Below are 56,165 nucleotides of genomic sequence, written 5' to 3' on the forward strand. Positions count from 1 at the left end.
CTCCCCTACAACCTACCCCCCTCCACTTCCGTATCTTCCCCATGAACCTGATCTACGCCGCCCTTGCCTTCCTGATGGCGCTTGTCTTCGGCTTTGTCGGCATCACCCGCGTCGGCTCATGGTTGATCGAGCACCGCGATCCGCCGTTCGGCGAGTTCGCCGACATCGACGGCGCCCGCATCCACTATGTCCATGTTCCGGCACCCGCCAACGCCGAGCTGCCGCCGATCGTCTTCATCCACGGCGCCAGCGCCAATCTCAGGGACCAGATGCTGCCGCTGCGTCCCTTGCTCGAAGGCCGCGCCGAAATGCTGTTCTTCGACCGGCCAGGCCACGGCTGGTCGGGTCGCGGCACCAACAACGAGAACCCGTCGGCGCAGGCCAACACCATTGCCGCACTGATGGACCATCTCGGCATCAGGAAGGCTGTCATCGTCGGCCATTCCTTCGGCGGCGTGGTGACATCGGCCTTTGGCCGCGAGCATCCAGACAAGACACTTGGACTGGTCTTCCTCGCACCGGCGACCCATCCATGGCCGGGCGGCGCAACCGCCTGGTACTACGATCTGACCACCATTCCCGTGCTCGGCTGGCTGTTTTCCGAAACGCTGACCTATCCGGCCGGTACACTGCAGATGGCCGACGCCACCACCTGCGTTTTCTCGCCCAACAAGGTGCCGGACAATTATCTCGGAATGGCCTCTATCCCGCTGGTGCTGCGACCAAAAGCCTTTCGCGCCAACGCCACCGATGTCGCCGGGCTCTATCGCTATGCCCTCGACGCCGCACCGCGCTACAACGAGATCAAGGCGCCAACCGTGGTCATTTCAGGCGATCGCGACAAGGTGGTCTATGCACATATCCATTCGGTCGGTCTGGCGCGCGACATTGCCGGTGCCGAACTCGTCTGGGTGCACAATCTCGGTCACAAGCCAGACTGGATCGCGCCCGACCTGACCGTCGGCGCCATCGAGAAGGTCGCCGGCAAGAGTATCGACCTGCAGGCGATGGCCAGGACCGTGGAGGCGCGCATCGCCGGCGACGCCTACGGCGCCGGCAGATGCGCCGATATCAAGGTACCGCAGGCCGAACTCGCGCCGACCTGAAGCCGGTCGCCCGAACCGTTCAGAGCCGACACGCTTTAGGAATCTAGCGGCTGACTTGTGTGTCCGACCCGATATAGGCGATGCGCAGCATGTTGGTCGAACCCGGTGTCCGCAGCGGTACGCCCGCGGTGATGATGACGCGGTCGCCTGGCTTGCCGAAGCCTTCGTCGAAGGCGATGCGGCAGGCGCGGTTGACCATGTCGTCGAGGTCGACGGCGTCGGGCGAGACAACGCAATGCGTGCCCCACAAAAGCGACAGCCGCCGCGCCGTGTTGAGGATCGGCGACAGCGCGATAACAGGCACTTGCGGCCGCTCGCGGGCGGCGCGCAGGCCTGTGGTGCCGGATGCAGTGTAGGTGATGATCGCCGACAGCTTCAGCGTTTCGGCGATCTCGCGCGCGGCCAGCGAAATGGCGTCGGCGCCGGTCGCTTCCGGCTCGGAGCGCTGGGCGTTGATGATGCCGGCATAGGTCGGATCGGTCTCGACCTTGGTGGCGATACGGTTCATCATTGCCACGGCCTCGACGGGATAGGCACCCGCCGCCGATTCCGCCGACAGCATGATGGCATCGGCGCCTTCGAAGACGGCGATCGAAACATCGGACACCTCGGCGCGGGTCGGCACCGGTGCCGTGATCATCGATTCCAGCATCTGCGTTGCAACCACCACCGGCTTGCCGGCGCGGCGTGCGGCGCGCGTGATCTGCTTCTGGATACCGGGCACCGCCTCGAGCGGCATCTCGACGCCGAGATCGCCGCGGGCGACCATCAGCGCGTCGGACAATTCGATGATCTCGGCCAGCCGGGCGACAGCCTGCGGCTTCTCGATCTTGGCCATGATCAGCGCCCGGCCGCGTGCGATCTTGCGCGCTTCGGCCAGATCCTCCGGCCGCTGCACGAAGGAAAGCGCCACCCAGTCTACGCCTGTGGCCAGCACGGCATCGAGGTCCTTGCGGTCCTTCTCGGTCAACGCGCCGACCGGCAGGTCGGTGTCAGGCAGGCTGACGCCTTTCTTGTCGGAAATCGTGGTGCCGGCGACGACGGTGCAGACGATCGATTTGCCGTCGCTCTTCACCGCCTTCAGCTCGAGCTTGCCATCGTCGATCAGCAGGCGATGGCCGGCTTCGACCGAGCTCAGGATTTCCGGATGCGGCAGATAGACCCTGGTCGAAGTGCCGGGCTCGGGATTGTCGTCGAGCGTGAAGGTCTGGCCTTGCGTCAGCACTTCCTTGCCGTTGGCGAACTTGCCGACGCGCAGCTTTGGCCCTTGCAGATCGGCGAGGATGCCGATCGGCCTGCCAACGGCTTCCTCGACAGCGCGGATGCGTCCGACCAGCGTGCGCATCAGTTCATGGTCGGTATGGCTCATATTGATGCGGAACACATCGGCGCCCGCTTCGAATAGTTTCTTCAGCATCTCCTCCGAGGAGGAGGCAGGACCGATGGTGGCTAGGATCTTGACCTTGCGGCTACGTCTCATTGACTGTTTGTTCCCGGGGTGGCTGGAGCGCCTCCCGTTGTGGACTCATCGGTCAGCTGGACCATCCAGCTTGCCTGTTCGCCCGTGTCATATTCCTGGAATCCGGCGCGCTGAAAGCCCCGGGCGACGCAGTCGGTTACGCCTGCGATCTTGAACTCTTTTTCAGCCACGCACATGTTGATCGGGCCGTCCCAGCGTCCACCGCGTTCGGCGTCTTCTGCATAAAGATAGTAAAACCTTGATGACAGCGGCCCTTCGATCAGCGTCTTGCAGCTCGATCCCTCGATGTGCCACCAGCCTTCGGTGATCCAGCCGGCCTTGGCGCGATAGCCGATGCCGACACCGACCAGGTTCTGCGTGGCGTTGCAGACGCGGAAATCGGCACGCGCCGGCGAAGCCACGACCATGGCCGACAGGCCGATGGCAAGAGTGAGGAGCGGCATGGCAAAGGCAGAGCGCATGCGCTGCCCGCCGGCGGAACTCATCCGAAAACCCCTCAAAAACCACATCAGCATCTCTCTGCGCCCCTTTTCGGAAAAGTCCGGGCGCATGTCAACGCACCGTTTTGTCCAATTCCAATCGATTTAGAAAGGCTCCGGCGCACAATTCGCCGACTTGTGCCAGATTTCCCGGGAAACCTTGGCCAAACAACGGCATTGCGCAAGCGTCGTCTTCGTGGAATGACGATAGCATCCTCCCCGGAAGCCAGCGAACAGACCATTTCCCGCCAATGACCCGATCCACAGTTTTCGCGCCTTTCGAGATCATCGAGGGCGACCGCAAGCGAGGCATCGTGCTGTTGGGCGATCATGCCCGTCGCGACCTGCCCGACGACTATGGCAGCCTCGGCCTGCCCTCAGCGGAGTTCGACCGCCACATCGCCTATGACATCGGCGTCGAGGGCGTGACGCGCGAACTGGCTGCCCTGCTCGGCGTGCCAGCGGTGCTCGCCAATTTTTCGCGGCTGCTGATCGATCCCAATCGCGGCGAAGACGACCCGACGCTCATTCGCCAGCTTTATGACGGCACTGTCGTACCTGGGAATTACCCCATCGCTGCCGAGGAGCGCGAGAGGCGGCTCGACGGGTTCTACCGGCCCTATCACGACGCCGTCAGCGCCATGATCGCCTCGGTCGCACAGGCTTCCGCCCAGGCGCCCTTCATCTTCTCGGTGCATTCCTTCACCCCGGCCATGCAAGGAATCCAGCGTCCTTGGCACGTCGGCATCCTGTGGGACCTCGACGACCGCGTGGCGCGGCCGTTGATAGACATGCTGGCGCAGGACAGGAACCTCGTCGTCGGCGACAACGAACCCTATGACGGCGCGCTGCGCGGCGACACCATGTACAAGCACGCCATCGTCAACGGCTTCGCCCATGCGCTGATCGAGATCCGACAGGATTTGATATCGGACCAGAAGGGCGCGCTCGCCTGGGCCGAACGGCTGGCGCCGATCGTTGACGCCATCGACCGCCGTCCCGATATACATGTGGTGAAGATGTTCGGCTCGCGTACCGGGCCGCTATGACGGAGGTTTCGATGACCGAACTCAGCGACGAGCAGCAACGCGATTTCGAGGCGGCCGCCTTCCGCCGGCTGGTCGAGCATCTGCGCGAACGCAACGACGTGCAGAACATCGACCTGATGAACCTCGCCGGCTTCTGCCGCAACTGCCTGTCGAACTGGTATCGCGAGGCGGCCAATGCCGAGGGCGTCGATCTCACCAAGGATCAGTCGCGCGAGATCGTCTACGGCATGCCCTATGCGCAATGGCAGGCGCTCAACCAGACCGAGGCCTCCGACGCCAAGAAGGCCGAATTCGAGGCAAGGCGCCCCAAGGACCATTAAGGCCAGCGATCACTCAAGGCTGTGTTTGGCTCAAAAAATGCTTCCCGAAAGAGCCTTGACTGAAAATTGAATCGATCTAATTTGCCGCGCGAAGCCATTTCTTGCGGGATTCGCCTCATGAACGCGTCAACTGCCAAGCTGACTGCCATTCGCGGACGATGGGCGCTCGCGGCCATTTTCCTCGCCAACGGCTTCCTGACGGGCAGCTGGGCGCCGCAGATTCCGGTGTTCCTGACCCGGCTGGAGATTTCGAAGTTCACGCTCGGTCTGCTGATTCTCTTGTTTGGGGTCGGCGCCGTCGTCGCGATGACCTGGTGTGGCCATTTGATCTCCAGACATGGTTCGCGCACCGTACTGCGTTGGTTCGCGCTGTGCGGCAGCCTCGGTCTCATGGTCGTGGCGCTGGCGCCCGACGTACCCTTGGCGGCCGTTGCCATGATCATCTTCGGCGGCTCGATCGGTGGCATGGACGTTGCCATGAATGCCAACGCCGTGGTGGTCGAACGGCGGCTCTCCCGCGCCGTCATGTCGTCTTCGCACGGCTTCTGGAGTCTCGGTGGTTTTGCCGGTGGCGGCCTCGGCGGCTTTGCCATCCAGCATTACGGCCACCTCGTCCACGCGGCGGCGGTAACGGCGTTTGCCTTCGCGGTGATCGCGGTGGCCGTTCGCCATCTCCTCGCCGAAGACAGACCGCAGGCGGCCGAGCACCACAAATTCGCACTGCCGGCAAACCCGCTGGTTTATCTGATCGGGCTGATGGCGTTGCTGGCGATGATCTCGGAAGGCGCCGTGCTCGACTGGGCAGCCCTGTATCTGCGCCAGGAGCTCGGCGCCGATCTCGCCGTCGCCGGCCTCGCCTACGCCGGATTTTCAGGCGTCATGGCGGTTACGCGGTTCTTCGGCGACGGCATACGCAATCGCTTCGGCGCGGTGACGACGCTACGCGCGTCGGCCCTCGTAGCCGCGGTCGGCATGCTGGTGGCTGGCCTGGCGCCCTCGCCCTGGCTCGCCATTGCAGCCTTTGCCTTTTGCGGCTTCGGCATCGCCAATATGGTGCCGATCATCTTTTCGGCCGGCGGCAACCAGGAAGGCATGTCTTCCGGCACCGGCATGAGCGTGGTCACGACGATCGGATACTGCGGCATACTGGTGGCGCCGTCGGCGATCGGCTTCGTTGCCGAGCATTCCAGCTTCGGCCCGATCTTCATCACCATGTCGGGACTGCTGATCATCGTGTTGCTGATGGCCGGGCTCGCTCACCGCGCCGAATTCGCGCCAGCACCCGCCGAATAGCGTTTCAGCTCCTCGTGAAGGAAATCCACCACACGGCGGATGCGCACGCTGGTACGCACGTCGCGATGCATCGCCAGCCACACCGGCAGAACTGGCAGCGGCAGGTCAGGCAGCACCTTCTCAATCAAAGGATCCCTGTCGGCCAGCGGCTCCTGGCCAAGACCAATGCCGTTTCCCGCCCGCACCGCTTCCCACAAAACCATCTGGTTGTCGGCCCTGAAGCGGAAGCTGCTCCGGGTGACGGGGATGCCGTGCCGGGTAAAACCCCTGATGATCTCGTCGCCGCGGTCGAAGCCGACCAGATCGTGGTCGACAAGATCGGCAGGCTTCAGCGGACGGCCGCGCCTGTCGAGATAGGATTTAGCCGCGCAGGCGCAGAGCTCGATGTCGCAGACCTTGCGTGCCATCAGCTCGTTCTGCGCCGGCTTGACCATGCGGATGGCGATGTCGGCATCTCGACGCAGCAGGTTCTCGACCTGATTGGAGGCGACGATCTCGACCTCGATGCCGGGCTCCTCGATCCCCAGCCGCATCGTCATCTCAGGCAGGACATAGGCCGCCACGACCTCGCTGGCGGCGATACGCACCGTGCCTTCGATAGCCTCAACCGAACCCAGTGCCAGGAGTGAGAAGGCGCTTGCCTGCTCGCTGACCGCCTTGCCGCGTTCCAACAGCGTGCTGCCGGCCTCCGTCAGTTCGTAGCCGTGCCGTCCTCGACGGAACAGCGTGACGCCCAGCGCCTGTTCCAACTCGCCGATGTGACGGCCAAGCGTCGGCTGGCTGGCCGAAAGCTTCCGCGCGGCAGCCGACAGGCTGCCGGATTCCGCCACGGTGACAAAGCTCTTGATCAGGTTCCAGTCGATTTCTGTCATTCATTTATGAATATCAGAACGCCATCTGTAGTCAATTTCCATTCGCATTCGGAGCGACCATATTCCAGTTGCAGACACCAACACGGACTGCAAACACCAACCAGGAGAACTCAGATGACCAAGATCGCTCTCACCACCGCCGCTATCCTCACTTCCATCAGCGCCGCTTTTGCCGGCAGCGACAAGTTTGGTTCGAACGACGCCAGCCAGCCGGCTGTCACCAGCACCGACGACACGACCACCGCTTCGATTCACAACCCCGATGCGGCCATCCGGAAGCCGGTCACACAGGGCAGCAACCGCGATCTCTTCGGCAGCCGCTGATCCCGATCGCGCTTGCCGCTGATCTCGATCGCCCGACCGACCACCTAAATCCCAACCAGGAGTGCTTCCAATGACCAAGATCGCAATTCTCGGTGCCGGTGGCCGGCTCGGCCGCGTGGTCGCCAAGGCCTTCATCGACGCGGGCTACGAGGTCCGCGCCGTCACCCGCAACGGCAAGGTGCCGGCCGAACTCAAAGGCGCCACGGCCGTTGCCGGTGACGCTCTCGACCGCGAGGCCCTCATCCGCGCCACGCAAGGTGTCGATATCGTCTTCAACGGCCTCAACCCGATCTACACCGACTGGGGCAAATGCCTGCCGATGGCGCAGAATGTCATGGCCGCCTGCCATGCGAACGGCGCACTGCATCTCTTCCCCGGCACCGTTTACAATTACGGCTCGCCGATGCCGGCGGTGATATCGGAAGACACACCCTTCCACCCGACCACGCAAAAGGGCCGCATCCGCTGCGCCATGGAGGAGTTGTTTCGTCGCGAGGCCGACGCGGGCCGCGTCCGCACCATTCTTCTACGGGCCGGCGATTTCTTCGGCGGCACCGGCAGCGGATTATGGTTCGACCTGATCGTTGCCGCCAAGATCAACAAAGGTATCTACACCGCGCCTGGCCCGGTCGACCTCGTGCATGAATGGGCCTATCTGCCTGACTTCGCTGTGGGCTTCGTCGCGCTGGCGCGCAATCTGGACAAGCTCGGCTTCTATGAAGCGCTGAACTTTCCGGGCCACGCGGTCACCGATCTGCAGATCAAGGCCGCTGCCGAGAAGGCTATTGGTCGTCCGCTCAAGATGACTTCGATGCCCTGGTGGGTGCTGCGCGCTGGCAGCCCGTTCGTGGCGATGTGGCGCGAGATCGTCTCCATGTCCTACCTGCGCTTCGAGCCGCATCAGCTGGCTTCGATACGGCTGGAAGGCATCGTCGGCGAGATCCCGCACACGCCGTTGGATCAGGCGGTTGCTGAGGCTCTTGGCGATATCGGCATTGCCACCGTGAATGGCGTTGCGAAAGCTGCCTGACTTCCGCGATCACGGGCGCCGCCCCTCCGCACACTGAACAATCTCCCACGAGAGGGCGCCTCAGAGCCGTCCCATCAACAGCAACACCATGAGCACCACCAGCACGACGCCGACGATACCCGACGGCCCATAACCCCAGGAGCGCGAATGCGGCCAGGCCGGCACCGCGCCGATGAGGACAAGGATCAGGACGATGATGACGATGGTGGTGATCGGCATGAGAAGCCCTCGCTTCGACGTTTCGCTCAGAGACAATGCAGAGGCCGCCCGGTTGTTCCGGGCGGCCTCTGCGGTCAAATCGGCGATGGGGTCTATTCGGCGGCTTTCGGAAAGGCGATTTCCGGTTCGTCGCCTGCTTCCTGGCCAGGCCTGTCGGTCGGCGAAACCGTTCCCTTGCCGCGCCGGAACAGCCGGCGGAAAAACGCATAGAAGCGGCTGTTCTTGCTGCGCGTGAAAATCATCAGCATCGACGGCGTCACCACCAGCGTCAGCAAGGTGGCGAAGGACAGGCCGAAGACGATCGCCGAGGACAGCGAAATCCACCATTGCGTCGACGGCGCGTTGATCGTCGTCTCGTGATGGAAGATTTCCAGCCCAAGGCCGAAGGCGATCGGCAACACGCCGAGGATCGCCGACACCGCCGTCAGCACCACCGGCCGGGCGCGCTCGCGGCAGGTCTGCAGCACCGCGTCCATCTTGTCCCAGCCTTCTTCACGCAGCCGGTCATAGGTGTCGATCAGCACGATGTTGTTGTTCACCACCACGCCGGCCAGAGCGATGACGCCAATGCCCGACATGACGATGCCGAAGGTCTCGCCTGTGATCAGCAGCCCCAGGAACACGCCAACCGTCGCCATGACCACGCAGGACAGCACCATCAGCACGCTGGTGAATTTGTTGAACTGCATCAGCAGCACCAGGAAGATCAGGAAGATCGCCGCCCCGAAGGCCTTGCCAAGGAAGGCGCTGGCCTCGGCGCTGTCTTCGTTCGAGCCGGCCAGCTTCCAACGTATGCCGCTGCCGAGATCCATCCCGGAGACGGCCTTGTTGACCTCCGCCTGCACGGCCGCGACCTGGGCGCCTGCGGCAACGTTTGCCTGGACGACCACCGTGCGCGCGCCGTCGATACGGTTGAGGATACCAACCGTCGGCTCCGGCTTGCGCACGACGAAATTCGAGATCGGCACCGAGCCTTGCGAGGTCTGCACCCTGAGCTCGTCGAGCGTCGACAGCGTGCGCCGGTCTTCCGGCAGACGCAGCCTGATGTCGACGGCGTCGTCGGCGCCGGCAGGCCGGTATTCCGAAAGCTTCAGCCCGTTGGTCACCAGTTGCACCACTGTGCCGACAGCGGTTGGGCTGATGCCATATTGCGCTGCCTTGGCACGGTCGACCTCGAGCGCCCAGTCGACGCCGGGCGGCGGGAGGCCGTCGGAAATGTCGATGACGCCAGGCACCTTGCCGATGCGTGCCGCAACCGCGCGCGCTTTGTCGTCGAGCCCCTTGGGGTCGACGGCCGAAAGCCTGATCTGGATCGGCTTGCCGGTCGGCGGACCGGCCTCCGGCACGCGCACCTCGACATCGACGCCGGGAATGCCGGCCATGACGCCGCGCAAATCGTTCAGGATCTGGTTCGCCGACTTGCGCTCGCGCCAATCTATGAATTCGTACTGGATGACGCCGACGACGTCTTCAGGGACATCCTGGCCGCCGCCTTGTGTCTTGCCGACGCGGGTGTAGACCGACTTGATGCCGGGCCAGCCGAGCATCCTGTTTTCGGCAATCTTGGTCGCCGTATCCATTTCGGCCAGCGAAAGGTTGCCGCGCGCGTGCACGTAGAGCAGGCCGTAGTCGGGCTCGACACTGGGGAAGAATTCGACACCGGCGCCATATTTCGAATAGGCAAAGCCGACGCCGAACAGCAGAGCGACCGTCAGCAAAACCACCGTAATCGGAAACCGCACCGCCTGCTTGACGATCGCCATGTACCAGCCGTCGCGATTATCATCCTCATGATGCTCCGGCGCCTTGGCGAAGATCGCCCCCAGCGTCGGCGCGAACACCAGCGCATAGAGCATCGAGGCCGATAGCGTGACGATCAGGGTGATCGGCATGTACTTCATGAAGTCGCCGATGATGCCCGGCCAGAACAGCAGTGGCGAGAAGGCGGCTATGCGCGTCATCGTCGCGGCAATGACCGGACCGGCCATGCGCTTGGCGGCCAATGCGAAGGCTTCCGCCTTCGGCATGCCTTCGCTCATCCGCCGTTCGGCGAACTCGGTGACGATGATGGCATCGTCGACCAGCATGCCGACAGCCAGGATCAGGCTGAACAGCACGATCATGTTGATCGTGTAGCCCATCATGGCCAGCAGCAGGATGCCGATCAGGAATGACGACGGAATGGCCAGGCCGATCAGCAGCGAGGCACGACCCGACAGCGCGTAGAGGATGACGATGAACACCAGGATGACGGCGATCATGACGTGGTTCTGCAGATCGCCGAGCAACTGGTTGACGAAGACCGACTTGTCCTGCGTGTAGGTGACGTTCATGCCTTGCGGCATCGTCTTGACGTAGGCGTCGGACACCTCCCTCACCTTGGCGAGCGTGTCGATCAGATTGGCGCCGATGCGCTTCTTGACTTCGATGGCGATGGCCGGCTTGCCATTGAGGCGCGTGATCGTCGTGGCATCGGCGAAGGTCGAGCGGATCGTCGCGATGTCCTTGGCCTGCACCACGGCATTGGGGCCGGCGACCACGGGCAAGGCCGCCACGTCCTCGGGCGTCTCGATCAGTGACGGCACCTTGACGGCGTATTTGCCTTCCGAGCCTTCGATATTGCCGGCGGCGACCAGGCTGTTGGAGGCACCGACAGCGCCGATCAGCTGATCGAGTTGCAACCCGTAGGACGACAGTTTCATCGGATCGATGACGACTTCGACAAGATCGTCGCGCGAACCCTGCAACGAGCCCTCCAGGACGCCTGGCACTTCCTCGATACGGTCGCGCAGTTCGCGCGCGGCGGCGGTCAGCACGCGTTCGGGCAATTCGCCCGACAGGGTGACGACGAGGACGGGGAATTCGGAGATGTTGACTTCGGTAACGACCGGCTCTTCGGCCGCCTGCGGCAGGTCGGCCTTGCCGTCCTGCACCTTGGAGCGCGTGTCCTGCAAGGCCGTCGCCAGATTTGTCTGCGGCTGGAACTCGACCAGCACATAGCCGCCGCCCTGGAAGGCGGCCGAGCGCATTTCCTTGAGGCCTTTCAGGCTCTTCAGCTTGCTTTCCATCGGCCGCAGCAGAAGGCGCTCCGAATCCTCAGGCGAAATGCCCTGATAGATCAGGCTGATATACATCATCGGAATCGGAACGTCGGGCTCGGCTTCCTTCGGCGTCGACTGATAGGCGACCCAGCCGGCGAGCAGAAGGAAGACGAGGACCGAAATGGTCAGGCGGGCATTGTTGATTGCGAGTCTGACGATATCCATGGCTAACGCCTGTTCTTGAATTTCACGGGCTGCGTCGCAGCCAAGTGTCCCCGCCCGGGGTCTGTCCGCCGTACCCCATGCTACTGCGTGCCGGCGGTCGCTTCGCCCAGCAGTTTCTGGATGGTTGCCTGGTCGGCTTCGACCGGCTTGACCTCATCGCCTTCCTTCACCAGTTCCTGGCCGGCAACGATGATGCGCGCATCGGCAGGGATGCCGCCAAGCACCAGGCCGGTCGGCGTGTCGTCGACGAGGTCGATGGGGAAGAACGCAACCTTGTTGTCCTTGCCGACCGCACGGATGCCGAGGTCGCCCTTGTCGCCGAGCGTCACCACCGAGCGCGGCAGCAGCACCGCATCGGTCGGCAGCGCGCTAAGTGCGATTTCCGCCGTCATGCCGGCCGGCACGGAGCCGTCGGCATTGGGGACGGCAACCTCGACGCGGAAGGTGCGGGTCGCCGAAGAGGCGTCGCGGCTGATGTAGCGCACGGTGCCTTCGACGGTCTGGCCGCTGACCAGCCGTATGGTGGCCTTGTCCCCGAGTTTCAGGTAGCCGAGATCGCGCTCGCTGACTTCGCCGCGGGCAATCACCGGATCGAGCTTGAGGATGGTTGCCACCTCGCCGCCTTGCATGATGGAACTGCCAAGTTCCACCGGCACCCGGTCGATGACGCCGTCGAAAGGCGCCTTCACCTCGTTGCGGTCGAGTTCGGCCTGTGCCGTTTCCAGTTGCGACTGCGCCGAGGTCAGGTTCGAGCGCGCGGTATCGAGCTGCAGCTTGGGCAGATTGCCGGTCTTCATCAGCCGCAAGGCTGCGTCCAACTCGGCCTGGCGCTGCACCACCAACTGCTTTGCATTGTCGACCATCGAGATCTTTTCTTCCGCCGCAAGCATCAGTACCAGATCCCCCGTCTTGACGTGATCGCCTTGCTTGACAGGCAGCTTGTCGATGACACCGGCGACGCGCGTCGCCAGCACCGCCCGCTTGTCGGCTTCGGTCAGCCCGGAAATGCGGATGGCGCGTGCATAGGTCTTGCGTGGCGGCGTCACCACCGCAACGGTGCGCAGCGGTGCCTTCGGCTCGGCTTCAGCCGTCTTCGGCTTGGCCGCGTCCGGCGCCTTGGCCTGTTCGGCTTCGGCTGCCTTGGCTTTGTTGGCGGCTACGCTGCCGACCGACGAAAACTCGCCTGTCGCCATCCACGCCGCGAAACCGATGAGCACAACAATGGCTGCAAGCTTGTGAAACCTGATTCTCGGCATCGTCGTTGTTTTCCACTGCGGGTTCGGCCAGCGTCCTCATAACGCGGGCGCGTCGCCGATATGGGTGCGCGCCAAGCCGTGTTCAATTTGCCGTGATCGGCGAAGCGCGCTTCTACATCAAAGTTGCACCGCAATATAGTCTGAAAGTTGCAAGATCATTGCCCCGGCGGACAAGATGCGCCCGCCGCGGCCCAGTCTTCGATCGCTTGATAGGTCGCTTCGGCAGAGCCCGGAGCCGGTTCACGATCCGGCCCCGGCGCCCAGCCCCAGGCGACCAATCTGTCGTCGCGAACATGCAGCGCGATGTCCTTCAAGCTGCGGTTGCCATTGCGCAGGGGATCCTTGATCTGGGCGCAGATTTCGGCCGAGGATTTGCCGAACCAGGCCATCTCGGCCGGCGCCAGATGCCAGTTCTCGGCCCCGGGTGGCCCGTGCAATGCCTTGGAATTGCTGGAGAAATGGCAAGTCGTGCAGCGCAGGCCCGGATTGCCGAAGCCCGACCCGTTAGCACCGCGCTGGACATTGAAGGCGTGAACGCGCGTACCGCGATAGTGCGCACCCGACCATCGCGGCCGGTCGTCCGCGACATGACAGTCGGCGCAGCGCGGATGCGAGAACACCGCATAGACCTTGTCCCATTCGGACAGGCCTTTCGCCGCGTCGACGGTCGCCGGCGCCGGCGTCTGGCTCTCTTGCGCAATCGCAAACGGCGCTGCGAGCACGAGCATGGCAGCAGGCGTCAGCATGATGAGGAGCTTCTTCATGCGAAGGCCACCGTTTTCGACAGCGGCAGCGTGCGGATGCGCTTTCCGGTGAGCGCGAAGATGGCGTTGGCGAGTGCTGGAGCCGCCGGCGGTGTGCCGATCTCGCCGACGCCGCCCATCTTGTGGAAATTTTCCAGGATGGCGACTTCGAAGACCGGGCACTGGAAGATCCGCATGGCATCGAAATCGTGGAAGTTCGACTGTTCGACCATGCCGTCGGCGAAGGTGATTTCCTGACCCATCGCTGCCGAAAGGCCGTAGATGGCGGCGGAAATCAACTGCGCCTCGATGATGCCGGGATCGAGCGCGGTGCCGACATCGGCGGCGATCCACACCTTCTCGATGCGGATGCCGGCCGGCGTGTCCGCCACCTGAACGATCTCGCCGACCCAACTGCCGAAGGACAGCGTGAAGGCCATGCCCTTGGCCTTGCCGGCGGGCAGCGCCTCGCCCCATTTCGCCATCGCGGCGACTTTCTCGACCACCTTCACCGCCGAGGGATAGGCGGCCATCAGTCTCTTGCGCATCTCGACCGGATCGATTTTTCCGGCGACCGCGATCTCGTCCATGAAGCCCTCATGGAAGAAGCCGTTGACCGAACTGCCGACCGAACGCCAGGAGCCGACAGGGATGGAGACCGGCGCCGCGATACCCCTGACCCGGTAATTCGGGATGGTGTAGGGCTGGTCATAGGCGCCGTCGACAATGGTCTTGTCGGGACCGAGCGGCGATACCGAGGGGAACAGCCGGCGCAGCGTACCGGCAATCACCGATGGCGAGGCCATCTTCATGTCGACCGCGATCGGCATGCCATCGTCACCGAGCCGCGCCTGGAACTTGCCTATTGCGGCCGGTCGATAGGCGTCGTGGCGCATGTCTTCTTCACGCGTCCAGGTCACCTTGATCGGGCGTCCGCCCGTCTCCTTCGCCATCAGCGCGGCACACAGCGCGTAGTCCATCTCGACGCGCCGGCCGAAACCGCCGCCCATGAAGGTGGTGTGCACATTGATCTTGTCCTGCTCGATGCCGACCGCGTTGGCGCAAAGCTGCCGCACCAGGGTCGGCGCCTGGTTGCCGCACCAGATGTCGAGCGCACCGTCCCTGAACTGTGCCGTGGCGTTCATCGGCTCCATCGTCGCATGCGCCAGATAGGGCACGGCATAGTCTGCCTCGATGATGCTTTCGCGCGGCGCGTCGGCAAAGGCGGTTTCGACATCGCCATTGTCGCGCATCACCGACCCCTTGGTGGCAAGCGCCTGCTTCAGCACATCTGAAATGGCGGCGCTGCTGAGCGGATATTCAGGATCGGACCACTGGGCGTCGATCGCCTCGGCCGCCTTGAATGCTGCCCATGTATTATTCGCGATGATACCGAAGCCATGGCCGTAATTCGTCTCGAGCGGCACGATCTTGATCACCCCAGGCATTTTCTCGGCTTTGGAGAGGTCCGCCTTGACCGGCTTCGACCAGAAGCGCGGGCTCATCTTGACCGTGCCGTAGACCATCTCCGGCAGCCGGACATCGATGCCGAAGATCGGCGCCCCGGTGAGCTTTGCCAGCATGTCGATGCGCTTCTGCGGCTTTCCCAGCAGCTTCCAGTCGGCCCGGTCCTTGAGCCTGACTTCGGCCGGCCGCGCCATCGCGGCGGCAGCCGCGGCGACCGCGCCGTAGGTCAGCGATTTGCCCGACGCCTTGTGCAGGATCGAACCGTCGGCCGTTTCCAGATCGGCCGCCGCGACACCCAGTTTTTGCGCTGCCGCTGCGACCAGCATCTGCCGGGCAGCGGCACCCGCTTGCCGCATCTTGTCAAAACCGTCGCGTGTCGAAGCCGAACCGCCGGTGCCCTGCAGGGCAAGGAATTTGCCGACCACACCGAGACCGGAACGCACCGCCTGCGCGGTCAGGCTTTCATCGAAGAAGGCGAACGGACCGCCCTCCTCGAGGATCGCGGCGTTGTAATAGGCATGGGATGCCGGTCCATGCTCGACCATGACCCGGTCGAGCCCGACGTCGAGTTCCTCTGCGACCATGGCCGCAAGCGTCGTCGAGATGCCTTGCCCCATCTCGGCGCGCGGCGCGACGATGGTGATGGTGTTGTCGGCGCCGATTTTCACATAAGGGTTGAACGTCGCCTCGCCCTTGCCAAGCTCGGCCTCGAGCGGGTTCGGGAACGGCTTGCGATAGTAGTAATAGCCGACGGCAACGCCGCCAGCGACAGCGGCAGCGCCAATCAGAAACGTGCGGCGGGCGATCTTTCCGACCCTGGCCATGGTCAGAGCCCCGCCGTCTTGAGCGCTGCGGCCTTTTTGATGGCCGAGCGGATTTTGGGATAGGTGCCGCAGCGGCAGAGATTGCCGCCCATGGCGTTGTCGATGTCGGCATCGCTTGGGTCGGCGACTTCATCGAGCAGCGCCACCGCGCTCATGATCTGGCCGGCCTGGCAGTAGCCGCATTGCGCGACCTGTTCCTCCAGCCATGCCTGCTGCACCGGATGCAGTCCGCCTGCCGTGCCGATGCCTTCAATAGTCGTGACAGCGCCGCTGACCTGCCCAACTGGGAGTGAGCAGGAACGCGCCGGCTGACCGTCGACATGCACGGTGCAGGCGCCGCACGCGGCGATGCCGCAGCCGAATTTTGGCCCTGTCTTGCCAATGAGATCGCGCAGTGCCCACAGCAGCGGCATGTCCGGATCGGCGTCGATATCGAATGACTGACCGTCGACGGTGAGGCGCATGGGGATACCCTTTGTTGTCGTCCACTGCCAAGGGCGAAGCGGCCTCCCGGCCGTTTCGCTCCGATACAGATTGACAAATTTCGTCATTTTGTCAATTAGGATTTTGCAGGATAGAATTGCTCGATGAACCAGATCGAAGACATCGCCACCGCCGATCCCAAACGCGCCCGTATTCTGGATGGCGCGATGAAGGTGTTTTTGGCCTATGGCTTCTCGCGCACCACCATGGACGACATCGCCCGTGCCGCCGACATGTCGCGCCCGGCGCTCTATCTCCTGTTCAAGAACAAGACCGACATTTTCCGCGCCATCGCCATGATGATCCTGTCGCGCTCGGTCGAGGCGGCAAGGTTTGCCCTATCCGGCGACGGCCCTTTCACCGAGCGCATGATGCGAGCCATCGATGAGGCCTTTATCTCGATGATGAGCGCGGTCGTTGCCTCGCCGCACGGCGCCGAATTGCTGGACATGAAATCGAGCCTTGGCGATCTGGTGGGCTGCTGGCGCGGCGGGCTTGGCCAACACATCGGCGCCGCGATAGAGGGCGAGGCAGCCAGGAACGGCGTCGATCTGGCGGCCAGGGGCCTGTCGGCGCAACTGCTTGCCGACATGCTGCTCGACGGGCTGGAAGGCATGAAGGCGCGGATCAGAGATCCGGAGGGGCAGCGGCTGCCTGCCGCTGCCCTGATCAGGGTGATCGACCTGACCTTGAAAGCATGATTGCGGACCAATCGATGCACATCGATTGGTCGCTCAGGCGCGCCGGCGCTCCGCCTCCGGGTTCTTGCGCGCCGCAAGAAATTCCTTGACCCGCCGGCCGGGTGCCGGACCGCGCACCGGCTTGTAGCCGTCATCCAGTTCGCCGGAGAGATCGAGCGTCGGTCGCTTGCCGACGGCGTCGTAATTCTCTTCCAGCCAGTCGCTGGCGGCGGTGCGGCCGAGATCTCTGAGGTAGGTCAGAAACGCCCATTCGGCGTTGACCTTCGAGGACGCCGACAGGTCCTTGAACGCCTCGTCGGCATCGATGCGGTGCATGCGGATGTCGCGGTACTCGCCATGTGGCAGACGGCCGGCGGCGATCAGCTCCTTGACGAAGGCAATCGAGCGGAATTCGCGCAGCAGCCCGGCGTTGAAGGTGATCTCGTCGATGCGGTTCTGGATCTCGTTGGCGCTTCTTGGTGTTCCCTCGCGCACCACCGGATTGATCTGCACCAGAAGCACGTCCTCGGTCGCAGCCGTCTTGAAGAACGGATAAAGCGCCGGATTGCCGCCATAGCCGCCATCCCAATAGGGCACGCCCTTGATCTCGACGGCGCGGAACAATTGCGGCAGGCAGGCCGAGGCCATCACCGTATCGAGGTCGATCTCCCCGTCGGAAAAGACGCGCAACTGTCCGGTCTCGACATTGGTCGCCGAGATGAACAGTTCCATCGACTTGCAGGCGCGGACGTTCTCGAAATCGATCTCCTGCTGCACCACGTCGCGCAGCGGATTGAGGCCGAGTGGGTTGGCGACATAGGGCGAGAACACCCGCGACATGGTATCGAAGAAGAGATAGCCGGGCGTGTTCTCGATCGACCAGTTGCCCCAGGCGACGTCCCACGGCATGCGCTGCACCGGGCTGAACCGCCCCTTGGCCGCCACCGCGCGCCAGAAATCGTCAAGTTTTTGCCGCGCGCCTTCGACTCCGCCGCGCACATATCCGTCGGCCAGCGCCACCGCGTTCATGGCTCCGGCGCTGGTGCCGGACACTGCTGATATCTCCAGCCGTCCGTCCTCCAGCAGCCGGTCGAGCACACCCCAGGAAAAGGCCCCGTGCGAGCCGCCGCCCTGAAGCGCTACGTTGATCTTCTTCGTCTCCTCCGCCTTGCCGTTCTTGGTCATGGCGTCGTCCTTGATCTGTCCCTTTGGGTGGATGAGAGAGTTTTGCGCCTCACGCGGCGGTCCAGCCGCCGTCGACCGAGAGATGCGTGCCGTTGACCTGCGCCGCCGCGTCCGAGCACAGGAACACCGCCGCTGCCGCGATCTGCTCCACCGTGACGAATTCCTTGGTCGGCTGCTTGTCCAGCATGACCTCACGGATGACGGTCTCGCGGTCCATCTGATGGGCTTTCATCTGGTCGGGGATCTGCGCCTCGACCAGCGGCGTCAGCACATAGCCGGGGCAGATGGCGTTGCAGGTGATTTTTTCGCGCGCCAGTTCGAGCGCAACGGTTTTGGTCAATCCCATGATGCCGTGCTTGGCCGAGACATAGGCCGATTTGAACGGCGACGCGACCAGGCCATGCGCCGAGGCGATGTTGACGATCCGGCCGCCGCCGGCCTTTTTCATCAGCGGGATGGCGGCCGCGATGGTGTGGAACGCCGACGACAGGTTGATGGCAATGATGGCGTCCCATTTCTCGATCGGGAACTCTTCCACCGGCGCGACATGCTGGATGCCTGCATTGTTGACGAGAATATCGACCGAACCGAATGTCTCGGCCGCCTTGGCGATCAGCGCCCGGCATTCGGCCGGCTTCGACATGTCGGCCTTGATATAGGCCGTCTTCACCTTGTGCTGTCTGGCGATCGCGTCAGCGATGGCGTGGTCGGCAGCCGTGTCGGAGAAGGAGTTGACGACGACATTATGGCCTTCGGCCGCCAGCGCCTGGGCGATGGCCAGGCCAATGCCCGATGTAGAGCCGGTGATGACTGCGGTTTTTCTGGCGGCCAAGGTCGAAATCCTCTGATTGCGGCAAGAGCGATCTTATGTTGCAGTGCAGCATATATGCTCAATGCGACGCAATAACAGCGGCCAGAATTTTTCGACGAGATGAAATTTTCGTCATGAGCGGCCACACGGCCGCTCACCAGGAGGATCCTGATCGGATCGGTGTCGCTCGCCAGGCGCCGAAAGAACCTCAGGCGACCAGGTCCGGCACCGGCCCGATATAGCGCGACTGCGGTCGGATCAGCCGTCCAGTCGTCTGCTGTTCACGCGCATGCGCGATCCAGCCGGCCACGCGCCCGGCGGCAAAGACATTGCTAAAAGCTTGCGGCGGAAAGCCCGCCGCTTGCAGCACCAGCGCGGTGTAGAACTCGACATTGGTCTGCAGCGAACGCTGCGGCTTTGCGATCCTAAGCACCTCGAGCGCCGTTTGCTCGACGGTCTCCGCAAAGGCCAGCCGGCGACCGGTTTCGCCCTCGCCGCCGAGTTGCCGCACCACGGCCTTCAGCACATCGGCGCGCGGATCGCGCACACGGTAGATGCGATGGCCGAACCCCATGATGCGCCTGCCCTGCGCGATCTCGTTGCGCAGCCAGCCGGCGGCATCGCCATGCGCCTGGATCGCATCCAGCATCTCGATGACGGGGCCAGGCGCGCCACCATGCAGCGGCCCTTTGAGCGCGCCAAGCCCGGCCAGCAGGGACGATGTCAGGCCGGCCTGCGTGGAGGCGACCACGCGCGTCGCAAAGGTCGATGCGTTGAGGCCATGGTCGCAGACGGTCACCAGATAGGTGTCGAGCGCTTTTGTGAGCGCCTGCGAGGCGACGCGGCCGCTCAGCATCCTCAGCATGTCGGCGGCATGATCGGCGCGGCTGTCCGGCGCGATCGGCTGCTCGCCGCGCCGCAGGCGCAGCAGCGCCGGCGTCAGCACGGCGGGCGCCGCGATCAGCAGCAAGGCGTCGGTCAAGGTCTCGCCATCCGGCAGCTGCGCCATGCCGGCGCGCATGGCGCTGTAGACATCGAGCGGCGCCAGCAAAGGCAGCGAGGGCAAGAGCCGTTCGAACACGTCCGCACTCGCCTGTCCCAGCGCCCGCGACAGTTGCGCATCATCGGGAAGGTCGTTGAAGAAGCCGTCGAGCAGCAGCCTAACCACCTGGGCATAGTTCCAACGGCCGGCCAGTTCCGGCAGCGAATGACCTCGGATCGTCAGACGGCCGCCAAGACCATCCACATCGGAAAGCACGGTTTCCGCCGCCACCACATCATCGAGCCCATTCGCCATAGCCTGTCTCCTTGAAGCATTTCCGGATCGGAGATAGAGATGGGCAACGTTTCCATCAATCTTGATCAATAGAATCAATATCAGGGCTCGATATGTCCGAGTGGTTGTCCCGGGAAGAGGCGCTGGAGAGACTCAAGGTGCGGGCGCAGACGCTGTACGCCTATGTCAGCCGTGGGCGCATCGGCATGCGGCCCGACCGCGCCGATCCGCGCCGCAGCCAGTACCGCGCCGACGATATCGCCGCACTGGCGACCCGCCGGGCGCGCGGCCGCAGCCCGTCAGTCATCGCCGAAAGCGCCATCGCCTGGGGCGAGCCCTCGATCGTAACGGCGATTTCGACCGTCTCGCACGGTCGGCTCATCTATCGCGGGCAGGACGCCGCAGTGCTCTCCGGGCACGCCACACTGGAAGAAGCCGCCGCCGTTCTCTGGGCTCTGCCGAAACCAGTGGCTTTCGAAGCAGCGTCGCCGGACGCACCCCATCAAGCTGGCCGAGCCTCGGCCTTTGCGCAACTTGCCGTGCTTGCCGGTCAGGGGCGCCCGTCGCTCGGGCGCAGCGCCGCCTCGCTGCATGCCGATGCCGCGCACGCGGTCGGCGTGCTGGCCGCCGCGCTGGGCGCACCGGCGGGGTCAAATCCCGTCCATCAGCGGCTTGCGCAGGACTGGTCGGTGGATGCCGGCCGCGCCGATGCGATCCGCCGTGCGCTTGTCCTGCTTGCCGATCATGAACTGAATGCGTCGACCTTCGCCGCGCGCGTCGCAGCCTCGACCGGCGCGCCGCTGGCCGCTTGCCTGCTGGCAGGGCTCGCGACGCTGTCAGGCCCGCGCCATGGCGGCGCCGGCGAGGCGGTGATGCAACTGGCCGAGGATGCGGCGCGGCATGGCGCCGATGCGACGATCCGGCGCTGGCTCAGCCATGACCGGCCGCTGCCGGGGTTCGGTCATCAACTCTATCCTGACGGCGATCCCCGCGGGGCGGCGCTGCTGTCGGTGATCGAGGTTGACGGCACACTATCGTCGCTGCGCGACGCTGCCTTTGCGGCGACCGGCGCGCTTCCCAACATCGACTTTGGGCTGGCCGCGCTGACGCGCAGCCTAGGCTTGCCGCGCGATGCACCGTTCCGCCTGTTCGCGCTCGCACGCAGCGTCGGCTGGGCCGCGCACACGGTCGAACAGATAACAAGCGGAAGTGTCATCCGGCCGCGCGGCCGCTATGAGGGCGTGCTGGTGTAAGGCCGCAAGAACGCCAGGCGCTCAGGACATCGTGTCGAGCTTGCGCTGCATGGCCGCGATCTGGTCCTTCAGTTCCTGAAGATCGTCGGGCTTGTCAGGCGTTTCCTTCCTGGCCGGCTCGGGCGACGTCGCAGCGGCTGGCGCGGAGCCAGCGGGCGGGAACGGCGTGAACAGCCGCATCGCATTCTGGAACATTTCCATGTTGCGGCGCGTCTGTTCCTCCAGCGCCTTGATCGGCGTGGTGATCTTCATCATGTCGAGCGGCGACTTGCCGAGCGCCCCCTTCATCTGCTCGCGAAAACGCTCCTGCTCCTTGGAAAAGGCAAGCATCGACTGTTCGAGGAAGCTCGGGACGATCATCTGCATCTGGTCACCGTAATAAGCGATGAGCTGGCGCAGGAACGGGATCGGCAGCATGTTCTGCCCGTCCTTGTTCTCCAGTTCGAAGATGATCTGGGTCAACACCGGATGCGTGATGTCGTCGCCGGTCTTGGCGTCCTGGACGGTGAACTCCTCGCCCTTCTTGACCATCTCGGCGAGGTCCTCGAGCGTCACATAGGTGCTGGTGCCGGTGTTGTAGAGGCGGCGATTGGCGTATTTCTTGATGATGATCGGATCGTCTTTAGCGGCCATCTACATCCTCCCGGGGACACCGGCGCGCCTCTGAGTAAGCCGCCGATAACGATTGTGCCTTTTTTGAGGATATGCGCAAAAGCCTCACAATTCCAAGCAGTTTGTGCAGTGCGGGATCACTAAATGCTGCATGGCAGGCAAAATATGCTGCGCAGCAATGGACGAATGGCCGCCATGGCAAGGCATGGCCTGCTTGCGGCGCATGGGCGCCATGCCCATTTCCGGTTTGACTTGGGGTTGGGAAAGGGCAAGAAAAGTCCCCAACGACAGAGCAACACCCTTGAAGTCTGGAGAAGAAAATGTCCGCTTCCATCGTCATTGCCAGTGCGGCGCGCACGCCGGTCGGCTCCTTCAACGGCGCTTTCGCCGCCACCCCGGCGCATGAGCTCGGCGCCGTCGTCATCACGGAATTGCTGTCGCGTGCCGGCGTCGAACCAGGCGAGGTCGACGAGGTCATCCTCGGCCAGGTGCTGACCGCCGCGCAAGGCCAGAACCCGGCCCGCCAGGCATCGATCAATGCCGGCCTGCCCAAGGAAACCACCGCCTGGGGCCTCAATCAGGTTTGCGGCTCGGGCCTGCGCGCCATCGCGCTCGGCATGCAGCAGATCGCCATCGGCGATGCCAAGGTGATCGTCGCCGGAGGCCAGGAATCGATGTCGCTTTCGACGCATGCCCAGCACCTGCGCGCCGGCGTCAAGATGGGCGACTTCAAGCTGATCGACACCATGATCAAGGACGGGCTGTGGGACGCCTTCAACGGTTACCACATGGGCAACACAGCCGAAAACGTCGCGCGTCAGTTCCAGATCACCCGCGAAGACCAGGACCAGTTCGCGCTCGCCTCGCAAAACAAGGCCGAGGCCGCGCAGAAGGCCGGCAAGTTCAAGGACGAGATCGTCGCCGTCACCATCAAGGGCAAGAAGGGCGACACCATCGTCGACCAGGACGAATACATCCGCCACGGCGCCACGATCGACGCCATGACCAAGCTGAAACCGGCTTTCGACAAGGACGGCACGGTAACCGCCGCCAACGCCTCCGGCATCAATGACGGCGCCGCCGGCGCGCTGCTGATGAGCGAAGCGGAAGCGGTGAGGCGCGGCATCACCCCGCTGGCGCGCATCGTGTCCTGGGCAACCGCCGGCGTCGATCCGCAGATCATGGGCACCGGACCCATTCCCGCCTCGCGCAAGGCCTTGGAGAAGGCCGGCTGGTCGGTCGGCGATCTCGACCTGGTCGAGGCCAACGAAGCCTTTGCGGCGCAGGCCTGCGCCGTCAACAAGGACATGGGCTGGGATCCCTCGATCGTCAACGTCAATGGCGGCGCCATCGCCATCGGCCATCCGATCGGTGCGTCCGGCGCTCGCGTCTTCAACACGCTGGTCTTCGAAATGCGCCGGCGCGGCGCCAAGAAGGGTCTCGCTACCCTGTGCATCGGCGGCGGCATGGGCGTCGCCATGTGTGTCGAAGCACTCTGAAGAAAGTCACTAAAAGGGCGGCGTGCATGCATGTCGCCCAAAAGCGCGCAGCGGTTTTGGGAACACCGACATGCATAAAACCAAACATCTGAAGCGCATCGCCTGAATCTACCTCAGCGCGACGCGCTTTAGCCGCCCGTTCTGTATCCAGTGCCTGCCAAGCCCGACAACAGGGCGATATCAAAAAAGGGGAAATGCATGACCAAGGTAGCAATCGTCACAGGCGGATCGCGCGGCATCGGCGCGGCGATCTCGATCGCATTGAAGACCGTCGGCTATTCGGTTGCGGCGAACTATGCCGGCAATGACGCCGCAGCGGCGAAATTCAAGGCTGAGACCGGCATTCCGGTCTACAAATGGTCGGTCGCCGACTATGATGCCTGCGCCGCCGGCATCAAGCAGGTCGAGGCCGATCTCGGCCCGGTCTCGGTGCTGGTCAACAATGCCGGCATCACCCGCGACGCCATGTTCCACAAGATCACGCGCGAGCAGTGGAAAGAGGTCATCGACACCAACCTGTCCGGCGTCTTCAACATGACGCATCCGCTGTGGAGCGGGATGCGCGACCGCAAGTTCGGCCGCATCATCACCATCTCCTCGATCAACGGCCAGAAGGGCCAGGCCGGCCAGGTCAACTATTCCGCCGCCAAGGCCGGCGATATCGGTTTCAGCAAGGCTCTCGCCCAAGAGGGGGCGCGCGCCGGCATCACGGTCAACGTCATCTGTCCCGGCTATATCGCCACCGAGATGGTCAAGGCGATCGACGAGAAGGTGCTCAACGAGCGCATCATTCCCCAGATTCCTGTCGGCCGCCTCGGTGAGCCCGAGGAAATCGCGCGCTGCGTCGTCTTCCTCGCATCCGAAGATGCCGGCTTCATCACCGGCTCGACCATCACGGCCAATGGCGGCCAGTATTTCGCCTGACGACGGCGATGTAGGCGCAGAGATCGGCGGGCCGGCGCGCCGGCCCGTTTTTCGTTGGCGCCATGGTCCTTCGAAGTGACAGCACGGCTGCTGACCCAATCCGGCACGCAGAGGTTAACAGCGGCCCGGCCGGCCTGTGCGAAACCTGCTTCCAAGCCTGTGGATTCTCGGTGGATAAGCTGTTCACAACACAAGATATTGGGGTGAACAAAACGGGAAAATTCCGCTATCGCTGATTCGTCGCCGATTCGTTCCGGCTTTGAGCTGAACGTTAACGACGACAGCCGGAATCGCCTGCCAATTGCTTAACGCGGATTAAGAAAGATCAACAATTTCATAACCTTGGTCGAGGCATGCCAAGCCACTGTGATCGTTTATCGACAAAGGTTAATGGCAATGCCCTCTTAGCACGAAACGGGCCAGTTCAGCGATTCAGCATGTGGTGCGTGTCGCGGCCGCGAAATCCACATATAGCCGTGAACAAAAGCTGAATCTGCAGGAGTCACTGATTCGTCGCCGATTCGTTCCAGACTCGTTCTATCCGTTAATCCGCATCTGATTGAGAGCTTGACAGAACCACCTTCTGGCTGCCGACGGAACATTCCGCTTTCGCTTCGCGCCCGAAATCCCTATGTGTCGCCTGTCATACGCGCCCATTTGAGGCACGCTCCCGACAACCAGAGGCCAGAAGCCTTATCTCCAGGTCCCGGAAGCCTTATTCTAGGTTGATGAACATCCAGCCCAAACACACTGAGCCGCTGATCCTGTCGGGCCGCGACGTGACCGCCGTGCTCGGGCCGACCAACACCGGCAAGACCCATCTCGCCATCGAGCGCATGGTGGCGCATGAGAGTGGAATCATCGGCCTGCCGCTCAGGCTTCTGGCGCGCGAGGTCTACGCCCGCGTCTGCGAAAAGGTCGGCGCCCACAAGGTTGCGCTGATTACCGGCGAGGAAAAGATCCAGCCACCGGGCGCCAAATATTCGGTCTGCACCGTCGAGGCCATGCCGCGCGAGACCGACGCCGCCTTCGTCGCCATCGACGAGGTGCAGCTCGCCGGCGACCTCGAGCGCGGCCACATCTTCACCGATCGCATCCTGCACCTGCGCGGCCGCCAGGAAACGCTGCTGCTGGGCGCCGCCACCATGCAAAGTATCCTGCAGCGCCTGCTGAGGGGTGTCTCGGTGGTGACGCGGCCGAGGCTGTCGCATCTTGCCTATGCCGGCTCCAAGAAGCTGACCCGCCTGCCGCGGCGCACGGCGATCGTCGCCTTTTCCGCCGACGAGGTCTACGCCATCGCCGAGTTGATCCGCCGCCAGCAGGGCGGTGCCGCCGTCGTGCTCGGCGCGCTCTCGCCGCGCACCCGCAACGCCCAGGTGGCGCTGTTCCAGTCCGGCGATGTCGACTACCTCATCGCCACCGATGCCATCGGCATGGGTCTCAACCTCGATCTCGACCACGTCGCCTTCGCCCAGAATCGCAAGTTCGACGGCTTCCAGTACCGCAATCTGACGGCGGCCGAGCTTGGCCAGATCGCCGGCCGCGCCGGCCGGCATCTGCGCGACGGCACGTTCGGTGTCACCGGCCAGGTCGACCCGCTGGACGAGGATCTGATCAAGAAGATCGAAGGCCACGACTTCGACCCGGTGAAGGTGCTGCAATGGCGCACCGCACATTTCGACTTTGCCAGCCTCGACGCGCTGAAGCGCTCGATCGAAACCAACGCCCCGGTCGAGGGACTGACACGGGCATTGCCTGCCGTCGATGCACAGGCGCTCGAGCATCTGTCGCGCGACGAGGACATCCGCGCACTCACCACCAATGCCAAGCGCGTGGCGCTGCTGTGGGAAGCCTGCGCGCTGCCCGACTACCGCAGGATCGCGCCGGCCCAGCATGCCGACCTCATTGCCTCGATCTACACGGACCTCGCACGCCACGGCCATGTCGACGAGAATTACATGGCCGAGCAGGTGCGCCGCGCCGACACAACAGAGGGCGACATTGATACGCTCTCGCATCGCATTGCCCAGATCCGCACCTGGACATTCGTGTCGAACCGGCCCGGCTGGCTGGCCGATCAGGCACACTGGCAGGAAAAGACGCGCGAAATCGAAGACAGATTGTCGGATGCGCTGCATGAGCGGTTGACGAAACGCTTCGTAGACCGCAGGACTTCCGTCCTCATGCGGCGCCTTAGAGAAAATACCATGCCTGAAGCCGAAATTAGTTCTACCGGAACCGTCCTTGTCGAAGGCCACCATGTCGGCGAGCTGCAAGGGTTCCGCTTCACCGCCGACCAGACCGCCGGCGGCGAAGACGCCAAGGCGGTGCGCACCGCTGCCCAGAAGGCGCTGGCCGCCGAGTTCGAGGCGCGCGCCGAACGCTTCGGCGCCTCGGCCAATGGCGATATCGCGCTCGGGTCGGATGGCACGCTGCGCTGGATCGGTGCGCCGATCGGCACGCTTGTATCAGGCGAAGACGCGCTGAAGCCGCGGCTGGTGCTGCTGGCCGACGAACAGCTGACCGGCCCGGCGCGCGACAAGGTCGCCGCGCGTGCCGAGCGTTTCGTCAATTTCCAGATCGAGTCGCTGCTGAAGCCGCTGGTCGACTTGAAAAACGCCGACCAGATTTCCGGCATCGGCCGTGGCATCGCCTTCCAGCTGGTCGAGAATTTCGGCCTCATCAACCGCCGCGACATCGCTGAGGAGATGAAGTCGCTCGACCAGGAAGGCCGCGCAGCCCTTCGCCGGCTTGGCGTGCGCTTCGGCGCCTACCATGTCTTCGTGCCGGCGCTGATCAAGCCGGCGCCTGCCGGGCTGGTGACGCTGCTGTGGGCGCTGAAGAACGACGGCAAGGACAAGCCAGGTTTTGGCGACGTGGTCCATGCGCTCGCCTCGGGTCGCACCTCGGTGGTCATCGACCCGGCCTTCGACAAGACCTTCTACAAGCTTGCCGGCTACCGCAATCTCGGCCGTCGCGCCGTGCGCATCGACATCCTGGAACGGCTGGCGGATCTGATCCGCCCGGCGACCAACTGGAAGCCCGGTCTCGGCCAGCGCCCGGACGGCGCCTATGACGGCCAGTCCTTCATGGTGACGCCGCCGATGATGTCGATCCTCGGCGCCACCGCGGACGACATGGAAGAGATCCTCAAAGGTCTCGGCTACCGTGCCGAGCCGAAGCCGGCCGTCGAGGTCAAGGCGCGGCTCGAAGCACAGGACAATGCCGCGCGCGAAGCAGCGATGGCGAAGCTTGCGGCGGAAGAGGCTGCACGAGCCGAGCAGACCAAGGCGGCGGACGCCGCAGCAGAGGCAGCAGTCGAAGGGTCGGAGCCGGCATCGGACGCAGTGGCCGTTTCGGAAACGGCGACCGAAATGACCTCCGACGCCGCGGCGGAACCTGCTGCGCCTGCCGTGGAAGAACAGGCGGACGCTCCGGTCGAAACCGTGCAAGACGAAGCGCCTGTTGCCGAGGCTGCTGCTGAACCGGCGCCGGTTGAACCGCAGGCAGAGGCTGAAGCTGCCGAGACTGAAGCCGCAGCGGCAGAAGAAGTTGCACCGGCCGAGCTGGTGTCAAATGCCGCGCCGGCAACGGACGCCGCGCCGGACGAAACCGTGACGGTGACTGAAGCAGCCACCGGGGAACCCGCTCCGGAAGCCGAAGCGCCAAAACCCATCCTGTTGTGGCGTCAGGGTCGTTTCGAACAGCGCCCGCGCAACCGCGACGACAACCGCAGGAACAATCGCCAACGCAACGGACAAGCGCGCGGCCGAAGCGATGCGCCTGCGGACGCCGGCGCACCGGCCGCCGCTGCACCCGGAGAGCGTCCGGCCCATGAAGGACGGCGCGATGGAGCCGGCAAGCCGCGCTTCGACCGCTCGAAGTTCAAACCCAAGCCGCAGGCCGAAGGCGAACAGCGACGTGACAGGCCGCAGGGCGAGCGCCCGCAGGGCGAGCGTCCCGACCGCCGCGAAGGCCGTCCCGACTGGAAGGGTGGCAGGCCGGATGGCAAGGGTGGTCCGCAAGGCGGCAAGCCCGCCTTCCAGCCAAAGCCGCGCGAGGAGCGCCCGGTGCGTTTCGATCCGGATTCGCCCTTCGCCAAGCTCGCCGCTCTGCGCGACCAATTGAAGAAGTAGAACCCGGCTCGCTTCGATGGTTGCCGAAGGCCGCCAGCGCATCGACAAATGGCTGTTCTTCTCCCGCGTCGTGAAATCGCGCTCGCTGGCGGCGAAGTTGGTCGTCGCCGGCCGGGTCCGCATCAATCGCGACAAAGCAGCGCAGGCTTCCGATCAGGTCAAGCCAGGCGACGTCCTGACCATCACGCTCGAGCGGCGCATCTTCATCTGGAAGGTCCTCGGCGCGGGTGCGCGACGCGGCCCGGCCGAGGAAGCCCGTACGCTCTACGAGGATATGTCGCCACCGCCCGCACCGAAGGGCGAAGCCCCTCCCGATGCAATTCCGGGGCTGCGCGAGGCCGGCAGCGGCCGCCCGACCAAGAAGGAACGTCGCCAGACCGACCGATTGCTCGGCGAAGATTGATGCCTGGCGTCCAAAAACAGGCGGCGCTTGCCAGGATAACGACGTGTTTGAAGCAAAACTGAACCCGGCAAACAGGAAGCCCTGCATGAGGTCGCCGGCCTCTGGGGCGCCGGCTGCCTGGAATTCCATTTCGAAACGCTGATGCCGACAGGAATGGCTGCCCTTGCAAGCAGCGGCCAAAGGCGTTACCTGACGGAAAAAGCCCAACAAAATGGGACGTCCCGGAGCCGACCGATGACCTATGTCGTGACCGACAATTGCATCAAATGCAAATACATGGACTGCATCGAGGTCTGTCCGGTCGATTGTTTCTACGAAGGCGAGAACATGCTCGTCATCCATCCCGACGAGTGCATCGACTGCGGTGTTTGCGAGCCGGAATGCCCGGCCGACGCGATCAAGCCCGACACCGAGCCCGGCCTCGACAAATGGCTGCAGGTCAATACCGAATATGCCGAGAAATGGCCCAACATCACCGCCAAGAAGGAACCGCCGGCAGACGCGAAATCCTTCGACGGCGAGGCCGGCAAGTTCGAGAAATACTTCTCCGCCGAGCCCGGCGAAGGCGATTGACAATACGGCCGCAGAGGCCGGTATTACGCAGGGTAAGAGGCACGTCACATTAACCGGCTTGACAGCCGGCGCCGGGTTGTGGCCTTCGCGTATGCAGCAAAACCTTGATTCTTCCGACTTTTTGTGTTACATCAGCGAAACATGCCGGTGACACAACGTCGATTTATGGCGCAGACGCCCCAAATCACTGAAAGGTGAAAATCCCATTCGGACCAGAGCGATCTGGGCCAGGCGGTCGCGATGTTGCGGTTTGCCGGTCCGGCTTTTCCGATGGGTTCATCTGTTGTGCGGCTAACGGTCGGTTTCTCCGATCGCGCGAGTTCGGGCCGGCAGGACGCCGGTACCACAACAAGGAGTTCAGTGCGCAATGGCAACGATCACCCCGCAGAAGAAGTCCACCGCTGCGCGTCACGGTTTCAAGACCGGCGAGTACATCGTCTACCCGGCGCATGGCGTCGGCCAGATCGTCTCGATCGACGAGCAGGAAGTTGCTGGACACAAGCTGGAACTGTTCGTCATCGACTTCTCGAAGGACAAGATGCGCCTGAAGGTGCCGGTCGCCAAGGCGACCTCCATCGGCATGCGCAAGCTGTCGGAAGAGGATTATGTCGAACGCGCGCTGAAGGTCGTGCAGGGCCGCGCCCGCGTCAAGCGCACCATGTGGTCGCGCCGCGCCCAGGAATATGATGCGAAGATCAATTCGGGCGACCTGATCTCGATCTCGGAAGTCGTGCGTGACCTCTACCGCGCCGACAACCAGCCGGAGCAGTCCTATTCCGAGCGTCAGCTCTACGAGGCGGCGCTCGACCGCATGGCCCGCGAGATCGCGGCCGTCAACCGCATGTCGGAAACCGAAGCCGTGCGCTTGATCGAGGTCAACCTCAACAAGGGCCCTAAGCGTGGCGCCAAGGCCGACAATGAAGAGGCCGAGCAGGAAGAAGCTGCCTGATCTTTCTCACCTTTCGAGAAATCCTGCCAGAAACGATTGGAGGCTCCGGTTTGACCGGGGCCTCTTTTGCTTTCGGGCGGCAGCTTCGATGTTGGTAGGCCCTGCGCACCAGCGTGCTGCATCGCGGCTTGCCGGCGCGCCGAGCCGTCGAGCGCGCGTTTCGTTTTAACGTGTGTCGCCACTTATCGCCTTGCCGCCAAAGCAGACCGCGGCAATGGTCTCGCGCAATTCCTCGTCGGCGATCGGCTTGTGCAGGATGCGGCTGCCGCTGGCGCTGATCTCCTTGAGGCGCGCCGGCGACGTATCGCCAGTAATGATGATGGTCGGGACAAGCCGGCCGATATGGGCGTGAAGCGCACGGATCGCGTCGGTGCCGGTGGTGTCATTCTCGAGACGGTAGTCTGCGATGATCAGGTCGACCGGCGCATCGCCGGCAGCCAGCGCCGCCGTATGGGCCTCCTGCGCCTCTGCGGCGGAGCGGCCGGGATAGACACGATGTCCCTCCAGGCTGAGCAAGCGCACCATGGCATCGAGAACGTCGCCCTCGTCCTCGACCACCATGATGCCGGCGGCACTGCTGGCCGGCGATGTCGTGTCGACCTCCAAGCGAGCTTGCACCGCGCCGGCCTTCGCGACGGTGATGGAAAACAGGGAACCGCGCCCGGACGTCGAAGCCAATTTCAGGGGGTGCCCCAACAGCTCGGCGGTGCGGCGAACGATGGCGAGCCCGAGTCCCAGGCCTTGCGTGCGGTCCCGCGCCGGGTTCTGCAACTGCACGAACTCCTCGAAGACCATCCCCTGCTGATCGGCGGGGATGCCGGGGCCGCTGTCGAGGACCTGTATCTCCACACATGCGCCGCGCCGGCGACAGCCCAGCAGGACACCACCTTGCTTGGTGTAGCGAAGGGCATTCGAGATCAGGTTGTTGAGGATGCGCTTCAACATCATCGGGTCGCTGTCGACGTAGAGACTGCTGTCTACCACGCGCCACGTAAGTCCGCGTTGTTTTGCCTCGGCGGCGAATTCATTGCGAAGATCACCAAAGAGGTCGCGCAGCGGCACCGCCTCGCTCGCGACCGTGACGATGCCCGCATCGAGCCGCGAGATATCGAGCAAAGCGTTGAGCAGCCCACTGAAGTTGCTGACAACCGATTTCGCCCGGCTGGCCAGATCGCGCGCCTCGCCGGAGGGTACGTCGCCGCGCTGCCCCAATATGGCAAGCGTCGAGACCAGCAGGCTCAGGGCATGGATCGGTTGGCGCAGATCGTGACTCGCCGCCGCCAGAAAACGCGTCTTGGCACGGTCGGCGGTCTGCGCCTGTCGCGTTCCTCTTGCAGGTGCTCGACCAGCGTTTCGTTCTCCAGTCGCAGGCTGACGGTTTCGCGCAGCATGCGGTAGGTGATACGGCAGTAGTAGAAATTGATCGCCACCAGCGATGCGAGCAGGAACAGGAAGGCGCCGGAAATATCGCTTTGGGTGGTCAAGCAGCGCAAGGCGACCGGCACCACCGTGGCCAGGATGGAACCGACCAGCGCCGGCGGAAAGGCCGACAGCGACGGCACCGTACCGCAGACGAGACCAGTCAGGACGATGACCGTGAAGGACAGCACGATCGGCGCCTCGGGCATAAAGCCGACCCAGCCAAGCACCCCCCACAGAAGGCCCGACATACAGGAAAACGCCGTGGCCAGCCATGCCCAGCGCAAGATCGAGCCGCGATCCCTTGAGCGGCTGAAAAAACGGCGCGACGCCAGCACCCGGATAGCCGTCAGCAGATACAGCGCCGCCAGCCAGCCGATCAGCCAATTGGCGGAAACGGCCGTTCTCAGAACATAGACCGCCGCCATCGAGATCACGATGTTGGAGATGACCACGCCGTAGGAATTGCGATACAGGAGTTCGACCAGGGCCTGGCGTATCTTGTCTTCCTGCATCGAATCCCTCCAATTGTCCCAAGTAATTCTCCGGCCGGTCTTCCCCGGTACCGTTGATCTACCGGCAACCTGTTTCGCATAAGTTGGCGATCGATCCATATACGCCGCTGCAGCCCTGGATGGTGCCCCGATGAACCGCTCGCTCACCGCCATACTCGCCGACGACCATGCCATCGTGCGCGAGGGGCTGAAGCTGCTTATCTCGGCTATGGACAATATCTCGGTCGTCGCCGAGGCTGCGGATGGCGAGGCGCTGCTTGGCCAGCTGCGAAGCACGCGCGCCGACCTTTTGATCCTCGACCTCGGCATGCCAGGTGTGACCGGGATGCAGTTTATCGCCACCATCAGGACCTTGGCGCCACGCCTGCGGATCGTGGTGCTGACGGCCAATGTCGAGCCGAGGACAGTACGCGCCGCGCTCAGCGCCGGCGCCAACGCCTACCTGACCAAGGATGGCGATCCAGAGGAACTCGGCGCTGCCATCGAAGCGGTCAAGAACGGAGGCACCTATCTGGCGAAAACCGTTCGCTTCGCGGTCAGCGATATAGGCAGGGAAAGCGAGCCGATAGCCGCGCAGGAAATCCTGTCCCCGGTACCGCTGACGCGGCGCGAACGGCAGATCCTTCAACTGGTGGCGCAAGGCATGATCACGCGCGACATCGCCGAACGACTGGGCATCAGCCTGCCGACCGCTCGCAAACATCGCGAAAATCTGATGGGCAAGCTCAGTCTCCACAACACCGCCGAACTGACCGCCTACGCGGTTCGTCTGGGATTGCCCACCGGCTGATATCGCAGCCGCGACAATGGGCAACCCGGCAACGTCCCCTTAACCATCGGCAGATTAGCCAAACCCGATCATCATCCAAATACGGCATCCGCCGTATGTTTTCGGCCTGCCCCCCGGCCTACTCCTCCCACGGCTTGATCATGGGAGGAGCTGTCATGCCATCGCTGGATCTCTGGATTCCGTTCGCCCTCGCAACGCTCGCCTTCGCCTGCATGCCAGGACCGGCGATTCTCTACATGACAGCGCAGACGCTGGCCCATGGCCGTCAGGCGGGATTGATGGCGGCGCTGGGTGTCCATCTTGGTTGTTACGTGCACATCCTGGCCGCGGCGGTCGGGCTCGCCGCACTGATGGAACACGCGCCGGTCGCTTTCTTGGTGATCCGATGGGCGGGCGCCGCATATCTCATTTCGCTGGGCCTTGCCATGTTCCTGGGCTGGAACCGGATGGGTGAGGATGGTGCCAGGCCGGCCCCGAACACATTTCGCGACAGCATGGTCGTCGAGATCCTCAATCCCAAGACGGCACTGTTCTTCCTGACCTTCCTGCCGCAGTTCGTGGATCCGTCAGCCGGCATGGCCGTCGGGTTGCAGTTCCTCATCCTCGGCATCATCGTCAATCTCATCTTCTCGATGGCCGACCTTGCGGCGGTCGGCATCGCCTCGCTCGCCGTTGGCCGGTTCACTGGCGCCGGATGGGTGATCCCCAAGACATGCGGTTCGATCCTCATCGGACTTGGCGTGGCGCTCGTCAGCCATCATATCTGAACCTGCAAATGAAGAGCCGCGATTTCGGGGGAGATCTGACGGTGAAATTTCAGCGGCTGCTGGCGGCAAGGCCCGATATGCCGAAGGATGGCTGACGGCCTGCTCGCGCATCCGGCAAGATATACCGGAACCGGCGCGCCTTCGGGGCCATCGCCCGAATTCTACAGACCCTAGGCCGCGCCTACCCGCCGCCGCCTTCCTTCTCAGCCTCCTGCTTCAGCGTCGCAATGAACCGCTTCGTCCGTTGCTGCTCCGGATTGTTGAACAGCACCGCGGCCGGTCCCTTCTCGACGACGACGCCGGCATCGAGGAACACCACTTCCTTGGCGATCTTGGAGGCGAGGCGCAGATCATGCGTCGCCATCACCATGGTCGTGCCTTCACTGGCGAGCTTGCCAAGCACGTCGACCACCTCTTGCGCCAGTTCCGGGTCGAGTGCCGAGGTCGGCTCGTCGCAGAGCAGCACTTTCGGCGACGGCGCCAAGGCGCGGGCGATCGCCACGCGCTGCTGCTGGCCGCCCGACAGCGTCGCCGGCCAGGCGTCGGCCTTGTGCGCCATCCCCACCTTCTCCAGCAGAGCCAGCGCCCGCTCGCGTGCCCTCTCAGGCGCCCATTTCAGCACCGTCACCAGCCCTTCCATGACGTTCTCGATCGCGGTGCGATGCGGAAACAGCTGGAAGTTCTGGAACACCATGCCGGTCTGCAGCCGCAGGCGCTGGATATCCCTGGCCGGAACCCTGCCACCAGGATGGAATTCGAGCGTCTCGTCGCCGATGCGCACCGTGCCCGAGGTCGGGATCTCCAGGAGGTTGATGCAGCGCAGCAGGGTGCTCTTTCCCCCGCCCGACGGGCCGACCAGCGCAGTGACGCTGCCTTCGGCAATGGTGACCGTCACGCCCTTCAACACGAGATTGTCGCCAAAGCGCTTTTCGATGTTGCTGAGGCCGATCATGAGCGTGCCTCCAGGAAGCCGCCATAGCGGTTGAGCCGGGTCTCCAGCCGCGTCTGCAAGGCCGACAGCACCGAACTCAGCGCCAGATAGAGGATCGCCGCCTCGACATAGAGGATCAGCGGCTCATAGGTGGTGGCGACGATGCGCTGCGCCGCCTGGAACATCTCCGGCACGGTGATGGCGGCGGCCAGCGACGTATCCTTGACCAATGAGATGAAGGTGTTGGAAAGCGGCGGCACCGCGACCCGGCCGGCTTGCGGCAGGATGGTGCGCCGCATCGCCTGGCTCCAGGTCATGCCGATCGAATAGGCCGCTTCCCACTGGCCCTTCGGCACCGACCCTATGGCCGCGCGGATAATTTCCGACGTGTAGGCGCCGATGTTGAGCGTGAAGCCGATCAACGCCGCCGTGAAGGCGTCGAGCAGGATACCGACCGACGGCAGGCCGTAGAAGATAAGGAACAGCTGCACCAGCAGCGGCGTGCCGCGGAAGATCCAGACATAGAAGCGCACCAGCGCGACCAGCGGTTTCGGACCAAACAGCCGGGCAAGCGCCGCACCCAACCCAACGGTCAGCCCAAGGACGAAGGACAACAGCGTCAGCGGCACGGTGAAGATCAGCGCCGCCCACAACAGCGAAGGCAGCGACTCCAGCATCAGTTGCAGCCAGTGCGGCACGTAAGACCCTCCAAATAAGTCGAGGCTTCGTCGAGGCGCGACATATCACGACAAAAGCGGCGGACCGTCAAAGACGACTCGCCGCTCGATATGTCCTGTGGGCCGCGGAGCGCCCCGCCTCATAGATTACTTCGAAACGTCCTGGCCGAAATAGGTGTCGGAGATTTTCTTATAGGTGCCGTCGGCCTTGATGTCGGCCAGCGCCTTGTTGATCGCCGCGACCAGCTCCGGATCGCCCTTGCGCACGATGACGCCGGAATAGTCGGCGTTTTCCTCTTGCGCGGCGATCTTCACATTGGCGTCGGGCTTGTGCTTCTTGAAGTCGAGGAACGACAGGCTGTCATTGATCGTGGCGTCGGCACGGCCTGTCAGAAGCAGCTGGATCGATTGGTCGAAGCCATCGGTGCCGACCAGCTCGGCGCCGTTCGTTTCGGCCAGCTTGCCGAAATTCGAGGTCAGCGACTGCGCCGACTTCTTGCCCTTGAGATCGGCAAAGGTCTTGATGTCTGTGTTGTCGCCGCGCACGATCAGCACCGCCTTGGAGGCGATGTAAGGATCGGAGAAGTCGTACTTGGCCTTGCGGGCATCGGTGATGCCGACCTCGTTGATGACGGCGTCATAGCGATTGGCGTCGAGGCCGGCGATCAGCCCGTCCCACTTGCCTTCGAGGAATTCGACCTTGACGCCGAGCTTGTCGGCGATCGCCTTGGCGATTTCGACGTCGAAGCCGACCAGTGCGCCCGAAGTGTCATGATAGGTGAATGGCGCATAAGTGCCTTCCGTGCCGACCTTGATGACCCCGGCCTGCTTGATCTGGTCGAGATTGGCGCCGGCATGGCCTGCGGTGACAGCCAAGGCCTGCAGCGTTCCGGCGATGATGAGCGACTTGAGCCATTTCATTTTTCTGTGATCCCGTCCTTGGCCGGCCGACCGGCATATTGTGAGCGCTGGAAACTGACAGATGCAAGCCGAAAAAATAAGGAACAGAATTCCAAAAACAACCAGTTTCTGAAATCGCATACTCAAACTGGCGCTTTCCAGCCGACACCAGAACTGTCGCGGATCATCCCCGGAGCCCGTCGGGCAACACAATCCCGCAGCCACGGTCGCGGAACCTTTCCCGCGCATGGCAGTTCTGGCTGTTCTAGGGCACGGCGCCGCCATTTCAACCCGGGCGCCAGCCAAGTTTGCAAAGTCATCCGCACCACCCAGGGAGCGCCTCATGATGGAAGACACGGCAGGACGGATCATGGTCCGCGCGGCAATGAAGGCTCCCTACCTCGAACGTGACGAAGAGCATCGGCTTGCATTGCTCTGGAAAGAGGACAACGACCAGAACGCGCTGCACAGCATCACCGTCGCGCATATGCGGCTGGTCATTTCCATGGCCTCCAAATTCCGCCATTACGGCCTGCCGCTCGGCGACCTGGTCCAGGAGGGTCATGTCGGGCTGCTCGAGGCCGCCGCCCGCTTCGAGCCGGAGCGCGAGGTGCGGTTCTCGACCTATGCGACATGGTGGATCCGGGCCTCGATGCAGGACTACATCCTGCGCAACTGGTCGATCGTGCGTGGCGGCACCAGCTCGGCGCAGAAGGCGCTGTTCTTCAACCTGCGACGCCTGCGCGCGCGGCTGGCGAATGGCGCCGAGCCACTGTCAAACGCAACGCTCTATCGCGAAGTATCGGAAGCACTCGGCGTCTCCGAAGCCGACGTGGCGATGATGGATTCGCGGCTGTCGGCTCCCGACTCCTCACTCAACATGCCGGTTGCCGACGATGCGGGTTCGACCGAGCGCATGGATTTCCTGGTCTCGGACGATCCGCTGCCCGACGAGATCGTCGGCGACAAGATCGATGTCGCGCGCCGCTCGCTCTGGCTGAGGGAGGCGCTTCGCGCGCTCAACGCACGGGAGTTGAGGATCATCGAGGAACGCCGGCTTAACGACGAGGGCGCGACGCTGGAAGCGCTCGGCGAAACCCTCGGCATCTCCAAGGAACGCGTCCGCCAGATCGAGGCTCGCGCCATGGAAAAGCTGAAGGTCGCGTTGGTGAAGCAGAATCCGGAGTTCATGGCGACTGCCGCGTGAACGGCGGCAGGCGTCCAGGGGCTCTTACTTGTCCGTGACGATCTTGACCTTGTCGCCGGCCGAAACCGCGGCACCAGGCGACAGCGCGTTGAGGACGCGGAACAGGTCGAGCTTACGGTCGACGCCGACCATCTGCGCCGAAAGCGAACCCATCGTCTGCCCAGGCTGGACAGTGACGACGCGGATGCGCAGCGGCTTCAGCGCCGCCTTTTCGGCGGCACTCAAGATCCGGAACGAGCCGCTGACCGAGCGGGCGATTGTGTCCAGCGACGTGCTGGCCGAAGGGGCCGCGGTCAGCAGCCGATAGACCTGGCCGCCGGCGCGGATCACCGCAATGTCGAACTGCCAGCCTTCGGCGCCGGCATGCGCGGTCGCTGCCTCGTTGCCGTTGATGGTTTCCTGCCTGACGCTGCTGTCGACGAGACCAGCCACCCAGCCGCTGCGGATATAGTCCGTCAGCGCCCGGTTCTTGTCGATCGACACGCCATCGAAACGGATCGCTATGTCGCCGGGGCCGGTGGCCGTCACCGCTGCCGCCGAATTGTCGATGATGAAGCCGTCCGGTACCGTGAACGAAACGCCAAGGCCCGGATGCAGGAAGGTTTCGCCGCGCACATAGCCTTCTTCCGGCGTGTCGCCATAGAGCAGGCCGTCTATGCCGGCGAGGAAGGAATCGCGGTCGCGCGTGCCGACGCCCGGCGCGCCGAACTGGCGGGCATGGCGCTGCGCCAGATCGATGCGCTGCGGCGTATTGGGGTGCGTGGCCAGGAAGTCGAGGCTGGCGTCGGTGGCGCCGCTGATCGAGCGGAAATCCGTGTAGGCCGACATTGATTGCAGGAAGCGGCCGGCGGCGAAAGGATCGTAGCCGGCCTCGCCGATCGACTTGATGCCGATGGCGTCGGCTTCCAGCTCCTGGTTGCGCGAGAATTGCGCGAGCCTCAGCTTGCCGCGGATCAACGCCGCCTTGGCGGTCGGGCTGTCGCCGAGCACATCGGAAACCACCTTGGTCGCCAGGCCTTCCTCTGCCTCGAGTTGCTGGCGCTGCAAGCCGTGATTGGCGGTGACGTGGCCCATCTCATGCGCGATGACAGCTGCAAGCTCGGCCGAATCATTGGCCAGCGCCAGGAGGCCGCGCGTGATGTAGAGATAGCCGCCCGGCAGCGCGAAGGCATTGACATTGGGCGAATTCAAAATGGTGATGCGATAGGTCTGTGTCGGGTTGGCGGACACCACCGTCAAACTACCGACCACCTTGGCGACCATGCGCTCGAGCTTGGGATCGGAATATTCGCCGCCATAGGTCGCCAGGATGCGCGGATGCTGCGCCCTGGCCAATTCGGCGAGCTTGTTGTTGGCGCCGACATTGTCCACCGTGATCGGCTTGTCGGAAGGCTGGAAGCCGGATTCCTGAACCTCCGGCGGCGTGAACATCTGGCAGCTTGCCAACGCCACGGCAAAGCCGGCCAGCGCGAGGAAGCGCGCCAGCGGTTTCATTCCCAATGTGTTAGCGCCGATCGCCAGAACGGCTTCCTTTCGGGTCCCGGCACATGACATTGAAAATCGGGGACGATCTTCAGAATGCTCACGTGCCATATCTCAAACTGCTGCAGTATCCGCGGCCCATCCCAGGGGCGGGCGCCGGATACTGCAGGCAAATCACGGCCTGTGCCGGACCGGTAGGGCGGACCTAGCCACACTCCCCCGGTCATGGCAAGCAAACGCCACATCGCCTGGAGCCGGTTTGACCGTAAATTATGTCCGCTTCCGGGCAACATCGCGTGATGTGGAATATCCGGCACCCGCGCCGATATAGCGCCGGAACGCCTCCGGACCAGCCCCGGCAAAGAAATCATCAGCCTTGCCGGTCGCAGCGACCAACCCATTGTCGACAAACACCATATGCTCGCCGATGCGGCGTGCATCCTCCGGCTGGTGGGTGACGAACAGCACTGTCATGGCGCGTTCGGCATGAACGGCGGCAACCAGATCCAGCATCTCGTCGCGCAAAGCCGGTCCGAGCGAAGCGAAGGGCTCGTCGAGCAGCAACACCGGTCGGTCGCGCACCAGCACGCGGGCCAGGGCGACGCGCTGGCGTTCGCCCCCGGAGAGCTCGCGCGGCAGGCGTTTCTCCTTGCCCGCAAGACCGGTGCGCGCAAGCGCCTCGGCGACCGCAGCGCGGTCCGCCTCGGTCAGCCGCAGGGATGGCGAGCGGCCGAGCCCGACATTCTGCTCGACGGAAAGATGCGCGAAGAGATTGTTCTCCTGGAACACCATCGACACCGGCCGCGCCGAGGCCGGCTCGGCGCTGACATCGACACCGCCGACCAGCACGCGGCCCGACCGTGGGGTCTCGAAGCCGGCGACCAGATTGAGCAGTGTCGACTTGCCCGAACCGCTCGGCCCCATGATGGCGGTGATCGTCGCCGCGGCAAACTCGACATCGAAAACAAGCGGCGCCTCGCCATAGCTGCCATAGCTGAACGACACTTTGTCCAGCCGCACCGGCGCGCCCTTCGCGAGCCCGTTGGCCGCCTTTTCACGCATCACGGACCTCCTCCCTTCCCAGCCAGTGCGCCGCCACGATCAACGCGAGACAGACGAGGCCGAGCAGCAGTGCGAGGCCGGCGGCATCCTCGGTGCGGTAGCTGCCCATCCGAGCCAGAAGAAGGTAGGGCAATGTCTGCACGGAATCACTGCCGAACAAGGCAATGACACCGAGATCGCCGAGCGACAGCGCCATGGCGAAAGCGAAGGCCGTGGCGAGCGGTCGCCGCAGCGACGGCCAGTCGACCAGCATCAGCCGGTTCCAGCCCGCAATGCCGAGCTGTGCACAGAGCCGTTCGTGACGCTCGCTCGCTGCATCATAGGCGGGACGCACGGCGCGGAGCGCAAACGGCATCGCCATCACCGCGTTGACGGTGACGACCATGACCGGGGCGAGGGCGAAGACATCGCCGACAAGGCGCAACAACAGGAACCAGCCGGCGCCGACGACGATCGGCGGCACGACCAGGACAAAGCCGGCGCCGGTATCGGCGGCATGTTCGAGCAGTGTCTTGCGGCCAGTCCGGCTGTTCAGCGCCAGTGCCCGCCGCGCCATGGTCAGCGCCAGCGACAGCATCACCGAAAGCAGCGCCGACAGGAAGGCGAGCGCCGCGCTGGTCAGCGTTGCCTGCCGGACAGTGGCCTCGCCGGCCAAGCGGGCGAGATCGGCACTCAATCCGGCCATCACGGTTGCCGCCATCGGCCCGACGACGAACAGCAGCGCCAGGACGATGAGTAGCGCGTTCAACCAGGTCTCGCTCCGATTGACCGAAAGATGGCGGCGTTGCGCGACCGGCAAATTGGTGTCGCCGACCACATTGGCGCCTAGCCGCGTCAGTGCCAGCACCACGATAAAGGTCAAGGCGATCTGCAGCAGCGTCAGTGTAACGGCCCGCGTGGGATCGAAATCGAAGCGCAGCGCCTGGTAGATGCCGACCTCAAGCGTCGTCGCGGCCGGCCCGCCGCCGAGCGTCAGCACGATCGTGAAGGATGTGATGCAGAGCATGAACACAAGCCCGGCGACGCCGGGCAGTGCGGCGCGCAGCGTTGGCCATTCGATCAGCCGGAACGCCGGCCGCGCCGCCATGCCGAGTTGGCTCGCCAGCCGCCATTGGTCGGCCGGTATGGTCTGCAGCGCCTCGAGGAACAGCCGCGTCGCCAGCGGCAGGTTGAAGAAGACATGGGCGACGAGAATGCCGGACAGGCCATAGATGCCCGGCCAGCTTCCGCCGCCGATAACGGCAAGCACGCCGGCGAAATAGCCGGCACGGCCATAAAGCGCCAGGATGCCGAGCGCTGCAACGATGGCCGGCAGCGCCAATGGCACGGCGAAGATCTGCAGGATGAAGGCGCGGCCGAAGAAACGTGGATGCCGCGACAGAGCGCGCGCCACAAACAGCCCCGGGATGACCGAAAGCAGCGTCGACAGGACCGCTTGCCAGAGCGTGAAGCGAATGACGCGAAGCAGATAGGGATCGAAGGCTGCCCAGGCGCCCGAGAAATCATGGGCGCCCTCGAAAAGCAGGCCAGCAAACGCGCCGCCGATCAGCAGCGCGATTGCAGCGAGCGCGACAATGCCGGCACTGACGCGGGAATCCGTGGAATGCGCCGGCGCCATCGCGCTGCCTATTTGCTCATCGCCGCCAGCCATTCATCGACCCAGGCCTTGCGGTTGGCGGCGACCTCTTGCGGGCTGAACAGCAAGGTCTTCGTCGGCTTGACCAGTTTGTCGAAGGCCGGATTGAGCGGCTTGTCGGTCTTGCCTGCCGGGAACATCCAGTTGGTCTCGGGGATGGCATCCTGGAATTTCGGCCCGGTCATGAAGGCCATGAACTTGGCCGCCAGCGGATTCTTGGCTCCTGTCGTGGTGATACCCGCCACCTCGATCTGCAGATACTCGCCCTCCTCGAAGGAGGCCGCTTGGTAGCGCTCCGTGTTCTCGGCGACCATGTGGTAGGCTGGCGACGTCGTGTAGGACAGCACCATCGGCGCCTCGCCCTTGGTGAACAGCCCATAGGCCTCGCTCCAGCCCGGCGTCACGGTCAGCACCTTGGCCTTGAGCTTGGCCCAGGCCTCGGGTGCCTTGTCGCCATAGACCGACTTGACCCAAAGAAGCAGGCCGAGGCCTGGCGTCGAGGTGCGCGGGTCCTGGATGACGATCTTGTCGTTGGCACTGCCTTCGATCAGCTCCTTCAGGCTCTTCGGCGGCGTCTTCATCTTCTGCGTGTCGTAGACGACAGCGAAATAGCCGTAGTCGAAGGGGACAAACGTGTCGTCGCTCCAGCCGCCCGGCACACTGACATCCGTCACCGCGCCATGCGGCGCGAACAAGCCTGACGCCTTGGCATCGGCGGTGAGATTGGTATCCAGGCCAAGCACGATATCGGCCTTGGTCGATGTGCCTTCCAATCTGACGCGGTTGAGCAGCGCGACGCCATCGGCGACCGAGACGAAGTCGACGTCGCAGCCGCATTCGGCCTCGAACTCCTTCTTCACCACGGGACCCGGACCCCAGTCGGCGGTGAAACTCTCATAGGTGTAGACGGTGAGCTTGTCCTTGGCCAAGGCGGGCCCGGACAAGGCCACGACCGTTGCTGAAACAAGAGCATATAAAAGCGTGCGCATCGGCGCCTCCTTCGTTCGAATTGAAAGGAATTGAGGCGTCGGACTGTCCGAAACGTCTAATCCCTCCGCCGGTACAAACCGGATCAGGTTCAGCGGGTTGGCGAGACTGCCTCTCAGCCGGTCCGCGAAGATCGCGTCCGGCACCCCGTTAGAGCGTTTCGACACATAGGCCGGGCCGATCCGCCATGCAAGCGGGAGTTTGCCGCCTTCCGTTTCCCGTGCCGGGCTGGTAAGGGCCACACGATATGAGCACATTCACCATCCTGCTTGGCGGCGATCTCATCCGTACGCCACGGCTCGACCGTCAGGTCAAAGGCTCCCGCGTCATCGCCGCCGACGCCGGCATCGGTCATGCGCGGTTGCTGGGTCTCGTGCCGGAGCTGTGGGTGGGTGATTTCGATTCGGTGCCGGCCAACCTGCCGGACGATCTCGCTTCCGTGCCGCGTCGGACCTTCCCGGCGGAAAAGGACCAGACCGATGGCGAACTTGCCGTCGCCGCGGCACTGGAGCGCGGCGCGACCCGCCTGGTGCTGGCCGGCGCCTTTGGCGGCAAGCGCGCCGACCACGCTTTTCTGCATCTGTCGCTCGCCCTGCGGCTGGCGGAGGCGGGAACGGACGTGCTTTTGACCAGCGGCGCTCAGGAAGGCATCCCCCTGCTGCGCGGAACGGCCGGCTTCGACTATGCCGACGGCACGCTGTTTTCGGTGCTCGGCTTTTCCGAGCTCGACGGCCTGACCGTCACCGGCGCCAAATGGCCGCTCGCTCACGTCAAGGTGGCGTTCGGTTCGTCGCTGACCATTTCCAACGAGGTCAAGTCCGACAAGACCGGGGGCCGCCTCGAAATCGCGCTCGGCCATGGCCGCGCGATGCTGCTCGCTCATCCCTATCCCTTACCTGAAAGCTGACATGGCCCCGCCCCTTCTCAACCTCGACGGGATAAAACTGACCTTCGGCGGCACGCCGCTGCTCGATGGCGCCGCCTTGACGGCTTCGGCCGGCGACAAGATCGCGCTGGTCGGCCGCAACGGGTCCGGCAAGTCGACCCTGCTGAAGATCGCCGCCGGCCTGATCGAGCCGCAGGACGGCGAAGTGTTCCGCCAGCCTTCGGCGACCGTCCGCTATCTGCCGCAGATGCCCGACATGGAAGGTTTTGCCACTGTCCGCGCCTATGTCGAGGCCGGGCTTGGCCCCGCCGACGATCCCTACCGCGCCAGCTATCTGATGGAGCATCTCGGCCTGTCGGGTGAGGAACGTCCGAACGACCTGTCGGGCGGGGAGGCGAGGCGCGCCGCCCTTGCCCGCGTCATGGCGCCGGAGCCCGATATCCTGCTGCTCGATGAGCCGACCAACCATCTCGACCTCTCGGTCATCGAATGGCTGGAAGAAGAACTCATCCGCACCTCCTCGGCGCTGATCGTCATCTCGCACGACCGCCGCTTCCTCGAACGCGTGTCGCGCGCCACGGTCTGGCTCGATCGCGGCCAGACCCGCAGGCTGGACAAGGGCTTCGGCCATTTCGAGGAATGGCGCGACCTGGTTCTGGAGGAAGAAGAACGCGAGCAGCACAAGCTCGGTCGCCAGATCGTTCGCGAAGAGCATTGGCTGCGCTACGGCGTGACGGCGCGGCGCAAGCGCAACATGCGCCGGCTCGGCGAGTTGCAGACCATGCGTCAGCGTTTTCGCGGTCATCGCGGGGCCGAAGGGTCGGCGATCATGGTGGCGAGCGACGCCACCGAGTCCGGCAAGCTGGTGATCGAGGCGAAAAACATCGAAAAGAGCTTTGGCGATCTCACCGTGGTCAAGGCGTTTTCGACCCGCATCCAGCGCGGCGATCGCGTTGGCCTGGTCGGGCCGAACGGCGCCGGCAAGACCACGCTCTTGAAGATGCTGACCGGCGAGATGAAGCCGGACGCAGGTTCGGTGCGGCTCGGCACCAATCTGGAGATCGCAACGCTCGACCAGAAGCGCGAGGCGGTCGACCCGCAGGAGACGCTGGCACAATATCTCACCGATGGGCGCGGCGAAAACCTCGTCATCAATGGCGAGCAGCGCCACGTGGTCTCCTACATGAAGGATTTCCTGTTCAAGCCGGAGCAGGCGCGCACGCCGGTGCGCGAGTTGTCCGGCGGCGAGCGGGCGCGGCTCCTGCTGGCGCGCGTGCTGGCGCGGCCCGCAAACCTTCTGGTGCTCGATGAGCCGACCAACGATCTCGACATGGAGACGCTTGAACTGCTGCAGGAACTGGTCGCCGGTTTCGCCGGCACCGTCATCCTGGTCAGCCACGACCGCGATTTCCTCGACCGCACCGTGACCAGCCTGATCGCGCCGGATGGTGAAGGCCGCTGGATCGAATATGCCGGCGGCTACTCCGACATGTTGGCGCAGCGCGGCGGCACGAAGCTGGACGACCGCAAGGCGCGGGCGAGAGCCGAAAATGGCGAGGCGCCCGCGTCAGGCAAGAGCGAAGCCGCCGCGCCAAAAGTGCCGGCGAAGAAACTGTCGTTCAAGCAGAAATTCGCACTGGAATCCCTGCCGAAGAAAATCGAAGCTGTGATGGCCTCTATCTCGCGGCTGGAGAACAACATCGCCGATCCGGCCTATTACGAGCGCGATCCGGCCTCGTTCCAGAAAACCATCGCCGCCCTCGACAAGGAGCGCGCCACGCTGGCCGCGCTCGAGGAAGAATGGCTGGAACTGGAGATGTTGCGCGAGGAGATGGAGGGGTGAGGAGTGTTTCGGCCGTAGGCCGATCAATCGACGACGATTTGTCGATTGAAGCGACGAACGCCCGGAGCCATAGCGAAAGGGGCCGAGCGCCCCTACCTGCAGCTAGAACCGCCTGATTGCCTCCATACAGAAATGCGCATATATTATGCGCATGTTGCGGAGGCTATTATGCGCAAAATTGCCTTGAGTGCGACCCGTCAGCCAGCAAATCTGTCGATCGATTCGAACCTCATGAGGGAAGCCAAGGGACTTGACGTGAATGTCTCGCGCGCTGCGGAGGCCGGCATCGCGGAGGCGGTGGCTGCCGAAAAAACGCGACTGTGGAAGCTTGAGAACCGCGCCACGATGGACGCGTGGAACGACTATATCGAGAAACATGGCATCCCGCTGGAAGAGTACCGGCAGTTCTGATGCCCCGCTATGATGTCTTCGCCGGTCGCATCGAAGGCAGCTATGTGCTCGACGTTCAGTCAGAGCTGCTCGACAATTTCAAGACGCGGGTGGTCGTGCCGCTTCTGCCGGTCGCAATGGTGCCACCGCCGATGCGAAAGCTTCATCCGATTTTTGAGATCAACGGTCGAAAGCTCGTTATGGCAACACACCTGGTTGCCACCGTTTCTGCCAGCGAATTAGGCGAAAGTCAGCTGAACCTGATCAAGCACCACGACGACATCGTCGCTGCGCTCGACATGCTGTTCCAGGGCTTCTGAACGGCGGCTACAGCGTCTCAGCCTGCCGTCTTGGCCTGCCAGGCCTTGATTGCCTCGTCGAACACCTTCTCTCCGGGAATGCCCTTTTCCATGGTCAGCAACGCCCGCCGTCCGGTCTTGTAGACCACCGGCACGTCGATCCAGTCCTGGCCGCGCAACAAGGTCATGTTGGCGTCTTCGTCGGCCTTGGTGTCGTTGAGCGCGACGAGGAAGAAGCCGTCGGCAATCTTGGCCGGAATGCCGATCAGCGGGCTGCCGGCATCCTGCTCCGAAGCCTTCATGGCAACGCGCAGGATGTTGTCGACACCGCCGCCCTCGAAGCCGTCGGGCGTCAGGAAGATCATCTCGATGATATGGCTGGCCGGCAGCGTCTGGTCGGTGTTGCGGCGGATGGTCATGCGCAACTGGATGTCCTTGCCGGGAATGGTCGCCTCGGCGCGGATCGCCGGCTCCGGCGGCAGGTCGCCACCGGGCGATTCCTGCACCAGCGACCAGACGATGTTGCCGGGCTCGGCGGAGCCCTGGGCGGTGCTGGTGCGCTCCTCATAGAAGATCGCCTTCTGGCCGACAGGCAGGGCGGCTTCCGCAGGCGCAGCCGCCGGCGCGGGCGGCGCGGCACCTGCCGGTGCTGGCGGCGTGCCGGCAGCATCGGCCGGCGCTGCAGGCGCTGCTCCGTTGGCAGGCGGCGTTGCGGGGGCGGCATCTGTCGCCGGAGGCGTAGTCGCGGCAGGCGTACCGGCGGCCGGTGCGGAAATCGCCGGTGCGTTCGTGGCCGAGGGCGGGGTGGTCAGCGCCGCGACCGATTCGCCTTCGCCGATGCCGCTTTGGCCACCGGCCGGACCCGGGTCGACTTCACCACCCTGCGGTGTCAGCCGCTGGGTGAATTTCGTGCTTTCGGCTTCCGTGCCGCCAGCCGCGGGCGCCGGCGGCGCTGCCGCGGCATCGGTTGCCGGCTTGGCCGGCGCCGGCTTCACGGGTTCGGTTTTCGCTACCTGATTGCCGCCAAGCCCCAGCATCTTGCCGAAGGCGTCCTTGTTCAGCCAGACGCCATAGCCGCCGCCGGCAACGACCAGCAGTGCGACGACGGCCGCGATCAGCCCGCCATAGCTGCGCTTGCGCTCGGCGGGACGCAGGCGCTGGAAGGTGTCCTGTACCGGCTCTTCATTGTCTTCGTTGCTGGAAAAGACATCGGCCTCGTCGTCCGCCTCCTCGGCGTTCATGCCTGGAAGAGGCGTGTCGGCGCGAGCCGGCTGGGCAGGCGCCGGCGTCGATCTTTGCCAGCTTGGCTCGACCTTGGCGGCAGGCGGCGGCGCGGGTTGATAGGGCTCGGGCTTGGCGACGGGCGGTGCCGGCCAGGCCGATTCCGCCTTCGCCGGCTGCCTCGTATGGCTTGGCTGGTTCTTGTTGCGATCGATCGACGAAAAAATGTGTTCCAGCTCCGCGAGCGGGTCGGTCTCCGGCACGCTCTTGGCATAATCGCGCTCGACGCTTGTAATGGCGTCTTCCAGCGAACGCATCTGCGTGGCTATGGCTTCGGGAGCCCACGGCGGCGAACGTTCACCAAGCTTCTTCGCCAGCATGGTGCGAACGCTGGCATAGATGCGCGTACGCTTTTCCGGCGTCTCGTCGCCATGCTTGTCGAGCGCGTTTTTCAGAATAGCAACGAAATCTGCCATGCTTCAGTCGACCTGTATTTTGCTTCCGCGCCGGCCCCCGCAAATCAGCCGCGATGCCCGGAAAGGCTTCAGAAACTAGTCTTGAAACGGATCGGTCACAAGTATCGTGTCGTCGCGTTCCGGGCTGGTGGAAAGGAGCGCGACCGGTGCGCCGATGAGCTCCTCGATGTAGCGGACATACTTGACCGCCTGGGCCGGCAGATCATTCCAGCTGCGCGCGCCGGCAGTGGTGCCTTTCCAGCCCTCGAGCGTCTCGTAGACCGGTTCGACACGTGCCTGCGCGCCCTGGCTGGCCGGCAGATAATCGATCATCTCGCCGTCGAGACGGTAACCGGTGCAGACCTTGATCTCGTCCAGCCCGTCAAGCACGTCGAGCTTGGTCAGCGCGATGCCCTTGATGCCGTTGACCGCGACGGCCTGGCGCACCAACACCGCGTCGAACCAGCCGCAGCGGCGCTTGCGACCGGTGACGACGCCGAATTCATGGCCGCGCGTGCCGAGGAATTCGCCGACCTCGTTCTTCTGCTCGGTCGGGAACGGACCCTCGCCGACGCGTGTCGTATAGGCTTTGGTGATGCCGAGCACATAGCCGATGGCGCCCGGGCCAACGCCGGAGCCGGCGGCAGCCTGTCCGGCAACCGTGTTCGACGAGGTCACGAACGGATAGGTGCCGTGGTCGATATCGAGCAGTGTGCCCTGCGCGCCCTCGAACAGGATGCGCTCGCCAGCCCGGCGCTTGTCGTCGAGGATCTTCCAGACCCGGTCCATATAGGGCAGGATGTCGTCGGCGACCGAGGTTAGTTCCTGCATGATCGCGTCATGCGTGACTTCCGCATGACCAAGCCCGCGTCGCAGCGCATTGTGGTGCGTCAGCAGCCTGTCGACTTTCAAGGGCAGTGTTTCCAAATCCGCCAAATCCATCACCCTGACCGCGCGCCGGCCCACCTTGTCCTCATAGGCGGGGCCGATGCCGCGACGGGTCGTGCCAATCTTCGTCCCGGAATTGGATGCGGCGTCCTCACGAAACCCGTCCAGCTCTCGATGCAGGGACAGGATAAGCGCTGTGTTTTCGGCTATTTTCAGGCGATCCGGCGCTACTTCGACACCTTGCGCCTTGAGTTTTGCCACCTCGGCGACGAAAGCGTGCGGGTCGAACACGACGCCATTGCCGATGATGGACAGCTTGCCCTGGCGCACGACGCCCGACGGAAGCAACGACAGCTTGTAGACCTTGCCGTCGACGACCAGCGTATGGCCGGCATTGTGGCCGCCCTGGAAACGCACCACGACATCGGCGCGCTCCGACAGCCAGTCGACGATCTTGCCCTTGCCTTCGTCACCCCACTGCGAGCCGACGACCACCACATTGGCCATGTTTCTTTTCCCTTGAGACGCCGCCAAGCGGCTTGAATATGGTTCGAAACGACAGGCCTCTATAACGTCAAGACCTCGCGAGCGCGACCTTTCTTTGCCGTCGAAAATGCCCTGAGGCACAACAATTTTCGGCTTTGACATCATTTACTTGGGCGAGCGAGGGCAATAGGCCGGCAAACACCGCAGCTCCGGCGACTGGAATCCCGCGATGCATCGAAGCGCCTACATATTCCTGCTGCTCACCACCTTGCTTTGGGGTGGAAATTCGGTGGCCGGCAAGCTGGCGGTCGATCACGTCTCGCCGATGACGCTGGTCTTCCTGCGCTGGGTGCTGGCCGTGGCGATCATGCTGCCCATCGGCTGGAAGACCATCCAGAAGGACTGGCCGGTAGTCCGCAAGCACTGGTTCGTGCTGGTCGCCCTCGGCGCCAGCGGCTTCACCCTGTTCAACACCATCTTCTACACGGCGCTCAACTACACGACAGCGATCAATGTCTCGATCGAACAGGCGGCGATGCCGATCCTGATCATGACTGCCAATTTCGTCTTCTTCCGCCTGCGCGTGAACTGGGCGCAGATTGTCGGCGTCGTGCTGACCATCGCCGGCGTGATCCTCACCGCCTGCCATGGCGACCCGCGCCGGCTGTTGACGCTGGAACTCAATTTCGGTGACGCCATCATGCTGGTCGCTGTCTTTCTCTACAGCGGCTATTCGGTCGGGTTGCGGCTGAAGCCGGTGATGCACTGGCAGAGCCTGATGCTGGCCCTGTCGGTTTCGGCACTCGTCACCTCGTTGCCGTTCTTCCTGTGGGAGGTCCTCGCCGGCAAGGTCATCATGCCCGACGCGCGCGGCTGGACCGTCATCGTCTATACGGCGATCGGCGCCTCGGTCGTTTCGCAGATCTTCTACATCAGGGGCAACGAGCTGATCGGCGCCAACCGCGCCGGCCTGTTCATCAATCTGGTGCCGATCTTCGGCACGCTGCTGTCGGTGCTGATCGTCGGCGAGACGTTCCAGCTCTATCAGGCGCTGGCCTTGGTGCTCGTGCTGGGCGGCATCGGGCTTGCCGAATACAGCGGGCGCAAGATGGCGGTGGCGGACCACCGCGGATGACATTTGGCGGCTGACGCCCTCCGCCGTCGCGGTAATCACGCGAACGGCCTGGACTTCGCCAATGGCGCGGAAACAGCGGCATGAATCCTGCCGCGTCCCCTACTTGGAACATTTCACCTCCAGCGGAGTTTGAACGCCAGGGAGGCGACATGATGAGCCACAACCCTCGCAGCACGGCAAGCATTGCTGGTCACCCTATCCACCCGATGCTGATTCCGTTTCCGATTGCCTTTTTTGTCGGCACCTTCGTTTGCGACCTTATCTTCTGGCGAACAGCCGATCCTGGATGGGTCACCGGGTCGCTTTGGCTTCTCGGCGCAGGCCTGATCATGGCTGCCCTGGCTGCGCTTGCTGGCTTGACGGATGTTCTCGGCGATGTGCAGGTCCGCAATCTCACGACGGCATGGCTCCATGCCGGCGGCAATGTAATCGTCGTGTTGATCGAGCTTTACAACTGGTACTCGCGGTATGCCGGCGGAGCGGCGGCCGTGATGCCAACCGGCATCGTCCTATCGCTGATCGTGGTTCTCATCTTGCTGTTTACGGGCTGGAAGGGCTGGGAACTGGTCTACCGACATCGCGTGGGTGTCTCCGATGGCTCGGACGAGTTGACATGAACCGGCCGCCGCGGCGGCCGGCGTCAACGAGGTGGGTCGGCGACCGCCTGTCCTCAATCACATCGCGTTGACGTCGAACTGCAGCCGCTTGGCCGAGTCGATCGACTTGTGCGCCTTGACCTTTTCCAGCACGGCTTCCGGGAACGGCGCGTCGAGATAGAGCAGCGCTATGGCATCGCCGCCCGGCCGGTTGCGGCCGAGCTGGAAGTTGGCGATGTTGACGCCATTCTCGCCGCAGACGGTGCCGAGCAGGCCGATGATGCCCGGCGCGTCCGCATTGGTGGTGTAGAGCATGTGCTGGCCGACCTCGGCATCGAGGTTGATGCCCTTGATCTGGATGAAGCGTGGCTTGCCATCCGAGAAGCATGTGCCGGCGATCGAGCGCGTCATGTGCTCGGTCTTCACCGTCAGCTTGATATAGCCGTCGAACACGCCCGACTTGTCGCGCTTGACCTCGGCCACGATGATGCCGCGCTCCTTCACCATGATCGGCGCCGACACCATGTTGACGTCCGAGACCTGAGGCCGGATCAGCCCGGCGAGTGCTGCACTGATCAGCGCGCGCGTGTTCATCGTCGCGGTCGAGCCGTCGAACAGGATCTCCACCTCCTTGATCGGATCCTCGGTGACCTGGCCGACAAAGGCGCCGAGCACCTCGGCGAGCTTGACGAACGGCTTCAGCCGCGGCGCCTCCTCGGCGGTGATCGACGGCATGTTGATGGCGTTGGAGACGGCGCCCTTGATCAGATAGTCGGCCATCTGCTCGGCAACCTGCAGCGCGACATTCTCCTGGGCCTCCGTCGTCGAGGCGCCGAGATGCGGCGTCGCCACCACATTCTCCATGCCGAACAGTTCGTTGTTCTCGGCCGGTTCGACCTCGAAGACGTCGACGCCGGCGCCGGCCACCTTGCCGCTCTTCAGCGCTGCGACCAGATCGGCCTCGACGATCAGACCGCCGCGTGCGCAATTGATGATGCGCACGCCCTTCTTCATCTTGGCGATCGCCGCGGCATCGATGATGTTGCGCGTCTTGTCGGTCAGCGGCGTGTGCAGGGTGATGAAATCGGCGCGGGCGAATAGCTCGTCGAGCTCGACCTTGTCGACGCCAAGCTCCTCGGCACGGCTGTCCGACAGGAACGGATCGAAGGCGATGACGTGCATCTTGAGGCCAACGCCGCGCGTCGCGACGATCGAACCGATGTTGCCGCAGCCGATGACGCCCAGTGTCTTGCCGGTTATCTCGACGCCCATGAAGCGGTTCTTTTCCCATTTGCCGGCATGGGTCGAGGCGTTGGCTTCAGGGATCTGGCGCGCCAGCGCAAAGATCATCGCCACCGCATGTTCGGCTGTGGTGATCGAGTTGCCGAAGGGCGTGTTCATCACGATGATGCCCTTGCGGCTTGCCGCCGGGATATCGACATTGTCGACGCCGATGCCGGCGCGGCCGATGACTTTGAGATTGGTAGCGGCGTTGATCAGCTTTTCGGTGACCTTGGTCGCCGAGCGGATGGCGAGGCCATCATACTGGCCGATCACTTCGGCGAGCTTATCCTTGTCCTTGCCGAGATCGGGCAGATAGTCGACCTCGACGCCACGATCCTTGAAGATTTGCACGGCGGTGGGGGAGAGTTTGTCTGAGACGAGAACGCGGGGCGCCATGGCGGCCTCCTTGAAATGGATTTGATCCTGATGGGAGTGGGCGGCCCGAAGGCCGCCGCGAACGATCTCAGGCCGCCGCTTTGAGCGACGCCTTCTGTGCGGCGAATGCCCAGTCGAGCCAGGGCAGCAGCGCTTCGAGATCCGACGTCTCGACCGTCGCGCCGCACCAGATGCGCAGGCCGGGCGGTGCGTCGCGATAGGCACCGATATCATAGGCGACGCCTTCCTTGTCGAGCACCGACACCAGCCCCTTGGCGAAGGCCGCCTGCCCGTCGGCGTCGAGCGCGGACACGTCCGGATCGGTGAAGGACAGGCAGACGGACGTGTTCGACCGTGTCGCCGGCTGGACGGCGAGATGACCGAGCCAGGAGGACTTGCCTACAAAGCGATCGAGGACGGCCGCATTGGCATCCGCCCTGGCGATCAGCGCGTCGAGGCCGCCGGTCGACTTCGCCCAGTTGAGCGCATCGAGGTAATCCTCGACGCACAGCATCGAGGGCGTGTTGATGGTCTCGCCCTTGAAGATACCTTCGATCAGCTTGCCGCCTGAGGTCAGGCGGAAAATTTTCGGCAGCGGCCATGAGGGCTTGTAGGTTTCCAGCCGCTCGACGGCGCGAGGCGACAGGATCAGCATGCCGTGAGCGCCCTCGCCGCCCAGCACCTTCTGCCAGGAGAAAGTGACGACATCGAGTTTTTCGAAGTCGAGCCTCTGCGCGAATGCGGCGGAAGTCGCATCGCAGACGGTCAGGCCCTTGCGGTCCGCGGGAATGAAATCGCCGTTCGGCACGCGAACGCCCGACGTGGTGCCGTTCCAGGTGAACACCACATCGCGGTCGAAATCGATCTTGGTGAGATCAGGCAGCTCGCCGTAGCCGGCTTCGATCTTGCGCACGTCGGCGAGCTTCAATTGCTTGACCACGTCGGTGACCCAGCCGGAGCCAAAGCTCTCCCAGGCGACCATGTCGACGCCGCGCTCGCCGAGCAGCGACCACAGCGCCATCTCGACCGCACCGGTGTCCGACGCCGGCACGATGCCGATGCGGTAACCCGCCGGGACCTGGAGAATCTCGCGCGTCAGCTCGATCGCCTGTTCGAGCTTGGTCTTGCCGATCTTGGCGCGGTGGGAACGGCCGAGCGCAGCATTTCTTAGCGCCTCGACCGACCAGCCGGGGCGCTTTGCGCAGGGACCTGAGGAGAAATTGGGGTTTGCCGGACGGAGTCCGGGCTTCGTATGCGTCGTCATCGTGGTCTATCCTTCCAGATAGTGGCCCCTCGTTGGGGAGGGGTGGCCCACGGACGGCGATATTCGTTCGGGCTTCAGGCGTCAAGAGGAAAGTTTTTGTCGTTGCCGGGATACCGGCGATCCCCGATCAGGATGTCGTGACTTCAAACGCAAACGACGGACCCCATGATCCGCCGTGCTGGTCCTCGTACTCGCCGCGCCTACCAGAGATCGTAGCGCAGCCCGACCTTGACCTGATGATAATCGAGGCCCTTTTTGAACTCAGGGTTGCCGACAGCGTCTGCTGTCACGTATTTCGCGGAAGGCAGAGCCGTGTATTGATAGCCGACATCGACTGCAACATTCTTGCTGACCTGATAAGCAAAGCCGGCGCCGAGCGTATAGGCGAAGCTGAACTGCTTCTCCGACTGCGTCGTCCCATCATAGCCGTTTGGATCGTCGCATTCAAAGATGGTCGTGGTTGTACCTGATGTTGTCGATGAATTCTGACAGTTGCGAGCGCCTTGAGCGTACTTGTAGGTGCTGTACGCTATGCCGACACCGCCTCCGACATAGGGCGTGAAGCCGACATAAGTGCCCAGGTCGACAAAGGCGCTGGCCATCACATCGTAGGCCTTGTTGTTGCCGTCGTTGGAGCCTTCGCATCCACGGGTGCTTGGGCCGGCGAACGCGCTTGTGCTGCCACCGCTGGTGACAGTCACCGTCTGCGTTCCATCGCAAGTACTGTCGAATTTGCTGGCGAATTTGCTTGTCGGCAGCAGACCGAAATTCAATTCACCACGGAAGTAATCGTTGAAATGGTAGCCCATACCTATCGAACCAGACAGCGGGCTGGTATCCGTAACCAGACCGGCCGGAGTTTCCGAAAATTCATAGGGCTTGTTGAAGGCATAGCCGAGATCACCGCGCAGATACCAGCCGGAGCCGACCTCGACCGGGACGTAGTCGGGCGCCTGGTCGACATAGATCGGCGGATCGTAGTCGGCCGCGTGCACCGGCGTCAGCGGCAGGAGGGCTAGTGCACCGAGCGCCAGCGCCATACGCGATGTAAGTTTCATGGTCCCCGACTCCCGAATTTGGCGCAGCCCGCAATCGCAGCGGCAGCCATCGTTTCAAGGAGCATTGTTAACCATAGTGGTTAAGTGGCGGTTAAGGCTAACAGAGCGTTAGCGAATTCATTTCCCCTGTCGATTCCAGGCGGCCAACGAAAAACCGCCCGGCTGAGGCCGGGCGGTTTGTGAAGAATTCAAGTAATGTAGATGCTGTTACTTAGTGTAGATCGGCTCGGGTTCGGGCTGGTAGGCAACGACCGGCGCGGCGCAACCGTTGTTGCCACCGAACTGGTAACGCAGGCCACCGCGCACTTCGTGTGTGTTGATGCCACGATCGAAGCCGGGACCGGAGCTGGTGATGTTCCAGTCGAACATGCGGCCGCCCTGGATATGGGAGAAGCGGTAGCCGGCATCGAGAATGATCTTGTCGGTCAGGCAGTACGAAGCGCCGGCCATCAGACCGTAGGCGAAACGCCAGCTTGATCTGCCGGGATTGAACTCGGTGGTGTTCGGATCGTAGACATCATCCCACTTGACGCGGGCGCCGCCGATGCCGGCGCCAACGTAAGGCGTGATGCCGTGATAGGTGCCGAGATCGACATAGGCATTGGCCAGCAGCAGCAGGGCGCTCATCTTCGACACTTCGGTCGATGTTCCGTTGATATCCGAGGTGCCGCCGTTGAAGTTCGACTTGAACCAGTAGTCGGCGGTCAGGTCGGTCCGGAAGTGGTCGTTGATCTTGTAACCAACGCCGGCACCGAGCGAGAACCCGCCCTTGAGCTTGCCGAAATCGAAACTTCTGGTGCCGGGCGTGACCGTACAATTACATTGATCGATGGTGTAGGTCATATAGTCGATGCCGCGCACGGTCGACTTGTGATAGTCGATGTCGCCGCGGATATACCAGCCGCCGACTTCTACCGGCTGCTCGTAGACGGCCTGAGGCGGAGCCTCTTCGACGATCGGTTCCGGCAGGTCGGCCGCGAACAACGGCCCCGCCAGGCCTGCGAACAGTAAGGCGAGCAGGGCCTTTCTTGCTGTCTTGAACATGCTTGTCACCCCTGAGAAGCTCGGAACGGCAAACCCGCCCGAAATGCGATTGGCTT

The 56,165-nt window shown here is 63.6% G+C and carries 51 protein-coding genes and 1 riboswitch; of the genes, 23 read left to right on the top strand and 28 right to left on the bottom strand.

Features of this window, described 5'->3' with window-relative positions:
* Positions 1-41 precede the first annotated feature (41 nt).
* Entirely contained in the window at positions 42-1,106 is a 1,065-nt protein-coding gene (locus EN990_RS13295; protein WP_127370007.1) for an alpha/beta hydrolase, read from the top strand.
* 43 nt (positions 1,107-1,149) lie between these two features.
* Here EN990_RS13295 and pyk read toward each other — a convergent pair whose 3' ends face one another.
* Together pyk and EN990_RS13305 are read right to left on the bottom strand one after the other, a co-directional pair.
* On the bottom strand, positions 1,150-2,586 hold the full coding sequence (gene pyk / locus EN990_RS13300) for a pyruvate kinase (RefSeq protein WP_013529204.1): 1,437 nt from the start codon (positions 2,584-2,586) through the stop codon (positions 1,150-1,152).
* The gene (locus EN990_RS13305; RefSeq protein ID WP_013529203.1) at positions 2,583-3,071 is read right to left on the bottom strand and encodes a DUF1036 domain-containing protein; all 489 of its coding nucleotides are present in this window, start codon (positions 3,069-3,071) and stop codon (positions 2,583-2,585) included. The genes pyk and EN990_RS13305 overlap by 4 nt, the downstream gene beginning before the upstream one ends.
* Before the next feature lie 245 nt (positions 3,072-3,316).
* Between EN990_RS13305 and EN990_RS13310 the strand changes: the two genes are divergently transcribed.
* The 3 genes from EN990_RS13310 to EN990_RS13320 all read left to right on the top strand — a co-directional run bounded on the left by EN990_RS13310 (position 3,317) and on the right by EN990_RS13320 (position 5,727).
* A complete protein-coding gene (locus tag EN990_RS13310; RefSeq protein ID WP_127384596.1) occupies positions 3,317-4,114 on the top strand; it encodes an N-formylglutamate amidohydrolase in 798 nt (265 codons plus the stop codon).
* An 11-nt stretch (positions 4,115-4,125) separates the two neighbouring features.
* Positions 4,126-4,434, top strand: coding sequence for a DUF1244 domain-containing protein (locus tag EN990_RS13315; RefSeq protein ID WP_013529201.1), 309 nt, complete (start codon positions 4,126-4,128; stop codon positions 4,432-4,434).
* Positions 4,435-4,551: 117 nt separating this feature from the next.
* Positions 4,552-5,727: an MFS transporter gene (locus tag EN990_RS13320; RefSeq protein WP_064993272.1), complete on the top strand. Its 1,176-nt coding sequence runs from the start codon at positions 4,552-4,554 to the stop codon at positions 5,725-5,727.
* On the opposite strand, the gene EN990_RS13325 is transcribed toward EN990_RS13320, so the two are convergent.
* On the bottom strand, positions 5,691-6,599 hold the full coding sequence (locus EN990_RS13325; RefSeq protein WP_127369959.1) for a LysR family transcriptional regulator: 909 nt from the start codon (positions 6,597-6,599) through the stop codon (positions 5,691-5,693). The two genes, EN990_RS13320 and EN990_RS13325, sit on opposite strands and share 37 nt — an antisense overlap.
* Before the next feature lie 114 nt (positions 6,600-6,713).
* On the opposite strand from EN990_RS13325, the gene EN990_RS13330 reads away from it, so the two are divergent.
* Both EN990_RS13330 and EN990_RS13335 read left to right on the top strand, forming a co-directional pair.
* On the top strand, positions 6,714-6,923 hold the full coding sequence (locus tag EN990_RS13330; protein ID WP_127384597.1) for a DUF680 domain-containing protein: 210 nt from the start codon (positions 6,714-6,716) through the stop codon (positions 6,921-6,923).
* A gap of 70 nt (positions 6,924-6,993) precedes the next feature.
* A complete protein-coding gene (locus tag EN990_RS13335; protein ID WP_127370181.1) occupies positions 6,994-7,953 on the top strand; it encodes an SDR family oxidoreductase in 960 nt (319 codons plus the stop codon).
* 60 nt (positions 7,954-8,013) lie between these two features.
* Here the strand turns inward: EN990_RS13335 and EN990_RS13340 are convergent, their stop codons facing one another.
* The 6 genes from EN990_RS13340 to EN990_RS13365 form a co-directional block, all read right to left on the bottom strand.
* Positions 8,014-8,172: a DUF3309 family protein gene (locus EN990_RS13340; RefSeq protein ID WP_013529196.1), complete on the bottom strand. Its 159-nt coding sequence runs from the start codon at positions 8,170-8,172 to the stop codon at positions 8,014-8,016.
* Positions 8,173-8,264: 92 nt separating this feature from the next.
* Entirely contained in the window at positions 8,265-11,438 is a 3,174-nt protein-coding gene (locus EN990_RS13345; protein WP_127384599.1) for an efflux RND transporter permease subunit, read from the bottom strand.
* A gap of 80 nt (positions 11,439-11,518) precedes the next feature.
* Entirely contained in the window at positions 11,519-12,694 is a 1,176-nt protein-coding gene (locus tag EN990_RS13350; protein ID WP_082827499.1) for an efflux RND transporter periplasmic adaptor subunit, read from the bottom strand.
* Positions 12,695-12,849: 155 nt separating this feature from the next.
* Complete coding sequence (locus EN990_RS13355; protein WP_127369794.1) at positions 12,850-13,458, bottom strand: hypothetical protein; 609 nt, start codon at positions 13,456-13,458, stop codon at positions 12,850-12,852.
* Positions 13,455-15,728 (bottom strand): xanthine dehydrogenase family protein molybdopterin-binding subunit, encoded by a 2,274-nt coding sequence (locus EN990_RS13360; protein WP_127384600.1) that lies wholly within the window; start codon positions 15,726-15,728, stop codon positions 13,455-13,457. The genes EN990_RS13355 and EN990_RS13360 overlap by 4 nt, the downstream gene beginning before the upstream one ends.
* A 2-nt stretch (positions 15,729-15,730) precedes the next feature.
* Positions 15,731-16,192: a (2Fe-2S)-binding protein gene (locus tag EN990_RS13365; protein ID WP_027162497.1), complete on the bottom strand. Its 462-nt coding sequence runs from the start codon at positions 16,190-16,192 to the stop codon at positions 15,731-15,733.
* Between the two features lie 123 nt (positions 16,193-16,315).
* Between EN990_RS13365 and EN990_RS13370 the strand changes: the two genes are divergently transcribed.
* Positions 16,316-16,912, top strand: coding sequence for a TetR/AcrR family transcriptional regulator (locus EN990_RS13370; RefSeq protein WP_127388312.1), 597 nt, complete (start codon positions 16,316-16,318; stop codon positions 16,910-16,912).
* A 33-nt stretch (positions 16,913-16,945) separates the two neighbouring features.
* On the opposite strand, the gene EN990_RS13375 is transcribed toward EN990_RS13370, so the two are convergent.
* The 3 genes from EN990_RS13375 to EN990_RS13385 form a co-directional block, all read right to left on the bottom strand.
* Complete coding sequence (locus EN990_RS13375) at positions 16,946-18,076, bottom strand: patatin-like phospholipase family protein (protein WP_013529189.1); 1,131 nt, start codon at positions 18,074-18,076, stop codon at positions 16,946-16,948.
* Between the two features lie 49 nt (positions 18,077-18,125).
* Positions 18,126-18,917 carry a 3-hydroxybutyrate dehydrogenase gene (locus tag EN990_RS13380; protein ID WP_164753469.1) on the bottom strand — a complete coding sequence of 264 codons (792 nt, stop codon included), beginning with the start codon at positions 18,915-18,917 and terminating at the stop codon, positions 18,126-18,128.
* Between the two features lie 178 nt (positions 18,918-19,095).
* Entirely contained in the window at positions 19,096-20,184 is a 1,089-nt protein-coding gene (locus tag EN990_RS13385) for a citrate synthase/methylcitrate synthase (protein ID WP_127369066.1), read from the bottom strand.
* Between the two features lie 92 nt (positions 20,185-20,276).
* On the opposite strand from EN990_RS13385, the gene EN990_RS13390 reads away from it, so the two are divergent.
* Positions 20,277-21,416 (top strand): citrate synthase, encoded by a 1,140-nt coding sequence (locus EN990_RS13390; RefSeq protein ID WP_027162501.1) that lies wholly within the window; start codon positions 20,277-20,279, stop codon positions 21,414-21,416.
* A gap of 21 nt (positions 21,417-21,437) precedes the next feature.
* Here the strand turns inward: EN990_RS13390 and phaR are convergent, their stop codons facing one another.
* A complete protein-coding gene (phaR, locus tag EN990_RS13395) occupies positions 21,438-22,049 on the bottom strand; it encodes a polyhydroxyalkanoate synthesis repressor PhaR (RefSeq protein WP_063169186.1) in 612 nt (203 codons plus the stop codon).
* A gap of 299 nt (positions 22,050-22,348) precedes the next feature.
* Here phaR and EN990_RS13400 point away from each other — a divergent pair, with 299 nt between their 5' ends.
* The 6 genes from EN990_RS13400 to EN990_RS13425 all read left to right on the top strand — a co-directional run bounded on the left by EN990_RS13400 (position 22,349) and on the right by EN990_RS13425 (position 30,512).
* Complete coding sequence (locus EN990_RS13400) at positions 22,349-23,527, top strand: acetyl-CoA C-acetyltransferase (protein WP_024502944.1); 1,179 nt, start codon at positions 22,349-22,351, stop codon at positions 23,525-23,527.
* A gap of 198 nt (positions 23,528-23,725) precedes the next feature.
* Positions 23,726-24,451, top strand: a complete 726-nt coding sequence (phbB, locus tag EN990_RS13405; RefSeq protein ID WP_013529183.1) for an acetoacetyl-CoA reductase — start codon at positions 23,726-23,728, stop codon at positions 24,449-24,451.
* A 728-nt stretch (positions 24,452-25,179) separates the two neighbouring features.
* A complete protein-coding gene (locus EN990_RS13410) occupies positions 25,180-28,587 on the top strand; it encodes a helicase-related protein (protein ID WP_127388313.1) in 3,408 nt (1,135 codons plus the stop codon).
* A 16-nt stretch (positions 28,588-28,603) separates the two neighbouring features.
* Positions 28,604-28,990 (top strand): RNA-binding S4 domain-containing protein, encoded by a 387-nt coding sequence (locus tag EN990_RS13415; protein WP_013529181.1) that lies wholly within the window; start codon positions 28,604-28,606, stop codon positions 28,988-28,990.
* A 234-nt stretch (positions 28,991-29,224) separates the two neighbouring features.
* On the top strand, positions 29,225-29,563 hold the full coding sequence (gene fdxA / locus EN990_RS13420) for a ferredoxin FdxA (RefSeq protein ID WP_013529180.1): 339 nt from the start codon (positions 29,225-29,227) through the stop codon (positions 29,561-29,563).
* A gap of 367 nt (positions 29,564-29,930) precedes the next feature.
* Positions 29,931-30,512, top strand: coding sequence for a CarD family transcriptional regulator (locus EN990_RS13425; RefSeq protein WP_013529179.1), 582 nt, complete (start codon positions 29,931-29,933; stop codon positions 30,510-30,512).
* Positions 30,513-30,677: 165 nt separating this feature from the next.
* Here EN990_RS13425 and EN990_RS36125 read toward each other — a convergent pair whose 3' ends face one another.
* Positions 30,678-31,796 (bottom strand): ATP-binding protein, encoded by a 1,119-nt coding sequence (locus EN990_RS36125; RefSeq protein WP_245469181.1) that lies wholly within the window; start codon positions 31,794-31,796, stop codon positions 30,678-30,680.
* Positions 31,751-32,446, bottom strand: coding sequence for a hypothetical protein (locus EN990_RS36130; RefSeq protein WP_245460992.1), 696 nt, complete (start codon positions 32,444-32,446; stop codon positions 31,751-31,753). Before EN990_RS36130 ends, EN990_RS36125 begins: the two co-directional genes overlap by 46 nt.
* A 130-nt stretch (positions 32,447-32,576) precedes the next feature.
* Between EN990_RS36130 and EN990_RS13435 the strand changes: the two genes are divergently transcribed.
* Together EN990_RS13435 and EN990_RS13440 are read left to right on the top strand one after the other, a co-directional pair.
* The gene (locus tag EN990_RS13435) at positions 32,577-33,236 is read left to right on the top strand and encodes a response regulator transcription factor (protein ID WP_013529177.1); all 660 of its coding nucleotides are present in this window, start codon (positions 32,577-32,579) and stop codon (positions 33,234-33,236) included.
* Between the two features lie 155 nt (positions 33,237-33,391).
* The gene (locus EN990_RS13440; protein ID WP_024502939.1) at positions 33,392-34,003 is read left to right on the top strand and encodes a LysE family translocator; all 612 of its coding nucleotides are present in this window, start codon (positions 33,392-33,394) and stop codon (positions 34,001-34,003) included.
* Between the two features lie 181 nt (positions 34,004-34,184).
* On the opposite strand, the gene EN990_RS13445 is transcribed toward EN990_RS13440, so the two are convergent.
* The 3 genes from EN990_RS13445 to EN990_RS13455 all read right to left on the bottom strand — a co-directional run bounded on the left by EN990_RS13445 (position 34,185) and on the right by EN990_RS13455 (position 36,532).
* Positions 34,185-34,955, bottom strand: coding sequence for an amino acid ABC transporter ATP-binding protein (locus tag EN990_RS13445; RefSeq protein ID WP_013529175.1), 771 nt, complete (start codon positions 34,953-34,955; stop codon positions 34,185-34,187).
* Positions 34,952-35,632: an amino acid ABC transporter permease gene (locus EN990_RS13450; RefSeq protein WP_013529174.1), complete on the bottom strand. Its 681-nt coding sequence runs from the start codon at positions 35,630-35,632 to the stop codon at positions 34,952-34,954. The genes EN990_RS13445 and EN990_RS13450 overlap by 4 nt, the downstream gene beginning before the upstream one ends.
* Positions 35,633-35,758: 126 nt before the next feature.
* Positions 35,759-36,532: an amino acid ABC transporter substrate-binding protein gene (locus EN990_RS13455; RefSeq protein WP_013529173.1), complete on the bottom strand. Its 774-nt coding sequence runs from the start codon at positions 36,530-36,532 to the stop codon at positions 35,759-35,761.
* 322 nt (positions 36,533-36,854) lie between these two features.
* Between EN990_RS13455 and EN990_RS13460 the strand changes: the two genes are divergently transcribed.
* Positions 36,855-37,718: an RNA polymerase factor sigma-32 gene (locus tag EN990_RS13460; protein ID WP_027162506.1), complete on the top strand. Its 864-nt coding sequence runs from the start codon at positions 36,855-36,857 to the stop codon at positions 37,716-37,718.
* A 24-nt stretch (positions 37,719-37,742) separates the two neighbouring features.
* Here the strand turns inward: EN990_RS13460 and EN990_RS13465 are convergent, their stop codons facing one another.
* From EN990_RS13465 to thiB, 4 genes are all read right to left on the bottom strand, one after another.
* The gene (locus EN990_RS13465; RefSeq protein ID WP_024502938.1) at positions 37,743-39,212 is read right to left on the bottom strand and encodes a M48 family metalloprotease; all 1,470 of its coding nucleotides are present in this window, start codon (positions 39,210-39,212) and stop codon (positions 37,743-37,745) included.
* A 258-nt stretch (positions 39,213-39,470) separates the two neighbouring features.
* Positions 39,471-40,262 (bottom strand): thiamine ABC transporter ATP-binding protein, encoded by a 792-nt coding sequence (thiQ, locus tag EN990_RS13470; protein ID WP_063169190.1) that lies wholly within the window; start codon positions 40,260-40,262, stop codon positions 39,471-39,473.
* Positions 40,255-41,880: a thiamine/thiamine pyrophosphate ABC transporter permease gene (thiP, locus tag EN990_RS13475; protein ID WP_127369056.1), complete on the bottom strand. Its 1,626-nt coding sequence runs from the start codon at positions 41,878-41,880 to the stop codon at positions 40,255-40,257. The genes thiQ and thiP overlap by 8 nt, the downstream gene beginning before the upstream one ends.
* 8 nt (positions 41,881-41,888) lie before the next feature.
* On the bottom strand, positions 41,889-42,887 hold the full coding sequence (thiB, locus tag EN990_RS13480) for a thiamine ABC transporter substrate binding subunit (RefSeq protein WP_063169191.1): 999 nt from the start codon (positions 42,885-42,887) through the stop codon (positions 41,889-41,891).
* A gap of 43 nt (positions 42,888-42,930) precedes the next feature.
* A riboswitch (TPP riboswitch) is annotated at positions 42,931-43,045 on the bottom strand.
* A gap of 87 nt (positions 43,046-43,132) precedes the next feature.
* Between thiB and EN990_RS13485 the strand changes: the two genes are divergently transcribed.
* The 4 genes from EN990_RS13485 (at position 43,133) to EN990_RS13500 (ending at position 46,324) form a co-directional block, all read left to right on the top strand.
* A complete protein-coding gene (locus tag EN990_RS13485) occupies positions 43,133-43,792 on the top strand; it encodes a thiamine diphosphokinase (RefSeq protein WP_027162509.1) in 660 nt (219 codons plus the stop codon).
* A 1-nt stretch (position 43,793) separates the two neighbouring features.
* Positions 43,794-45,614, top strand: a complete 1,821-nt coding sequence (locus EN990_RS13490; protein ID WP_063173238.1) for an ABC-F family ATP-binding cassette domain-containing protein — start codon at positions 43,794-43,796, stop codon at positions 45,612-45,614.
* A gap of 168 nt (positions 45,615-45,782) precedes the next feature.
* Positions 45,783-46,025 (top strand): type II toxin-antitoxin system CcdA family antitoxin, encoded by a 243-nt coding sequence (locus tag EN990_RS13495; RefSeq protein ID WP_063170355.1) that lies wholly within the window; start codon positions 45,783-45,785, stop codon positions 46,023-46,025.
* Positions 46,025-46,324, top strand: coding sequence for a CcdB family protein (locus EN990_RS13500; protein WP_127384602.1), 300 nt, complete (start codon positions 46,025-46,027; stop codon positions 46,322-46,324). The genes EN990_RS13495 and EN990_RS13500 overlap by 1 nt, the downstream gene beginning before the upstream one ends.
* Before the next feature lie 17 nt (positions 46,325-46,341).
* Here the strand turns inward: EN990_RS13500 and EN990_RS13505 are convergent, their stop codons facing one another.
* Positions 46,342-48,000, bottom strand: a complete 1,659-nt coding sequence (locus tag EN990_RS13505; RefSeq protein ID WP_127384603.1) for a hypothetical protein — start codon at positions 47,998-48,000, stop codon at positions 46,342-46,344.
* Between the two features lie 75 nt (positions 48,001-48,075).
* Positions 48,076-49,374, bottom strand: a complete 1,299-nt coding sequence (locus EN990_RS13510; protein ID WP_024502931.1) for an adenylosuccinate synthase — start codon at positions 49,372-49,374, stop codon at positions 48,076-48,078.
* Positions 49,375-49,582: 208 nt separating this feature from the next.
* Between EN990_RS13510 and EN990_RS13515 the strand changes: the two genes are divergently transcribed.
* Both EN990_RS13515 and EN990_RS13520 read left to right on the top strand, forming a co-directional pair.
* Positions 49,583-50,488: a DMT family transporter gene (locus EN990_RS13515; protein ID WP_127369780.1), complete on the top strand. Its 906-nt coding sequence runs from the start codon at positions 49,583-49,585 to the stop codon at positions 50,486-50,488.
* 152 nt (positions 50,489-50,640) lie between these two features.
* Positions 50,641-51,105: a DUF2231 domain-containing protein gene (locus tag EN990_RS13520; protein WP_127384611.1), complete on the top strand. Its 465-nt coding sequence runs from the start codon at positions 50,641-50,643 to the stop codon at positions 51,103-51,105.
* Between the two features lie 57 nt (positions 51,106-51,162).
* Here the strand turns inward: EN990_RS13520 and serA are convergent, their stop codons facing one another.
* The 4 genes from serA to EN990_RS13540 form a co-directional block, all read right to left on the bottom strand.
* Positions 51,163-52,764 (bottom strand): phosphoglycerate dehydrogenase, encoded by a 1,602-nt coding sequence (gene serA / locus EN990_RS13525; RefSeq protein ID WP_024502929.1) that lies wholly within the window; start codon positions 52,762-52,764, stop codon positions 51,163-51,165.
* A 67-nt stretch (positions 52,765-52,831) separates the two neighbouring features.
* Complete coding sequence (locus EN990_RS13530; protein WP_013529158.1) at positions 52,832-54,007, bottom strand: phosphoserine transaminase; 1,176 nt, start codon at positions 54,005-54,007, stop codon at positions 52,832-52,834.
* Positions 54,008-54,207: 200 nt separating this feature from the next.
* Entirely contained in the window at positions 54,208-55,047 is an 840-nt protein-coding gene (locus tag EN990_RS13535) for an outer membrane beta-barrel protein (RefSeq protein ID WP_318011902.1), read from the bottom strand.
* 225 nt (positions 55,048-55,272) lie between these two features.
* Positions 55,273-56,109 (bottom strand): outer membrane protein, encoded by an 837-nt coding sequence (locus EN990_RS13540; protein WP_027162513.1) that lies wholly within the window; start codon positions 56,107-56,109, stop codon positions 55,273-55,275.
* Positions 56,110-56,165: the final 56 nt, after the last annotated feature.

Source organism: Mesorhizobium sp. M7A.F.Ca.US.005.03.1.1 (assembly GCF_003997975.1).
GTDB lineage: Bacteria > Pseudomonadota > Alphaproteobacteria > Rhizobiales > Rhizobiaceae > Mesorhizobium > Mesorhizobium ciceri.

What these genes read in the sequence shown, in the direction of transcription:
- EN990_RS13295 (WP_127370007.1), top strand. Translation starts at nt 42, where the DNA reads ATGAACCTGATCTACGCCGCCCTTGCCTTCCTGATGGCGCTTGTCTTC.
- pyk (WP_013529204.1), bottom strand. Translation starts at nt 2,586, where the DNA reads ATGAGACGTAGCCGCAAGGTCAAGATCCTAGCCACCATCGGTCCTGCC.
- EN990_RS13305 (WP_013529203.1), bottom strand. Translation starts at nt 3,071, where the DNA reads ATGAGTTCCGCCGGCGGGCAGCGCATGCGCTCTGCCTTTGCCATGCCG.
- EN990_RS13310 (WP_127384596.1), top strand. Translation starts at nt 3,317, where the DNA reads ATGACCCGATCCACAGTTTTCGCGCCTTTCGAGATCATCGAGGGCGAC.
- EN990_RS13315 (WP_013529201.1), top strand. Translation starts at nt 4,126, where the DNA reads ATGACCGAACTCAGCGACGAGCAGCAACGCGATTTCGAGGCGGCCGCC.
- EN990_RS13320 (WP_064993272.1), top strand. Translation starts at nt 4,552, where the DNA reads ATGAACGCGTCAACTGCCAAGCTGACTGCCATTCGCGGACGATGGGCG.
- EN990_RS13325 (WP_127369959.1), bottom strand. Translation starts at nt 6,599, where the DNA reads ATGACAGAAATCGACTGGAACCTGATCAAGAGCTTTGTCACCGTGGCG.
- EN990_RS13330 (WP_127384597.1), top strand. Translation starts at nt 6,714, where the DNA reads ATGACCAAGATCGCTCTCACCACCGCCGCTATCCTCACTTCCATCAGC.
- EN990_RS13335 (WP_127370181.1), top strand. Translation starts at nt 6,994, where the DNA reads ATGACCAAGATCGCAATTCTCGGTGCCGGTGGCCGGCTCGGCCGCGTG.
- EN990_RS13340 (WP_013529196.1), bottom strand. Translation starts at nt 8,172, where the DNA reads ATGCCGATCACCACCATCGTCATCATCGTCCTGATCCTTGTCCTCATC.
- EN990_RS13345 (WP_127384599.1), bottom strand. Translation starts at nt 11,438, where the DNA reads ATGGATATCGTCAGACTCGCAATCAACAATGCCCGCCTGACCATTTCG.
- EN990_RS13350 (WP_082827499.1), bottom strand. Translation starts at nt 12,694, where the DNA reads ATGCCGAGAATCAGGTTTCACAAGCTTGCAGCCATTGTTGTGCTCATC.
- EN990_RS13355 (WP_127369794.1), bottom strand. Translation starts at nt 13,458, where the DNA reads ATGAAGAAGCTCCTCATCATGCTGACGCCTGCTGCCATGCTCGTGCTC.
- EN990_RS13360 (WP_127384600.1), bottom strand. Translation starts at nt 15,728, where the DNA reads ATGGCCAGGGTCGGAAAGATCGCCCGCCGCACGTTTCTGATTGGCGCT.
- EN990_RS13365 (WP_027162497.1), bottom strand. Translation starts at nt 16,192, where the DNA reads ATGCGCCTCACCGTCGACGGTCAGTCATTCGATATCGACGCCGATCCG.
- EN990_RS13370 (WP_127388312.1), top strand. Translation starts at nt 16,316, where the DNA reads ATGAACCAGATCGAAGACATCGCCACCGCCGATCCCAAACGCGCCCGT.
- EN990_RS13375 (WP_013529189.1), bottom strand. Translation starts at nt 18,076, where the DNA reads ATGACCAAGAACGGCAAGGCGGAGGAGACGAAGAAGATCAACGTAGCG.
- EN990_RS13385 (WP_127369066.1), bottom strand. Translation starts at nt 20,184, where the DNA reads ATGGCGAATGGGCTCGATGATGTGGTGGCGGCGGAAACCGTGCTTTCC.
- EN990_RS13390 (WP_027162501.1), top strand. Translation starts at nt 20,277, where the DNA reads ATGTCCGAGTGGTTGTCCCGGGAAGAGGCGCTGGAGAGACTCAAGGTG.
- phaR (WP_063169186.1), bottom strand. Translation starts at nt 22,049, where the DNA reads ATGGCCGCTAAAGACGATCCGATCATCATCAAGAAATACGCCAATCGC.
- EN990_RS13400 (WP_024502944.1), top strand. Translation starts at nt 22,349, where the DNA reads ATGTCCGCTTCCATCGTCATTGCCAGTGCGGCGCGCACGCCGGTCGGC.
- phbB (WP_013529183.1), top strand. Translation starts at nt 23,726, where the DNA reads ATGACCAAGGTAGCAATCGTCACAGGCGGATCGCGCGGCATCGGCGCG.
- EN990_RS13410 (WP_127388313.1), top strand. Translation starts at nt 25,180, where the DNA reads ATGAACATCCAGCCCAAACACACTGAGCCGCTGATCCTGTCGGGCCGC.
- EN990_RS13415 (WP_013529181.1), top strand. Translation starts at nt 28,604, where the DNA reads ATGGTTGCCGAAGGCCGCCAGCGCATCGACAAATGGCTGTTCTTCTCC.
- fdxA (WP_013529180.1), top strand. Translation starts at nt 29,225, where the DNA reads ATGACCTATGTCGTGACCGACAATTGCATCAAATGCAAATACATGGAC.
- EN990_RS13425 (WP_013529179.1), top strand. Translation starts at nt 29,931, where the DNA reads ATGGCAACGATCACCCCGCAGAAGAAGTCCACCGCTGCGCGTCACGGT.
- EN990_RS36130 (WP_245460992.1), bottom strand. Translation starts at nt 32,446, where the DNA reads ATGCAGGAAGACAAGATACGCCAGGCCCTGGTCGAACTCCTGTATCGC.
- EN990_RS13435 (WP_013529177.1), top strand. Translation starts at nt 32,577, where the DNA reads ATGAACCGCTCGCTCACCGCCATACTCGCCGACGACCATGCCATCGTG.
- EN990_RS13440 (WP_024502939.1), top strand. Translation starts at nt 33,392, where the DNA reads ATGCCATCGCTGGATCTCTGGATTCCGTTCGCCCTCGCAACGCTCGCC.
- EN990_RS13445 (WP_013529175.1), bottom strand. Translation starts at nt 34,955, where the DNA reads ATGATCGGCCTCAGCAACATCGAAAAGCGCTTTGGCGACAATCTCGTG.
- EN990_RS13455 (WP_013529173.1), bottom strand. Translation starts at nt 36,532, where the DNA reads ATGAAATGGCTCAAGTCGCTCATCATCGCCGGAACGCTGCAGGCCTTG.
- EN990_RS13460 (WP_027162506.1), top strand. Translation starts at nt 36,855, where the DNA reads ATGATGGAAGACACGGCAGGACGGATCATGGTCCGCGCGGCAATGAAG.
- EN990_RS13465 (WP_024502938.1), bottom strand. Translation starts at nt 39,212, where the DNA reads ATGAAACCGCTGGCGCGCTTCCTCGCGCTGGCCGGCTTTGCCGTGGCG.
- thiQ (WP_063169190.1), bottom strand. Translation starts at nt 40,262, where the DNA reads ATGCGTGAAAAGGCGGCCAACGGGCTCGCGAAGGGCGCGCCGGTGCGG.
- thiP (WP_127369056.1), bottom strand. Translation starts at nt 41,880, where the DNA reads ATGGCGCCGGCGCATTCCACGGATTCCCGCGTCAGTGCCGGCATTGTC.
- thiB (WP_063169191.1), bottom strand. Translation starts at nt 42,887, where the DNA reads ATGCGCACGCTTTTATATGCTCTTGTTTCAGCAACGGTCGTGGCCTTG.
- EN990_RS13485 (WP_027162509.1), top strand. Translation starts at nt 43,133, where the DNA reads ATGAGCACATTCACCATCCTGCTTGGCGGCGATCTCATCCGTACGCCA.
- EN990_RS13490 (WP_063173238.1), top strand. Translation starts at nt 43,794, where the DNA reads ATGGCCCCGCCCCTTCTCAACCTCGACGGGATAAAACTGACCTTCGGC.
- EN990_RS13495 (WP_063170355.1), top strand. Translation starts at nt 45,783, where the DNA reads ATGCGCAAAATTGCCTTGAGTGCGACCCGTCAGCCAGCAAATCTGTCG.
- EN990_RS13500 (WP_127384602.1), top strand. Translation starts at nt 46,025, where the DNA reads ATGCCCCGCTATGATGTCTTCGCCGGTCGCATCGAAGGCAGCTATGTG.
- EN990_RS13505 (WP_127384603.1), bottom strand. Translation starts at nt 48,000, where the DNA reads ATGGCAGATTTCGTTGCTATTCTGAAAAACGCGCTCGACAAGCATGGC.
- EN990_RS13510 (WP_024502931.1), bottom strand. Translation starts at nt 49,374, where the DNA reads ATGGCCAATGTGGTGGTCGTCGGCTCGCAGTGGGGTGACGAAGGCAAG.
- EN990_RS13515 (WP_127369780.1), top strand. Translation starts at nt 49,583, where the DNA reads ATGCATCGAAGCGCCTACATATTCCTGCTGCTCACCACCTTGCTTTGG.
- EN990_RS13520 (WP_127384611.1), top strand. Translation starts at nt 50,641, where the DNA reads ATGAGCCACAACCCTCGCAGCACGGCAAGCATTGCTGGTCACCCTATC.
- serA (WP_024502929.1), bottom strand. Translation starts at nt 52,764, where the DNA reads ATGGCGCCCCGCGTTCTCGTCTCAGACAAACTCTCCCCCACCGCCGTG.
- EN990_RS13530 (WP_013529158.1), bottom strand. Translation starts at nt 54,007, where the DNA reads ATGACGACGCATACGAAGCCCGGACTCCGTCCGGCAAACCCCAATTTC.
- EN990_RS13535 (WP_318011902.1), bottom strand. Translation starts at nt 55,047, where the DNA reads ATGGCGCTGGCGCTCGGTGCACTAGCCCTCCTGCCGCTGACGCCGGTG.
- EN990_RS13540 (WP_027162513.1), bottom strand. Translation starts at nt 56,109, where the DNA reads ATGTTCAAGACAGCAAGAAAGGCCCTGCTCGCCTTACTGTTCGCAGGC.